The sequence below is a fragment of the Streptomyces sp. NPDC104761 genome (assembly GCF_055583445.1).
This window is the reverse complement of the sequence record NZ_JBVJNZ010000012.1, coordinates 57672-114203: the sequence shown is the minus strand read 5'-3', so window position 1 is coordinate 114203 and position 56532 is coordinate 57672. Positions and strand designations below refer to the sequence as shown.

Here is a 56532-nt window from a genome sequence, read left to right as displayed (position 1 = left end):
TGGTCACCGACGCCGCCGAGGTCGTCGAGCTCGTGGGCGACATGGGCGAGCTGGCCCCGGCCGGACGCGGCCCCGTCCTCCCGCGTGACCTGCTGGAACCCGCCGCCCGGCAGGTCCTGGCCGCCCTGCCCGGCAACCGGCCCGCCTCACCCGAAGAGGTGGCACGCGGCGCGCAGACGACCGAGGACGAGGCCGTCGCGAGACTGTACGAACTCCGAGCACTTGGTTACGTCGAACGACACGGCGACGGCTGGAAGTTGACACGCCAGGCGATGATCTCGGTCCGGGCCGGTCGGAGCCGGTGCTGACCGAGCGTGTTCGGCCGTCCGGGGGAACCCCCGACGCCCTTGGGAATTCCCGGAGTTGACGCTCTCGTCCGATCACGCAGAGCGACGCGCGGGGTGGGGTGGAGCGTGCCGTGCAGGGGGTTCGCGCAGGGGTGGAGCCGCACTGTTCGCGCACCGCGACTCCTCAGTCACGCTACGCTCACGAAAGGCCTGACGCAGACCGCGCCGACCGACACGAGACCGACCCCTCACCAACCATCGCTCCTCACTCCCCGCTCACCCTCCGCCACGGCACGACACGGCACTTCCTGGCACTTCACGGCAGAACGGCACAAGGCGACGAATGCCCCAGCACACCTCCGGGTCCGACCGGGCGGCGATCCCCCCAGCCGCCCGCGACGGTGGCAGCGTGCGGCCGCCCGCTCCCTCGACGCTCGACGAGCTGTGGCGGTCGTACAAGGCGACGGGGGACGACCGGCTGCGGGAACAGCTGATCCTGCACTACTCGCCGCTGGTCAAGTACGTGGCCGGGCGGGTGAGCGTAGGCCTGCCGCCCAACGTGGAACAGGCCGACTTCGTCTCCTCCGGGGTGTTCGGGCTCATCGACGCGATCGAGAAGTTCGACGTCGACCGGGAGATCAAGTTCGAGACGTACGCGATCACCCGGATCCGGGGCGCGATGATCGACGAACTCCGGGCACTGGACTGGATCCCGCGCTCGGTCCGGCAGAAGGCGCGGAACGTGGAGCGGGCCTACGCCACCCTGGAGGCACGGCTGCGGCGCACGCCCTCGGAGGGCGAGGTGGCCGCCGAGCTGGGCATCGAGGTGGACGAGCTGCACGCCGTCTTCAGTCAGCTGTCGCTGGCCAACGTGGTGGCGCTGGAGGAACTGCTGCACGTCGGGGGCGAGGGCGGCGACGGCCTGAGCGTCATGGACACGCTCGAGGACACCGCGGCGGACAACCCCGTGGAGGTGGCCGAGGACCGGGAGCTGCGGCGCTTCCTGGCGCGGGCGATCAACACGCTGCCGGAGCGGGAGAAGACCGTGGTGACCCTCTACTACTACGAGGGGCTGACCCTCGCCGAGATCGGGAACGTGCTGGGGGTCACCGAGAGCCGGGTGAGCCAGATCCACACCAAGTCGGTGCTGCAGCTGCGGGCGAAGCTGGCGAGTTTCGGCCGCTGAGCGGCGGTTTCCGGCGCCCGGCGGCGACCGTGCGCCCGGTCTTCCGGTCGTGCTGCCTCCCGTCCGGCCCGGCGCGTCCGTAAAGTGGTCGACGTGCCAAGGATTCGAGCGGCCTCCGTGGCCGAGCACCGGTCGATGCAGCGAGCCGCCCTGCTGGACGCGGCGCGGTCCCTCCTGTCCGAGGGCGGGACGGAGGCGCTGACCTTCCCCGCGCTCGCCGAGCGCACGGGGCTGGCCCGGTCGTCCGTCTACGAGTACTTCCGCTCCCGGGCAGCCGTGGTCGAGGAGCTGTGCGAGGCCGACTTCCCCGTGTGGGCCGCGGAGGTCGCCGCGGCGATGGAGCGGGCGGGTTCCGCCGAGGGCAAGGTCGAGGCCTATGTGCGGCAGCAGCTCGCCCTGGTAGGGGACCGGCGGCACCGGGCGGTGGTCGCGATCTCGGCGAGTGAGCTGGACGCCGGGGCACGCGAGAAGATCCGGGCCGCGCACGGCGGGCTGGTCGCGATGATCGTGGAGGCGCTGGGGGAGCTGGGGCACGAGCAGCCCCGGCTGGCGGCGATGCTGGTGCAAGGGGTTGTGGATGCCGCGGTCCGGAGGATCGAGCTGGGAGCGGCGGAGGACCCTGCGGTGATCACCGACGCGGCTGTGGCGATGGCGTTGCGGGGTGTACGGGGCTGAGGGGGCCGGGGGGACCCCCAGCGCCCACCCGTGCCGCCCTGCCGCCCCAGCGGCACGACTGCCTGCAGCTGAGTAGCTGCGACCGCAGCCCGTGGCTGGGGAGAGGCGGCGGGCGAAGCACCCCGTAAGGGGCGCGGGGAACTGCGCGATCAGCCCCCACCGGCCCGCAGTCGCGCGACCGACCCTCACCGCCCCTCCGGCAGCGAAACCCCCAGCACGGGCAGCAGTCTCGACGGCCCCCGGTTCAGCAGCCACGGCGGCAACAGCAGCAGCGGGTCCAGGTACACGTCACCCCTGAGCAGCCCCCAGTGCACACACGCCCGCCCACCGCAGTGCGCACCCCCTGCCTCGACGGTCCCCACCACCTCGCCCGCCGTCACCTCCTGCCCCTTCTCCACCGTCGCCGTCACCGGCTCGTAGGTGGTGCGCAGGTCCGTCCCCGCGAGGGCCACCGACACCACACCCCGCCCCGCCACCCGCCCGGCGTAGGAGACCCGGCCCGCCGTCACCGCCCGTACCGGCTCGCCGGCGGACGCCGCCACGTCGACTCCCCGGTGCCCGGGGCCGTACACCGTCGCCGGGGGTTCCCAGCCGCGCAGGACCGGCGGCCGTACCCCCACCGGCCAGGCACGGCCGATCGCCGGCACGGGCGGCCCGGCAGGGGGTGGAGGACCGTCCGGCCCCACCCAGGCCGAGGCCGCGGTCGCCGCCAAGGCCGGCGGCAACAGTGTCGCCGCCGCCATCCATCGCATCGCCCGTCGCATGACCACCATGGCCAAACAGTCCCGCACCGACGCCGATCATGGCCGGTACCTGTGGATTACTCCCGAGTTGTGGACAGCGGCGTCACCCGGCGCCTCCCCGGTCCCGTACACTTCTTCTGGCGATCCGGGTCACCGGGTCGACTTCGCACGCCCCGACACCTGGCCGTCACCAGCAGGTGTCAGCGCTTCTCGGTCCTTCGCGGCACAGCGCACACGGGCGTCAGGCGCGGGAGCCGTCCGGCACCCGCGGCACAACCGAGAAATTCAAGGAGATACGGCCATGGCCGTCGTCACGATGCGGGAGCTGCTGGAGAGCGGCGTCCACTTCGGTCACCAGACCCGTCGCTGGAACCCGAAGATGAAGCGCTTCATCTTCACCGAGCGCAACGGCATCTACATCATCGACCTGCTCCAGTCGCTGTCGTACATCGACCGCGCCTACGAGTTCGTCAAGGAGACCGTCGCCCACGGCGGCACGGTCATGTTCGTCGGCACGAAGAAGCAGGCGCAGGAGGCCATCGCCGAGCAGGCCACCCGCGTCGGCATGCCCTACGTCAACCAGCGCTGGCTGGGCGGCATGCTCACCAACTTCTCGACCGTCTACAAGCGTCTGCAGCGCCTCAAGGAGCTCGAGCAGATCGACTTCGAGGACGTCGCCGCGTCCGGTCTGACCAAGAAGGAGCTTCTCGTGCTCTCGCGCGAGAAGGCCAAGCTGGAGAAGACCCTCGGCGGTATCCGCGAGATGCAGAAGGTGCCCAGCGCCGTCTGGATCGTGGACACCAAGAAGGAGCACATCGCGGTCGGCGAGGCCCGGAAGCTCAACATCCCGGTCGTCGCGATCCTCGACACCAACTGCGACCCCGACGAGGTCGACTACAAGATCCCGGGCAACGACGACGCGATCCGCTCCGTCACCCTGCTCACCCGCGTGATCGCCGACGCCGTCGCCGAGGGCCTCATCAGCCGCTCGCGCGTCGCCACCGGTGACAAGGGCGAGAAGGCCGCCGGCGAGCCGCTCGCCGAGTGGGAGCGTGACCTGCTCGAGGGCGAGAAGAAGGCGGACGACGCCGAGGTCCAGACCTCCGCCGAGACCGAGAAGGTCGCCGACGCCGAGCAGGCCGAGGCTCCGGCTGCCGCCGAGGCCGCTGCCGAGGCTCCGGCTGCCGAGGCTCCGGCCGCGGACGCCGAGCAGGCCTGACCCGTCAGCGTTGACGGCGGGGGCGGCGACATCCCGTACGCCCCCGCCGTTCACCCATAGATTCGCGCTCCACATCTACGTGTGGTTCGTGGATCGGGCAGATCTCCCGACTTCGAGAAAGACTTAACGACTCATGGCGAACTACACCGCCGCTGACGTCAAGAAGCTCCGCGAGCTCACCGGCGCCGGCATGATGGACTGCAAGAAGGCCCTGGACGAGGCCGAGGGCGACGTCGACAAGGCTGTCGAGGCGCTCCGCATCAAGGGCCAGAAGGGCGTCGCCAAGCGCGAGGGCCGCTCCGCCGAGAACGGCGCCGTGGTCTCGATCATCGCCGACGACAACTCCTCCGGCGTCCTCGTCGAGCTGAAGTGCGAGACGGACTTCGTCGCCAAGGGCGAGAAGTTCCAGGCCGTCGCCAACGCCATCGCCGAGCACGTCGCCAAGTCCTCCTACGCGGACCTGGACGCCCTGCTCGCCTCCGAGATCGAGCCCGGCAAGACCGTCCAGGCGTACGTCGACGAGGCCAACGCCAACCTCGGCGAGAAGATCGTCCTGGACCGCTTCGCGCAGTACGCCGACGGCTACGTGACCGCCTACATGCACCGCACGATGCCCGACCTGCCGCCGCAGATCGGTGTCCTCATCGAGCTCGACAAGCCGAACGCCGAGATCGCCAAGGGCGTCGCCCAGCACATCGCCGCCTTCGCGCCGAAGTACCTCTCCAAGGAGGACGTGCCGGCCGACGTCGTCGAGTCCGAGCGCCGCATCGCCGAGGAGACCACGCGCGCCGAGGGCAAGCCCGAGGCCGCCCTGCCGAAGATCGTCGAGGGTCGCCTCAACGGCTTCTTCAAGGACGCCACCCTGCTCGGCCAGCCGTACGCGCTGGACAACAAGAAGTCGGTCCAGAAGGTCCTGGACGAGGCCGGTGTCACCCTGAAGCGCTTCACGCGCATCAAGGTCGGCATCTGAGTCCGTACCGCGATCGACGCGCGACCCGCGGGGAAATCCCGATAGGGTCGGTCGACAGCAGTCGTCCGTACGCACCGCCACACCCACGGGCGTGACGGACGGCGGCAGAACTGACGAGGAGGCCATTGCCGCGCATGGGCAGCGAAAAGCGACCCCACCGGCAATGGCCTTCTTTGTATGTGCACCACGCGAAAGAGGCGGGATCTCCATGACCACCAAGGCCCAGAAGAGCGACGACGGCAAAGTGCGCGGCCGGTTTCTGCTGAAGCTGTCCGGAGAGGCCTTCTCCGGTGGCGGCGGCCTGGGCGTGGACCCCGACGTGGTGCACAAGATCGCCCGCGAGATCGCGGCCGTCGTCCGCGACGGCGCACAGGTCGCCGTCGTCATCGGCGGCGGCAACTTCTTCCGCGGCGCCGAGCTCCAGCAGCGCGGCATGGACCGGGCCCGCTCCGACTACATGGGCATGCTCGGCACCGTCATGAACTGCCTCGCCCTCCAGGACTTCCTGGAGAAGGAGGGCATCGACAGCCGGGTGCAGACCGCGATCACCATGGGACAGGTCGCCGAGCCGTACATCCCGCTGCGCGCCGTGCGCCACCTGGAGAAGGGCCGTGTGGTCATCTTCGGCGCCGGTATGGGCATGCCGTACTTCTCCACCGACACCACCGCCGCCCAGCGTGCCCTGGAGATCGACGCCGAGGCGCTGCTCATGGGCAAGAACGGCGTGGACGGGGTCTACGACTCCGACCCCAAGACCAACCCCGACGCCGTCAAGTTCGACTCCCTCGGCTACGGCGAGGTCATCACCCGCGAGCTCAAGGTCGCCGACGCCACCGCGATCACGCTCTGCCGCGACAACAAGCTGCCCATCCTGGTGTTCGAGCTGCTCGCGGAGGGCAATATCGCGCGCGCCGTCAAGGGTGAGAAGATCGGCACGCTGGTGGGTGACCAGGGCGGCCGGGACTGACCGGCACCGCCTGACGGACCCTGACCGGGGGATGGACAATGTCCTGCCGGTCGGGAACCGTCGGAGAAAGAAGACGCGACGCAGCCGGCCGCCGCCTCCGGGCGCAACCGCAGCCGGGCCTTACTCAAGACACGCAGGAGCAAGTGGTGATCGAAGAGACCCTCCTCGAAGCCGAGGAGAAGATGGAGAAGGCCGTCGTGGTCGCCAAGGAGGACTTCGCCGCGATCCGCACCGGCCGTGCGCACCCGGCGATGTTCAACAAGATCGTGGCCGACTACTACGGCGCGCCGACGCCGATCAACCAGCTGGCCTCGTTCTCCGTGCCGGAACCGCGCATGGCGGTCGTGACCCCGTTCGACAAGACGGCCCTGCGCAACATCGAGCAGGCCATCCGCGACTCGGACCTGGGCGTCAACCCGAGCAACGACGGCAACATCATCCGGGTGGTGTTCCCGGAGCTCACCGAGGAGCGCCGCCGTGACTACATCAAGGTCGCCAAGGGCAAGGCGGAGGACTCCCGGGTCTCCATCCGCTCCGTCCGCCGCAAGGCCAAGGACGCCATCGACAAGCTGATCAAGGACGGCGAGGTCGGCGAGGACGAGGGCCGCCGCGCCGAGAAGGAGCTCGACGACACCACCGCGAAGTACGTCGCGCAGGTGGACGAGCTCCTCAAGCACAAGGAAGCGGAGCTTCTCGAAGTCTGATGAACGACTCATCCTGGGGAGCCCCGCCGCACGCCGGGCCGCAGCCCGGGCAGGCCGGACCACCGGCCGGGTACTGGGAACCGACCGATCAGGGCACCGGCCAGGGGTACGACCACGGCTCCGGCCAGGGATACGGCCCCGGCCCCGCCCATGGGCCCGGCCCGGGGTACGGCACGGGTGCAGGCCCTGTCCAGGGTCCCGGTCAGGGGTACGGCCTCGGTCACGCCCACGGCTACGACCAGGGGCATGTCCAGGGAGCCGCCCCTGCGGGTCCCGCGTACGATGCGCAGAACGCGCAGCAGACTCGCCCCATGCCCGTCGTGCCCGACGACGTGCCCGCGTACGGCTCGGACCAGGACGGTGACAGGGGGGCCGCTCGGCTGGGCGGTCCCCCGTTCCGAGACGAGACGTTCCGTCACGACACACCGTCGGCGCAGCCCCTGCCTCACGCGGCGGCGCCGCAGAATCCGGAGCCCATGCCCGACGCCCCACAGCCGGCGCCCGCGCCGCAGAAGAAGAGCGCGGGACGCGACCTGGGCGCGGCCATAGGAGTCGGCGTCGGACTGGGCGTCGTGATCGTGGCGTCCCTGTTCGTCGTCAAGGCCGTCTTCGTCGGTGTCGTGGCGGTCGCCGTCGTGGTGGGCCTGTGGGAACTGACCAGCCGGCTCCAGGAGCGCAAGGGCATCAAGGCGCCCCTGGTCCCGCTGGCGCTGGGCGGCGCCGCGATGGTGGTCGCCGGGTACGCGCGGGGCGCGGAGGGCGCGTGGGTCGCTCTCGCCCTCACCGGCCTCGCGGTCCTGGTCTGGCGGATGACGGAACCTCCGGAGGGCTACCTCAAGGACGTCACGGCGGGCCTCTTCGCGGCGTTCTACGTCCCCTTCCTGGCGACGTTCGTCGCGATGATGCTCACCGCGGAGGACGGCCCGCAACGCGTGCTGACCTTCCTCCTCCTCACGGTGGTCAGCGACACCGGCGCCTACGCGGTCGGCTGGCGCTTCGGCACCCACAAGCTCGCCCCGCGCATCAGCCCCGGCAAGACCCGCGAGGGCCTGGTCGGCGCGGTGCTGTTCGCGATGGCCGCGGGTGCGCTGTGCATGGAGTTCCTGATCGACGACGGCACCTGGTGGCAGGGCCTGCTGCTGGGCCTCGCGGTCGCGGCCAGCGCCACGCTCGGCGACCTCGGCGAGTCCATGATCAAGCGGGACCTGGGCATCAAGGACATGGGCACGCTGCTGCCGGGCCACGGCGGCATCATGGACCGCCTTGACTCCCTGTTGCCGACGGCTCCGGTGGTGTGGCTGCTGATGGTGCTGTTCGTCGGCAGCGGCTGACCGGGCCGACCCCGGCCGATCCGCGGAGTCGCCGGCAGGGTGCGGCGCACACCTGTCGCAGCCGAGCCCCCGTCCCTCGCAGGGCGGGGGCTCGACGACATGTCGGCCCCGGCCGCCACCCTGTCCTCCGCTCCGGCCGCCACCCTGTCCTCCGCCCCGCCTCCGCCGCCGGCCGACCCCATTGATCGGGACCGCGTACGCTGCCCGTGACGTGGTGACCGGCGCGGGCCGGCGAGGACCGAGGAGGACCCCACCATGCTGACGACCACCTACGTGCCCGGCGCCCCGAACTGGCTGGACCTGGGCACCCCCGACCCCGACGCGAGCGCCGCCTTCTACGCGGCCGTCTTCGGCTGGCAGCACCGGTCCGCCGGCCCCGAGGCGGGCGGCTACGGCTTCTTCGAGCAGGACGGCGGGACGGTCGCCGGGATCGGCCCGCTCACCGAGGAGGGCGCGGGCTCGTCCTGGCGGGTGTACTTCCACACCCCGGACGCCGACGCCACCGCCAAGGCCGTGGAGCAGGCGGGCGGCAGCGTCCGGATCGCCCCGTCGGACGTCTTCGCCTTCGGGCGGGCGGCCGCCTTCGTCGACCCCGCCGGCGCGGACTTCGCGGTCTGGCAGCCGGGCGAGACCCGGGGCCTGGACCTCGTCGCGGTCCCCGGCAGTCTGGCCAGGACGGAGCTCTACACCACCGACGCGAACGCGGCGAAGGCGTTCTACGGGGCGGTCTTCTCCTGGCAGACCCGGGACGTGCCGATGGGCCCGGGACTCACCTACACGATCCTCACCCCGGCGGGTGCAGGTCCCGCGGCGGCCCATGGCGGCCTCATGCAACTGCCCCAGGCCAACCTCGACGCCGGATCGACCCCGGAATGGCATCCGTACTTCGAGGTGAGCGACTGCGACGCCGCGTTCGCCGGCGCCACCGAGTCCGGAGCCACCGCCCTCATGCCCGTCACCGAGGCCCCCGGCATCGGCCGCTTCGCCATGCTCCTCGACCCCTTGGGTGCCTTCTTCGCCATCATCACCACGGCCAGGGCCTGAGTCCTCGGCCCCCCGAACCCCGGCCGGATCCGCGGTCGCCAACGCGGTCCGACCTGCGCCACGGCTGAATACGCGATCTTCCGATCCAGTCACCTGAGGGCGACTGACTCGTTGGCATGGCGGAACATGCAGCGCCTGCCGAGCCGGGCATGGCGCGTCAGTGACTTCATCGAAGGATCGGGTGACGCACATGATCAGGACGTCCCAGATTGCGGCTGTCGCGCTTCTCGCCGGCGGCGTGCTCGGGGGATCCGCATCCACTGCCTCAGCAGCGGCGCCTCTCGTCGACCCGCTCCCGCCGGTTGTTGCGGGCCTTCAGTTTCCGCCGCCGCCCCAGGGCGCCACCCCCGACGGGTCGCCCATCGGCGGCGTGTTGTACCAGCTGACGAGCCCCCTCTTGTCGGGGCTGGGCTAGCCGGCTGTGGGGGGACGTCCCCAGCGAGGACGTGCCGGCAACTGTGTCGTTCGCAGGCGACCGTCCTGAACCGCCACCGACCCCGTTACCCGCCCAGGAGGCCTCAGCAACTGGCGGGGCTAGCCTTATCCTCCGCTCGAAGGTCCCTGGAGGCTCCCTGTGCGCACGACTGCTTTCCTGCTGCGGAGCGCGCTGGGCCTTGGCGGCGGTCTGGTGGCCGCCTGGGAGCTGACCCGCCAGGCTTCGGGGCCGGGCTGGAGGAAGCGGCGGGTCTTCTCCGCGGTGGCAGCTTTGACGCTCGCCGTGCTGCTCGCAGTCTAGGGATGGCAGTCGACATGCCCCTCCCGTGCCCGTCGACGACCACTACCGACAGCCGTAGCGACCAACCCCCGCAGGTCACCCCATTCGATCTGCGACACTGGTACAGCCATGCCTATTCCCGGAGAACTCACTTTCGTAGCGCCGCGCGGTGCCAAGAAGCCGCCGCGGCATCTCGCCGATCTCTCGCCCGCCGAGCGCAAGGACGCGGTGGCCGAGGTCGGGGAGAAGCCGTTCCGTGCCAAGCAGCTGTCGCAGCACTACTTCGCGCGGTACGCGCACGACCCCGAGCAGTGGACCGACATCCCGGCCGGTTCGCGGGACAAGCTGCGGGAGGCGCTGTTCCCCGAGCTGATGACGGTCGTACGGCATCTGTCGACCGACGAGGGGACCACGCGCAAGACGCTGTGGCGGCTGTTCGACGGCACGCTCGTCGAGTCCGTGCTGATGCGGTACCCGGACCGGGTGACCATGTGCATCAGCTCGCAGGCGGGCTGCGGGATGAACTGCCCGTTCTGTGCGACCGGGCAGGCGGGTCTGGACCGGAACCTGTCGACCGCCGAGATCGTCCACCAGATCGTGGACGGGATGCGGGCGCTCCGGGACGGCGAGGTCCCCGGGGGCCCGGCGCGGCTGTCCAACATCGTCTTCATGGGGATGGGGGAGCCGCTCGCGAACTACAAGCGCGTGGTCGGAGCGATCCGGGCGCTCACCGACCCTGCCCCGGACGGGCTCGGCCTCTCGCAGCGCGGGATCACCGTCTCGACCGTCGGACTGGTCCCGGCCATCCACCGGTTCGCCGACGAGGGCTTCAAGTGCCGGCTGGCGATCTCGCTGCACGCCCCCGACGACGAACTGCGCGACACCCTCGTCCCCGTGAACACGCGGTGGAAGGTGCGCGAGGTCCTCGACGCCGGGTTCGAGTACGTCGAGAAGAGCGGGCGGCGGCTCAGCATCGAGTACGCCCTCATCCGGGACATCAACGACCAGGCGTGGCGGGGGGACCGGCTGGGCCGCCTGCTCAAGGGCAAGCCCGTGCACGTCAACCTCATCCCGCTGAACCCGACGCCGGGTTCGAAGTGGACCGCGTCGCGGCCGGAGGACGAGAAGGCGTTCGTCGAGGCGATCGAGGCGCATGGTGTGCCGGTGACGATCCGGGACACCCGTGGGCAGGAGATCGACGGAGCCTGTGGTCAGCTCGCGGCCACCGAGCGGTAATCTGAGGGCCGCAGGTACATCTTCATATTCCGACAGGGGAGCGCCACAGCGCTGAGAGTGCGGCAACCGGGCCGCAGACCCTCTGAACCTCGCCCAGGTCATTCTGGGTAGGAAGTTCGGTCATCACTCAAGCTGTTGCGCCCTGCCCGCACACCGCGGGCAGGGCCGCGTCTCTTCCTGGTCAACCCCAGGAGGAAAACACCAGTGCACACAAGGACCTTCTTGGCCGCGGCCGTCGGGCTCGGCCTCGTCACGCTGTCCGCCTGTTCGTCGTCGTCGGGTTCCGAGGCCGACTCCAGGACCGTCACCCTGGTCAGCCACGACTCGTGGGCCGTCTCCAAGAACGTGCTCCAGGACTTCGAGAAGCAGTCCGGCTACAAGGTCAGGGTCCTCAAGGACGGCGACGCCGGGCAGGCCGTCAACAAGGCGATCCTGACCAAGGACAACCCGCAGGGCGACGTCTTCTTCGGCGTCGACAACACCCTGCTCTCCCGGGCCCTCGACAACGGTCTCTTCCAGCCGTACGAGGCGAAGGGGCTCGGCACGGTCGGCACGTCCTACCAGCTCGACGCGGCCAAGCACCGGGTCACGCCCATCGACTACGGCGACATCTGCGTCAACTACGACAAGGCGTACTTCAGCAAGCACAAGCTGGCCCCGCCGACGTCGTACGGCGACCTCGTCAAGCCGCAGTACAAGAACCTCCTCGTCACCGAGAACGCGGCCACCTCCTCACCGGGGCTCGGCTTCCTGCTGGGCTCGGCCGCGCAGTACGGGGACAGCGGCTGGCCGGACTACTGGAAGAAGCTCCAGGCCAACGGCGTCAAGGTCGTCGACGGCTGGGAGCAGGCCTACAACGAGGAGTTCTCCGGGTCGGCCGGCGGCAAGAAGGCCGGCGGTGACCGGCCGCTCGTCGTGTCGTACGCCTCCTCGCCGCCCGCCGAGGTCATCTACGCGGACCCGAAGCCCAGCACCGCGCCCACCGGGGTCGCGACCGGCACCTGCTTCCGGCAGATCGAGTTCGCGGGGCTGCTGAGCAACGCGGGGAACACCAAGGGCGGCAAGGCGCTCATCGACTTCCTGGTCTCCAAGGAGTTCCAGGAGGACATGCCGCTGAACATGTTCGTGTACCCGGTGGTGAAGGGCGCGATCGTGCCTGCCGAGTTCACGAAGTACGGGCCCGCCGCCCAGCACCCCGAGACCATGGCGCCCGACAAGATCGCCGCCAACCGTGACCAGTGGGTCAAGACGTGGACGTCACTCGTACTGAAGTAGCCCCGCACAAGGGCCGTTCGGGGAGCGCGGCGCGGCTCGGGCTGATGTCCGTGCCGGTCGCGTTCTTCGCCGTCTTCTTCGCCTGGCCGGTCGCGGCGATCGTCACGCGCGGGCTGAAGGTCGACGGGGTGTGGCGGTTCGGGCGGATCACCGACGTCGTCGGCCAGTCCGACATCCGGCACGTGCTCTGGTTCACGACCTGGCAGGCGCTGGCCTCCACCGCGCTCACCCTGCTGGCCGCGCTGCCCGCCGCCTACGTCTTCGCCCGCCTCGACTTCCCGGGCAAGCAGGTGCTGCGGGCCGTGGTGACGGTCCCCTTCGTGCTGCCGACGGTGGTGGTGGGGACCGCGTTCCTCGCCCTGGTCGGGCGAGGCGGCCTGCTGGACGAGCTGTGGGGCGTACGGCTCGACACCACCGTCTGGGCCATCCTGCTGGCGCACGTCTTCTTCAACTACGCGGTCGTCGTACGGACCGTGGGCGGGCTGTGGGCCCAGCTGGACCCGCGGCAGGAGGAGGCCGCCCGGATGCTCGGCGTCTCCCCCCTGGCCGCCTGGCGGAAGGTCACCCTGCCCGCCCTGGCCCCTGCGGTGGCCGCCGCCGCGCTGATGGTCTTCCTGTTCACCTTCACCTCCTTCGGCGTGGTGCAGATCCTCGGCGGGCCGACGTTCTCCACCCTCGAAGTGGAGATCTACCGGCAGACCTCCGAGATCTTCGACCTCTCCACGGCCGCCGTCCTCACCCTCGTGCAGTTCGCCGCGGTCGGCGCGATCCTCGCCGTGCACGCGTGGACCGTACGGCGGCGGGAGAGCGCGCTGAGGCTGGTGGACCCGGCGGTGACGGCACGCCGGCCGCGCGGGGCCGGGCAGTGGGCGCTGCTCGGCGGGGTGCTCGCCACCGTCGCCGTGCTCCTCGTGCTGCCGCTGGGCGTGCTGGTCCGGCGGTCGCTGGACGGCGGGTTCGGGTACTACCGGGCGCTGGGCGACGCCGACGGCGGGACCTTCCTGGTCGCGCCGATCGAGTCGGTCGTCAACTCGCTGCAGTACGCGGTCGTCGCCACCGCCGTCGCCGTGGTGGTGGGCGGGCTCGCGGCCGCCGCGCTGGCCCGGCGGGACGCGGGGCGCCTGGTACGGGGGTTCGACGCGCTGCTGATGCTGCCGCTCGGGGTGTCCGCGGTGACCGTCGGCTTCGGGTTCCTGATCGCGCTCGACAAGCCGCCGCTTGACCTGCGCCAGTCCTGGATCCTCGTCCCGCTCGCGCAGGCGCTGGTCGGCGTGCCCTTCGTCGTGCGGACCATGCTGCCCGTGCTGCGGGCCGTGGACGAGCGGCTGCGGGAGGCGGCGGCCGTGCTGGGGGCCTCGCCCTGGCGGGTGTGGCGGGAGGTCGATCTGCCCCTGGTGCGGCGGGCGCTGCTGATCGCGGCGGGCTTCGCGTTCGCGGTGTCGCTGGGGGAGTTCGGGGCGACGGTGTTCATCGCGCGGCCGGACAACCCGACCCTGCCGGTCGCCGTGGCCCGGCTGCTGTCCCGCCCCGGTGATCTCAACTACGGCCAGGCGATGGCCCTTTCCACGATTCTGATGGTGGTGTGCGCGGTGGCCCTGCTGGTCCTCGAGCGGCTGCGCACCGACCGGACGGGGGAGTTCTGATGCCGCTTCTCGAACTGGACCGGGCCACCGTGCGGTTCGGCGGGCGGGCGGTGCTCGACGCCGTCGGCCTGGAGGTGGCCGAGCACGAGGTGGTGTGCGTGCTCGGGCCGAGCGGGAGCGGCAAGTCGACGCTGCTGCGGGCGGTGGCGGGGCTGCAACCGCTCGGCTCGGGGCGGGTGCTGCTCGACGGCCACGACCAGGCGCGGGTGCCGGCGCACCGGCGGGGCGTCGGCCTGATGTTCCAGGACCACCAGCTGTTCCCGCAGCGGGACGTGGGCGGGAACGTGGCCTTCGGGCTGCGGATGCGCGGCGCCGGGAGAGCGGAACAGGCCGAACGGGTCGGTGAGTTGCTGGCGCTGGTGGGGCTGCCGGGGGCGGCCGGGCGGGCCGTCGCCGGGCTCTCCGGCGGTGAGCAGCAGCGGGTGGCGCTCGCGCGGGCACTTGCGCCCCGGCCCCGGCTGCTGATGCTGGACGAACCGCTGGGGCAGCTCGACCGCTCGCTGCGGGAGCGGCTGGTGGTCGAACTCCGGGAGCTGTTCGGGCGGTTGGGCACCACCGTGCTCGCCGTGACGCACGACCAGGGCGAGGCGTTCGCGCTCGCCGACCGGGTGGTGGTGATGCGGGACGGGCGGATCGCCCAGTCCGGCACGCCCCTCGACGTCTGGCAGCGGCCCGCGGACGAGTTCGTGGCCCGCTTCCTCGGCTTCGGCAATGTGGTGCCGGCGACCGTCGAGGGAACCGTCGCGGTGACGCCGTGGGGGAAGGTCCCGGTGCCCGAGGGTTCGGCGCAGGGCCCGCGAACGCTGCTGGTACGGCCGGCGGGGGTACGGCTCGTCGCCGCCGACGCGGGGCTGCCCTGCACGGTGACCGCCCGCACCTTCCAGGGCACCCACGTCACCGTCCACCTCCAGCCCGCGGACGGACCGCGCCTGGAGGCGGCCTGTGCGCTGCGGGAGGCTCCGGAGGCCGGGGACGCGGTGGGCGTCGGGTTCGAGGCGGCGGAGACCGTCGTACTGGACTGACCTCGTGCGCGGGTACGGCCGAGGCCCGCCCCCGGGGATACGGGGCGGGCCTCGACGGTGTACGGGTGTGGTCAGCGGCGCGTCAGTTGCCGCTGTGCGCCCCACGACGGCGCATGCCGAACCAGACGGCTCCACCGCCGACCACCACGAGCGCGGCGGCGATACCGGCGATCAGGCCGGTGTTGGAGTTGGCACCGGTCTCGGCGAGGTTCGACTCACCGACGGCGGGGGACGGGGCGTTGTCCGACGTGGTCGCCGGGGCGGTGCTGCTGCTCTCGGCGGCCGACGGGGTCGGGGAGTCCGACTCGGCCGGGGTGGACTCGGACGCCGACGGCGACGGGGTGGCCGAGTCCGAGGGGGAGGGGCTGGAGCTCTCGTCGGACTTGCACGCCGTCGACGGGGTCGTCAGGTTGGGCGTGATGTCCCTGTCGATCTTGATGCCCTTGGTGTCGACGACCACGTGGACCCGGTACTCCGCGTTCGGCTTCCAGTCCTCGGAGAAGGAGACCGTGGTGCCCGCCTTGGAGCCCTTGACGGTCTGGGCCTCGCCGACCTGCTTCGCGTCGGCGCCGTTGTTCTCGAGGAAGACGGTGATGGTGGCCGAAGTACCGGAGGCGTCGATGTCCTTGACGTTGATGGCACCGTTGCTGCCGTCGCACGTGGCTTCGGCGGAGAAGTCGGAGATGTTGCACGCGAGGGCAGTGCCGGAGGCGGTGAACGCCAGCGCGGCCGACGCGGCGGCAACTCCCAGGACGCGCACGGAACGACGTGCACTGCGGCGAGATATGGACACGTTTGTCCTTACTGAGTGCATAACTGAGGGGGGCTGAGGGGGAGTTGATGCGGCAACGCGGTGAGGCATCAGAATCCCCAAGAGTCCCTCAGGTCTATAAGTGTGCCGTAAGTAGTGTCAACGCATATGCGGTCCACGGATGTTGACTTTACCTTCTGTTTAATTGCTGAGACGTTTCAGCGCTTGTGAAGCTTGCTCGATCCGGTCAACGAGGGCGATACGGGACGCCATCGCGCGCTCCCCCGCGAGCGAGGTCAGCAGCTGCCAGGCCGGCAGCCTCTCGCTCCAGTGCGCCTCGTTCACGAGCACCATCGGGGTCGGCTCACCGCGTGACTCGTAGTAGTTGGGCGTCGCGTTGTCGAAGATCTCCTGTACGGTCCCGGCGGCGCCCGGCAGGAAGACCACGCCGGCGTTGGAGCGGGCCAGCAGGCCGTCCTCGCGGGTGGCGTTGGCGAAGTACTTGGCGATGTGCGCGGCGAAGGCGTTCGGCGGCTCGTGGCCGTAGAACCAGGTGGGGATGCCCACCGAAGGGCCGCCGTCCGGCCAGCGCTCGCGGACCTCGAAGGCGGCGCGCGCCCAGTCGGTGACGGACGGCCGGAACGACGGTGCCTTGGCGAGGAGTTCCAGCGCCTCGTCGAGCATCCCGTCGTCGAAGGGCGCCGCGTACGCGCCGAGGTTCGCCGCCTCCATCGCGCCGGGGCCGCCGCCGGTCGCCACCGTGAAGCCGGCCCGCGCGAGCTCCCGGCCGAGCCGGGCGGCACCGGCGTACTCGGCCGTGCCGCGGGCCATCGCGTGGCCGCCCATCACGCCCACCACCCGGGCCCCGACGAGGAGTTCGTCCAGCGCGTCGGAGACCGCGTCGTCGTGGATCGAGCGCAGCATCGAGCCGAATATGTCGCCGTCCGCCCTGGTCTGCTGGAACCAGGCGTACGAGCGGGCGTCCGGGGTCGCCTCGTAGCCCGCGTCGAGCGAGTCGAACAGCTCGCCGGGCGTGTAGACGAACGCGCGGTAGGGATCGAAGGGGAGGTCCGGGACGGGCGGGAACACCAGCGCACCGGACGCGCCGGCCCGGGCGGCGGCCTCGGGGGACATCGGGCAGCCGAGGAAGACGGCGCCGGCGGTGTCGGTGGTCAGCAGGACGTCCGTACGGCCCGTCAGGTCGACGGCCTGGATCCGGTACTGCGCGAGCGTTCCGTGTGCGGCGACGACCTCGTCGAACTCGGCGAGGGACTCGATCTCACGGTCGCGGGCGGCCCGGTGCTGCGGGGGATTCGGCTGGGCGGGTGTCGGATGCACCCGCCCACTCTAGGTGTCAGCCCTGCACCGCCGCCGGGTCCATCCAGACGACCTCCCAGCTGTGGCCGTCGAGGTCCTCGAAGGAACGGCCGTACATGAAGCCCTGGTCCTGGACGTCGTCGTTGGCCGTGCCGCCGGCCGCGACCGCCTTGTTCACGAGCTCGTCGACCTTCTCGCGGCTCTCCGCGCTCAGGCAGATCAGCACCTCGCTGGTCTTCGTCGAGTCGGCGATCTCCTTCTTCGTGAAGTCGGCGTAGCGCTGCTTGCTCAGCAGCATCGCGATGATCGTGTCGCTGATCACGACGCAGGAGCAGTCGTCGTTGCTGAACTGCGGGTTGATCGAGTAGCCGAGCTCCGTGAAGAACTTCCGGGACGCGGCGACGTCGTCGGTGGCCAGGTTCACGAAGATCATCTGCTGGTACATGGGTCTCTCCCTCGGGTGTCGTGCCGTTCGAGGGGGTAGACCGGGGGGCGCCGCGAAAGTCATCGCGCCGGGCGGGGATTTTTTCGAACGGCCGCTCGTACGGCCGTTCAGTCCGCCGTCCAGCCGGGCTTTCAGCGGGCGAGCGGGAGTGCGGCGAGGTCCGCGATCAGCAGGGTGAGGGGGCCGAAGAAGGCCAGCAGGGCGCCGGTGCGCAGGGCCGCCGCGCTGCGCAGCACGGTCGCCGGGGCGCCCAGGCGGAGCAGGGCCGCGGTGGTGTCGGCGCGGGACTGGCGGGCCTCGACGGCGGCGGTGAGGAGGGTGGCGACCGTGCAGCCGGCCACCACGAGGCCGCCGAGCGCGGTGAGGGGGCCGAAGGCGGGGGCGCTGCCGTCGTCGCCGCGGAGGGCGGTGGTCGCGAAGGCGGCCGACGCCACCGCGCAGACGACGCCGAGGGGGCGGCCGATGCGGGTGGCCTCCGCCATCAGGACGCGGCCGGCGAGGAGACGGCGGGCGCCGGGGCGGACGGACTGCAGGAGGCGGCCGCAGAGGTGGGTGAGGCCGGGGGCGGCGAGGACCAGACCGAGGGCGGTGAGGGCCCAGCCGGCCAGGACACCGGCGGGGCCGCCGGCCAGGCCGCCGGGGAGGGTGGTGTGCGGGGCGGTCTCGGTGACGCCGGCGTAGGACTCCACGGCGAGGCCTGCGGCGAGGACGGCGATGCCCCAGGGGAGGCCGGGGGGTTGGGCGGTGAGGAGGCCAGGGGGTTGGGCGGTGGGGAGGCCGGGGAGCGGGGCCGGGGTGTCATGGGCGGGGTCGGCTGGGGCCGGGGTGAGGGGGGTGTCGCTTACCGGCGCTCGCAGGGTGCCGTCCGCGCCCACCCGTGCCACCCCGGCGGCACGACTGCCCGCGGGGTGCGGGGAGGGCTGGAAGTCGTGCGCGGGGTGTGACGAGGGCTGGGCGACGTGCGCGGGGTGCGAGGGCGGTTGGGCGTCGTGCGCGGCGTGCGGGGAGGGCTGGGTGGCGTGCTCGGGATGTGAGGAGGGCTGGGGGCCGTGCGTGGGGTGGAGCGGTGGCTGGGGGCCGTCTGTCGGGTGGGGTGGGGGGTTCGTGGGCTGGGTGCCGGGGGTGGGGCCGCGGAAGAGGCGGGCGCCGAAGCGGCCGTAGGTGCCGAAGGATTCCGGCTTTGCGGTGCGGTCGTAGGCGCCGAAGCGGCCGTAGACGCGGGTGCGGGTGCCGGGGTGGGGCAGGTCGCGGGGGCGGAGGGCCAGGGCGACCGTCGTGGAGGCGAGGACCGGGAGGACGGCCAGGAGGGTCAGGGCCGCCGGGACGGGCAGGGACCTGTCGGCCGCCAGGAAGTCCTTCGCCGCGCCGTCGAAGGGCATGCCCGTGAGGTCGCCGCGCAGGTGGAGGAAGACGAGGAGGGCCAGCACGGAGCCGAGGGTGCAGGCGAGGGCCGTGTTGACGGCGGCGATCGCCATCAGGCGGGCAGGTCCCAGGCCGAAGGCGGAGAGACCGGAGCGCGGCCTGGCGCCGGGGTCGGTGCGGGCCACCGCGACCGCGAGGTACACCGTGCTGGCGGCCGGGATCGCGCACCAGGACAGGCGCAGGAGGGCCGCCGTCGAGTGGTTCGGGTGGGCCAGCGCGTAGCCGAGGGCGGACAGGAGGAGGAAGCCCGTGCCCGCCGCCGCCGCGGCCACCAGGAGGCGGCGCAGGTGGACGGCAGGCCGGGCGGCGCGGGTCAGACGGAGACTGAGCACTCGGCCCGGCCCTCCGCCTCGGGGACCGGCGGCAGGTGGACGGTGTTCACGCGGCGCCCGTCCAGGAGGTCGACCTTGCGGTCGGCGAGGGCCGCCGTCTCCGCGTCGTGCGTGGCGAGGACGACCGTGATGCCGTGCGAGCGGGCGGCCGTGGTGAGGGTGCGCAGCACGTGGGCGCGGTCGGCGCGGTGCAGCGGGGCCGTCGGCTCGTCGGCGAAGAGGACCGTGGGCGCGGGGGCGAGGGCGCGGGCGATGGAGACGCGCTGGCGTTCGGCCTGCTGGAGCTCGGCCGGGTGCTTGCGGGCCTTGTCGCCGACGTCGAGGCGCTCCAGCCACTCCAGCGCTGCCACCTTGGCCCGGCGGCGGCCGGTGCCGCGCAGCATCAGCGGCAGGGCGGTGTTCTCCCAGACGTTCAGTTCGGGGACGAGGGCCGGGGCCGGGTCGATCCAGCCGAAGCGGTCGCGGCGCAGCCGCTCGCGGGCGAACGGGCCCATCCGGTGCACGGCCTTGCTGTTGAACCAGACCTCGCCGTCCTGCGCAGGGACCAGACCGGCGAGGCACCTCAGGAGGGTCGTCTTGCCGCTGCCGCGCGGGCCGCTGACGGCGAGGATCTCGCCCTCCCGCACGGCCAGCGAGACGCCGGCGATGCCGGGTGAGCCGTCCTGGTGGCTGAAGTGCAGGGCGCGTGCCCACAGCACGTCGTTGTCCGGCGGGGCCTCCATGGGCGTACACCTCGGTTCTGATCCGTTTGCCGTGCCTTCCCACGTCCGGGGGAACGAAGGCTGGGCCGATCGGTCACGTGCACGCTAGGCAGGCCGGGCGGCGGAGCCCGGACAGCACACGGCCCCGGGCCGCCGTTCTCACTCGAACGGACGGCGCCGGGGCCGGATGGTCGGACCGCTGATCCGGTGATCAGAGCTTGGTCCACGCCTCCGTGAGGGTGGCGCGCAGGATCTGCTCGATCTCGTCGAAGGTCTCCTGGTTGGAGATCAGCGGCGGGGCGAGCTGGACGACCGGGTCGCCGCGGTCGTCGGCACGGCAGTACAGGCCGTTCTCGAACAGGGCCTTGGAGAGGAAGCCGTACAGGACGCGCTCGGTCTCCTCCTCGTTGAAGGACTCCTTGGTGGCCTTGTCCTTGACGAGCTCGATGCCGTAGAAGAAGCCGTTGCCGCGGACGTCGCCGACGATCGGCAGGTCGTGCAGCTTCTGCAGGGTGGAGAGGAAGGCGCCCTCGTTGTCCAGGACGTGCTGGTTGAGGTTCTCGCGCTCGAACAGGTCGAGGTTGGCGAGGCCGACCGCCGCGGAGACCGGGTGGCCGCCGAAGGTGTAGCCGTGCAGGAAGGTGTTGTCGCCCTTGTAGAACGGCTCGGCGACGCGGTCGGAGACGATGCACGCGCCGATCGGGGAGTAGCCCGAGGTCATGCCCTTGGCGCAGGTGATCATGTCCGGGACGTAGCCGAACTTGTCGCAGGCGAACATCGTGCCGAGGCGGCCGAAGGCGCAGATGACCTCGTCGGACACCAGGAGCACGTCGTACTGGTCGCAGATCTCGCGCACGCGCTGGAAGTAGCCGGGCGGGGGCGGGAAGCAGCCGCCCGCGTTCTGGACCGGCTCCAGGAAGACCGCGGCGACGGTGTCGGGGCCCTCGAAGAGGATCTGCTGCTCGATCTGGTCGGCGGCCCAGCGGCCGAAGGCCTCCGGGTCGTCGCCGTGGATCGGGGCGCGGTAGATGTTGGTGTTCGGGACCTTGTGGGCACCGGGGACGAGGGGCTCGAAGGGGGCCTTGAGCGCCGGCAGGCCGGTGATCGACAGGGCGCCCTGCGGGGTGCCGTGGTAGGCGACCGCGCGCGAGATGACCTTGTACTTGGTCGGCTTGCCCTGCAGCTTGAAGTACTGCTTGGCGAGCTTCCAGGCGGTCTCGACGGCCTCGCCGCCGCCGGTGGTGAAGAAGACCTTGTTCAGGTCGCCGGGGGCGTGGTCGGCCAGCCGCTCCGCAAGCTCGACGGCCTTCGGGTGGGCGTACGACCACACCGGGAAGAACGCCAGCTCCTGGGCCTGCTTGAAGGCGGTCTCGGCGAGTTCGGTGCGGCCGTGACCGGCCTGGACCACGAACAGACCGGCGAGACCGTCGAGGTAGCGCTTGCCCTTGTCGTCGTAGATGTAGGTGCCCTCGCCCCGGACGATGGTCGGGACGGGCGAGTTCTCGTACGAGGACATGCGGGTGAAGTGCATCCACAGGTGGTCGTACGCGGTGCGGCTGAGGTCCTTCTGGGTCACGGTTATCGGGTTCCCCACATGTAGGTCTGCTTCTTCAGCTTCAGGTAGACGAAGCTTTCGGTGGAGCGCACACCGGGCAGGGCCCGGATGCGTTTGTTGATGACGTCCAGCAGGTGGTCGTCGTCCTCGCAGACGATCTCCGCGAGGATGTCGAACGAGCCCGCGGTCATCACCACGTACTCGACTTCCGACATGGCCGTCAGCGCGTCCGCGATCGACTCGACGTCGCCCTCGACGTTGATGCCGACCATCGCCTGCCGGCGGAAGCCCACGGTGAGCGGGTCCGTGACGGCGACGATCTGCATGACGCCCTGGTCCAGCAGCTTCTGGACGCGCTGGCGCACGGCCGCCTCCGACAGGCCGACGGCCTTGCCGATCGCGGCGTACGGCCGGCGGCCGTCCTCCTGGAGCTGCTGGATGATGGCGAGGGAGACGGCGTCCAACTGCGGGGTGCCGTTCCTGGACTCGCGGGACGAGTCCCTCTGGTCTGCGCTTCGACTGGCCACGACCTCACTGTGCACGACGTCTCGACGGTTCCGCAAGGCCGTATCGATGAAATTCGTTGTTTCAGGTGTCGTGGATTGCGGATTTCGCAGACGTGACGGCGGTGGGGGTGTTGAAAACGTGGGATCTCGGATTACTGTGGGTGTCTCAGTGAATGGACACCCGAACTTGGAGGGCCGGCAGTGAGCACCGAGCTGCGTCGTCTGCGCAATTACATCGACGGTGAGTTCCGGGACGCCGCCGACGGACGGACCACCGAGGTGGTCAACCCGGCGACCGGCGAGGCGTACGCCACCGCCCCGCTGTCCGGCGAGGCCGACGTCGACGCGGCGATGGCGGCCGCGGCCGCGGCCTTCCCGGGCTGGCGCGACACCACGCCCGCCGAGCGGCAGAAGGCGCTGCTGAAGATCGCGGACGCGTTCGAGGAGCGGGCCGAGGAACTCATCGCGGCGGAGGTGGAGAACACGGGCAAGCCGACCGGGCTCACCCGCTCCGAGGAGATCCCGCCGATGGTCGACCAGATCCGGTTCTTCGCCGGCGCGGCCCGGATGCTGGAGGGCCGCTCGGCCGGCGAGTACATGGAGGGGATGACCTCCATCATCCGCCGCGAGCCGGTCGGCGTCTGCGCGCAGGTCGCGCCGTGGAACTACCCGATGATGATGGCCGTGTGGAAGTTCGCCCCGGCGATCGCCGCGGGCAACACCGTCGTCCTGAAGCCGTCGGACACCACCCCGGCGTCGACCGTCCTGATGGCCGAGATCATCGGCGGGATCCTCCCCAAGGGCGTCTTCAACGTCGTCACGGGTGACCGTGACACCGGCCGTGCGATGGTCGAGCACCCGGTCCCGGCGATGGCCTCCATCACCGGCTCCGTGCGGGCCGGCATGCAGGTCGCCGAGTCCGCCTCCAAGGACCTCAAGCGGGTCCACCTGGAGCTGGGCGGCAAGGCCCCCGTCGTCGTCTTCGAGGACACCGACATCGCCAAGGCCGTCGAGGACATCTCGGTGGCGGGTTTCTTCAACGCCGGCCAGGACTGTACGGCGGCGACCCGGGTGCTCGTCCAGGAGTCCATCCACGACGAGTTCGTCGCGGCGCTCGCGAAGGCCGCCGCCGAGACCAAGACGGGCCACCCGGACGACGAGGACGTGCTGTTCGGACCGCTGAACAACCCGAACCAGCTCAAGCAGGTCGCCGGGTTCATCGAGCGGCTCCCGGCGCACGCGAAGGTCGAGGCCGGCGGTCAGCGGGTCGGCGACAAGGGCTACTTCTTCGCGCCGACCGTCGTCTCCGGTCTCAAGCAGGACGACGAGATCATCCAGAACGAGGTCTTCGGGCCGGTCATCACCGTCCAGTCCTTCACGGACGAGGACCAGGCCGTGAACTGGGCCAACGGCGTCGAGTACGCGCTCGCGTCCTCGGTGTGGACCAAGGACCACGGGCGCGCGATGCGGATGTCCAAGAAGCTGGACTTCGGCTGCGTGTGGATCAACACGCACATCCCGCTGGTCGCGGAGATGCCGCACGGCGGCTTCAAGAAGTCCGGGTACGGCAAGGACCTGTCCGGGTACGGATTCGAGGACTACACGCGGATCAAGCACGTGATGACGTCGCTGGACGCGTAAGCCGTAAGCCGTAGGCCGCAGGTTTTAGGCCGCAGGTTGTAGGCCGGGTGCGGGCGCGTGGGGGCTGGTCGCGCAGTCCCCCGCGCCCCTTTCGGGGCGCTGTGCGCGCCGGGGCTTCGAAGCAACTCCGTGTTGATCCGGGGCATCGACAAGGTGTCGGGTCCGTGTCAGGTGGCTCGACGCAGCGTCGATTGCCCGGTGAGAGGCGGGCGCGACATGCTTCAGGTGTGCCCCAGACCTCTTCCCAGACGCCCGCGCTCTCCCGTCGCTCCCTGCTGCGCGCGCTCGGCGGCACCGCCGCGCTCGGCGCGCTGGCGGGCTGCGGGGTGCCCGCCGCCTACGTCAGGGCCGGCGACCGCGCCGCGACCGACGTGTCCGCCGCGGACCACAAACTGGTCTTCGCCAACTGGCCGCTGTACATCGACGTCGACGACGACAACCCGAACAAGCGGCCCACCCTCGACGCCTTCGAGAAGAGCACCGGGATCTCCGTCGACTACATCGAGGAGATCAACGACAACGACGAGTTCTTCGGCAAGATCAGCCCCGCGCTGATGAACCACCAGTCCACCGGCCGCGACCTGATCGTCGTCAGCGACTGGATGTGCGCCCGGTTCGTCCGCCTGGGCTGGGTCCAGAAGATGGACCGCGCCCAGCAGCCGAACGTGGCGAAGTACCTGGACCCGCTGCTCCGCTCGCCCGCCTTCGACCCGGGCCGCCTCTCCACCGTGCCGTGGCAGTCGGGCATCACCGGCATCGCGTACAACCGCAGGAAGCTGGGCCGCGAGATCCGGCACGTCAAGGACCTGTGGGCGAGCGACCTCAAGGGCCGGGTGACCCTGCTCTCCGGCCTCGACGAGGCCTTCGCGCTGCTCATGCAGGGCAACGGCGTGGACATCACCAAGTGGACGGCCGACGACTTCTACGACGTCTGCGACGAGGTGCAGCAGCAGGTGGACCGCGGCCAGATCCGCCGCTTCACCGGCAACGACTACACGAAGGACCTGGTCAGCGGGGACGTCCTGGCCTGCCAGGCGTACTCCGGTGACGTCATCCAGCTCCAGGCGGACAACCCCGACATCCGCTTCGTCGTCCCCGAGGAGGGGGCGGAGCTGTGGTCCGACTCCCTGATGATCCCGGACCGCGCCGACCACAAGGCCAACGCGGAGCGTCTCGTCGACTACTACTACCAGCCGGAGGTCGCCGCCGAGCTGGCCGCCTGGGTCAACTACGTCTGCCCGGTCCCGGCGGCCCAGCAGGTCCTCGCCGACTCCAAGGACAAGGACACCGCGGCCCTCGCCGACAACCCCCTGATCTTCCCCAACGAGGCGATGCGCAAGCGCCTCGCGATCGCCCGGGACATCACGTCGACGGAACGGGTCGAGTTCGCCAAGCGGTGGAACAAGATCGTAGGGCTGTAGGGGGAGGGTGTGGCCCACCAGGTCGACGCACGCGGCTCGGGCGGCGTCTGATCGCTCCCGCGGGTACGGGCCCGCGGCGCGGGCCGGGCTTCGCCACCCGGGGCCGAGTCCGGGGGCCGGGGGGCAGGGGCGCGGACGACCGGCTGACGGTGCCGAGGGAATACTCTGGGGAGATGACGACCGGCATGGTGTCGGGGCCCGTACGTTTCAGCACGGCCGGGCTGCCCGAGGCCCAGCGTGTCGCGCTGTGGGAGGACCACAACGCGACCGCGTTGATCGGTCTGCGCTGCCGCTCGCTCGACGACGAGGTCCTGGAGGCGACGGAGATCAACCTGCAGCTGCCCAGGGTGCATGTGGCCCGGGTGACGGGGAATCCCCACGTCGTCGAACGTACCCGTGCGGTCGTCCGGCAGCTGCCGTCCGAGGCCATCGCCTGCTACCTGACGCTGGTCGGGGAGGCGTTCTTCTACCACGACGGCGGGGTGCAGGTGGTCCGGCCGGGCCAGTTGATCGTGTGCGATGCGGACCGGCCCTTCATGCGCGGCTTCTCCCAGGGCCTGGAGGAACTGGCCGTCAAGGTGCCGCGGCAGCTGTGGCGGGAGATCACCGGCCCGGAGCCGGTGGCCCGCCCCCGGGTGTTCGACTTCGGCACCGGCGACCTGCAGGCCAGGACGCTGGCGCGGCTGGCCGGCCGCGCCGTGCATCCCGAGACGTCCCGGCCGGTCGACGAGGACACCCTGCTCGATCTGCTCGCCGGCGTGGTGACCGGCCGTCCGGCCGCGCTCGCCGCCGTCCATCTGGCGATGGCCAAGGCCTATGCCGAGGACCACCTGAGCGACAGCGGGCTCAACGCCGCCCGGATCGCCAAGGGCATCGGGATCAGCGAGCGGCACCTGTCGCGGGTGTTCGCCGCCGGTGGGACGACCGTTCCGCAGTACCTGCTGGCACGTCGGCTCGAGGGGGCGCGGGCACTGCTGGCCGGGGGCGGGAACCCGACCGTCGCCGAGGTGGCCGCGCGCTGCGGCTTCGTTTCGGCGGCCCGCTTCTCGCACCGGTTCAAGGAGCGGTACGGGGTGCGGGCCACCGACGTGCTGCGGGAGGCCCGGGCGGCCGTCGCCGACAGCTGACGGCCGGGATGGAGCCGGACGCGCCGCCCGCCGCGGTGGGTCAGGCGCCGTCCGGAGCGAGCACGATGTCGAACTCCACCCGCGACCAGGCGCGCCCTCCCAGGTCCCGCCCGTCGGGTGCCGGGGTGTCCGGCCGCTGCCGCCGGAACTCCTTGACCAGTGACTTCTTCACGCCGAACACCGCGTCGTGGTCCAGGAGTTCGTCGCCCTTCACGAAGATGTGCGTGACCAGGGTGCGCAGGCCGGGCGCGCTGACCATGAAGTGCAGATGCGAGGCCCGCATCGGTGACCGCCCGGTCGCCGCCAGCAGTTCGCCCACCGGTCCGTCGTGGGGGATCGGGTACGGGGTCGGGGTCAGGCCCCAGAAGCGGTAGCCGCCGTCCGCCCCGGCGAACAGATGCGCACGAGCGGCCGTGCGGTCGTCGCCGTACTGCGTGTCGTAGAAGCCGTCCTCGTCCGCCTCCCACACCTCGATGCGCGCGCCGGGGACCGGCTTGCCGGTGCTGTCGGTGACGGTTCCCTCCACCCAGCAGGGTTCACCGGCGGCGCCGAACGCGATGTCCCCGCCGTTCTCGATCTTCGGGTTCTCCTCGACGAAGAAGGGGCCGAAGACGGTGGCCTCGGTGGCGTCGCCGTACGCCTGGTTGTTGACGGCGACGGTCTGCATGGAGGCGCCGAGCACGTCCGAGAGGAGGATGAACTCCTGGCGCCGGTCGTCGGTGATGTGCCCGGCCCGGGTGAGGAAGTCGATCCCCTTGCCCCACTCGTCCTCCGTCAGCCGCACCTCCCGGACGAACGCGTGCAGATGCCGTACGAGGGACTCCATGACCTCCTTGAGCCGGGGATCGGTGCAGTCGCCGAACGAGTCGAGAACCTGCCGGGTGATCTCGGCCTCCCGCGCCTGCTGCTCGGCGGGGACGGCGGCCCGGGTCTCGCTGGTCATGGCCGTGCTCCTTCCCAGGCCGCACGCACCAGCCGGCGGACCGGTCCGAGCGTCACGGCCCGCGGGTTGTCGGGCGGGGCGGCGGCGACGATCGCCTCCGCCGCCGGGGTGATGCCGTCCTCGGGCATACCGAGGTCGCGCAGGGCGCGCGGCGGGTCCAACTCGTCGTACACGAGGGCCAGTCCGGCGCTCGCCGTCGGCGCGTCGAAGGCCGCCGCGAGCCGTCGTTCGGCCTCGGGGGCGTGCGGTGCGTTGAAGGCGAGGACGTGCGGGAGGACGACGGCGTGGGTCTGGGCGTGCGGCAGGTCGAACATGCCGCCGAGGACGTGGCAGATCTTGTGGTGGAGTCCCGAGCCGGCGGACGCGAACGCGGTCGCGGAGAGGTACGCGCCGTACAGGGCCCGTTCACGGCCGTCCAGCCCCTCCGGCTCCTTGACGATCAGCGGCAGCCCGGTCCGCAGGGCACGGACGCCCTCGGCCGCGAGGGCCTGGTCGATCGGGTCGGTGCGGGGCGCCCACATCGAGTCGACGCAGTGCGCGAGGGCGTTGAGCCCCGAGGCCACGCTCATGCCGACCGGCAGGGTCAGCGTCAGGGCCGCGTCGTAGACGACGGCGCGGGGCAGGACCCGCGGGTCGGTGCCGGTCGACTTGCGGGCGTCCTCGGTCAGGCCCCAGACCGCGGTGGCCTCGGAGCCGGCGTAGGTGGTCGGCACCGCGACCACCGGGATGCCGGAGGTCAGGGCGACCGCCTTGGCCAGACCGGTCGTCGAGCCGCCGCCGACGGCGACCACCACGTCCACGTCGTGCTCCGCCGCCGCCGCTCGGGCCCGCTCGGCCACCGCGACCGGGACGTGCATGACGACATCGCCGTCCCGGTCGTGCCAGTGCGCGACGGGCAGCCCGGCCGCGATCTCGTGGGCGACGGCCCGTGCGGCCGGGTCGGCGATCACCATCGGCCGCATACCGCCGAGGAGGCCGACTTCGGTGCGGAGGCCGGCGGCCGCCGCACCGGACGCGAACCGGACGCGCTGCGGCAGGGTCTCATGGTCGAAACGCACCGGATCAGGCCCTTCCCAGTACGGCGGCCAGGGCGTCGCGCAGCCGGCCCTCCGGGTCGTCCGGCAGGGTCATGGCCCGCCAGGCGATGTGCTTGTCGGGGCGGACCAGCAGCACCCCGCTCTCCTCGACCTCGCGCAGTTTGGCCCAGTCGTAGTAGAGGTCGGTGACCTCGCGGCCCGGGCCGATGACGACCGTGGCCAGCGGCACCCCGAGTTCCTGGCCGACCTTCTCGGCCGCGGCCTCCCACCTCTCGCCCGTGATGCCGGTGATGAGCGTCCAGCGGTCGTACGGCGCCAGGTCCATCAGCGCCTTGCGGTGCGCGCTGTCCCCGACCCAGGCGTGCGGCAGATGCGAGCCCGGCACCGTGGACATCTCGTAGTAGAGGTCGCGGTCGCGCTCGGACACGGGCGGCACACTGCCGTCGGAGACGATCGCCGACGAGGTGTAGAACTGGCCGAGTTCGACGCCGTGCGCGTTGAACTCGTAGTTCTTCAGGTCCATCGCCCGCACCAGCGCGGCCCGTTTGGCGGCGCCCGCCGGGGTGTTGGCCTTGCGTTCCTCGATCGCGGCCGCCATCTCGGCCTCCGTCGTGGCGTCGAGGACACCGAGGGCCCTGAAGATGTCGACGAACTCCCGGCTCGACCTGTTGGCCCGCTTCACGATCCGCTCGGCGACCGGCGCCCGCTCGGCGGAGTAGGTGTCGAGCAGCGCGGGATCCGCCTGGCCCTTGAGGACGGCCGCCAGCTTCCAGACGAGGTTGTAGGCGTCCTGCACCGAGGTGTTGGAGCCGAGGCCGTTGCTCGGCGGGTGCCGGTGGACGGCGTCGCCCGCGCAGAACACCCGGCCGCTGTGCAGGAGGGTGGCGTACATCTCGTTGTTGCCCCACAGGCTGGTGCCGGTGATCTCGACGTCGAGGTCCGGCATGCCCAGGAGGTTGCGGACGATCTGGACCGCCGCCGCCTCGTCGACCTGCGGGGGCTCCTCGTTGATGTCGTAGCCCCACACGATCAGCCACTCGTTCCAGGGGCGGACCATCCGGACCAGCCCCGCGCCGATCCCGCCGACGTTCGAGCCGGGCTGGATCACCCAGTACAGGACCGAGGGCCGGTGGGAGACGTAACGGCTGATGTCGGCCTTGAAGGTGATGTTCATCGAGCCGGCGATGTCCATCGCCCCCTCGAACGGCAGGCCGATGTCGGCGGCGACCATGGAGCGGGCGCCGTCGGCGCCTATCAGGTACTTGGCGCGGATCAGGTACGCCTTCCCGGTCAGCCGGTCGAGGACGTGGACGGTGACGCCGTCGTCGTCCTGGGTGTGGGAGAGGTACTCGGTGGAGAACCGCACCTGGGTGCCGCGCTTGGCGGCGTTGCGGACCAGGATCGGCTCCAGGTAGGTCTGGGGGATGTCGACGGTGAGACAGGGCGAGGCGAGCCGGTAGTCGGCCTCGCGGTCCGGGCGGGTGCCCCAGGTGTGGATCCGGCCGATCTCCTCCCCGGCGATGCTGGTGCAGAACACCGTGTCGCCGACGAGGTCGTGGTCCGTGGCGTCGGCGAGCACCTGGCCCTCGATGCCGAGGTCGCGGAAGACCTCCATGGCGCGCTGGTTGGTGATGTGGGCCCGCGGGGTGTTGGCCGTCCAGCGGTACTTGGTGATCATGATGTTGTCCACGCCGAGCGTGGAGAGCGCCAGGGCAGCCGCGGCGCCCGCCGGTCCGGATCCCACGACCACGACGTCCGTGACCATGACCGGACCGGCCGGGAGTTCGGTCTCCGCGGTCCCGTCGTTGAATTCCGGCATCCTGGGCACCTTTCGTCCGTCCGGCCTCGTCGCCGGTGGCTTCACTGTGCGCCTGGTGACACCCGCTGACAGCGGTCGCACGCGTTCTCGGCGGAAACCGCAAGACATGGCGGATCCGGGAAGATCCGCCGAGGCGCGGACCGCGTTCCCTCCGGCGACACCCGCCGGCCGCGGCGAGGGCGTCGATGATGCCCCGGGTGGCGGGCGCCGGGTCGCGGGTGGCGGGCTCCGGGCTCCGGGCTCGGCCGCCGTCCGTTGCAAGGTGTCGAGGCCGAGCATGTGCGTCGCGGGCTTGGTGTCGGGTTTCCGGCGGTGCGGTGCAGCCGGGCACGGGCCTGTTCACGGGCCGGTGTGTCCAGGCGGCCGAGCTGCGGGGCGCACCGGCCCGCTCGGCGAACTCCGCGACGCGCTGGTCTCCGGCCGCTGTGATCGATCTGCGGGATTCGCCTCGTAGCAAAGGCTGATCACATGGCCGGCGGGCGATCGCGCTGGATGCGCATGCCGGTCAGCCTGTGGGAAGGCCGATCTGATGGTGTTCGAGCACGGAGCGGAGCTCCGAAAGGACCTGTACGGCGGCCAGTCCTGAGGGGCCACCGAGGGCGCCTGCGGTCAGCTCGGCCAGCGTTTCGGTGAAGGTCGCCTCCGCCGCCTCGACGAGTTGGAGGCCGTCACCGGTCAGGTCCAGCAGTGACGAGCGACGGTCCGATGGATTGGTTCGCCGGATGACCCATGCCTGCTTCTCCAGACGGTCGATGCCCTTGCTGGTCGCACCGATCCCGATGGCGAACTCGGAGGCGAGGTCCGCCACCCGGGACCCGGGGTGGTCGCGCAGGAAGCGCAGGAATTCGAACTGGGAGGTGACGATCCCGTGCCGCTCGCGAAGACGGTCGTTCAGCGCGTTGTAGAGGCGCGTCTCACAGCGAACGAGGTCGTCGAAGAAGCCCGGGAGGTCGACCCGGCCACCGCTTGACTTAGATGCCATGGCATATATCTTAGCATCCATACAGATGCCTTGGCATATAGTTCCATGGCATGCACTTGCGGTGGAGGCGACAATGAGCAGACAACAGCGCGCGGAGATCGACGCGATGGTCCGGCAGCCCCAACCTGAGGGCCCTCGGTCGGTGGAGGAGCTCCGCGCCTGGTTCAGGGCGATGATGGCCGAGATGATCGTCCCGGCCGGGATCCGCACCCGGACTGCGACGCTCGGCGACCGGCCCGCGGTGCTCGTCGAGCCGGCCGGCACTCCGACGGCCGGGACGATCCTCTACTTCCACGGCGGCTCCTACGTGGTCGGTTCACCGGAGACGGCGATGTCGCTGACGGGGAACCTGGTGACCAGAACAGGATTCAGGGCGTTCTCGTTGGATTACCGGCTTGCGCCCGAGCACCCGTTCCCGGCCGCGATCGAGGACGGGCTGTGCGCCTACCGCGCACTTCTCGACAGCGGCGAAGACCCTTCGGCGATCGCGTTCGCCGGGGACTCCGCCGGTGGCGGCCTCACCGCCGCCACCTGCCTCGCCGCCCGCAACGCGGGCCTGCCCATGCCCGCCGCGATCGTGGCGTTCTCCCCCGGACTCGACATGACCCGGACAGGCGAGAGCATGGACACCAAGGCGGGCATCGACCCGTTCTTCACGCGTGAGGGCCTGGAACACACCGGAGCCATGTACCTCGCGGGACAGGACCCGCACCAGCCCCTGCTCAGCCCCGCCACCCTCGCCGACCTGACCGGCTTCCCCCCGATGCTTCTGCAGGCGGGCACCAACGAAGTACTCCTGGACGACTCCACACGCATGGCCACCCGCGCGAGGGAAGCCGGAGTGGACGTCATCCTGGACGTCACCGCGGACGTTCCCCACGTCTTCCAGGCGTTCGCCGGCGTCCTGGACGAAGCCGACGAGGCACTGGAGCGCGCCGCTCTCTTTCTCCGTCAGCGCATCCGCAGCAAGGGCGCGGCACACACGCCGGCAAGCTGAAGGCGGCATGGGGCTACGCGGCGCCGCGCAGGACCGCGCGAAGGTGTTCGGCGCTGGCCCACACGTCCTCGACCGGGCCCTTCTCCTCGGGTTCCGCGGTGAGGACGGTGTCCTGCTCGAGGACGTACCAGCCGTCGTAGCCGTGGGTGGCCAGGTGGGTGACGATGGCCTCGACGTCGACGTCACCGGCGCCCAGCGGGCGGTACATGCCGGCGCGGACGGCGTCGGTGTACGTGAGGCGGCCGGACTGCACCTTGGCGGCGAGGGAAAGGTCCACGTCCTTCATGTGGGTGTGGGCGATGCGTTCGGGGGCCTGGCGGGTGAGTTCGGCGGGGTCGGTGCCGCCGATGAGCAGGTGACCGGTGTCGAGGCAGAGGGAGACCGAGGAGTGCTCCAGGACGCGGCGGACCTCGTCGCCGTTCTCGACCATCGTGCCGACGTGCGGGTGCAGGACGGCCCGTACCCCGCGCTCGGCCGCCAGCGCGGTCAGCCGGTCGAGGTTGGACAGCAGCAGCTTCCAGCCGTCGGCGTCCAGCTCGGGGCGGGAGTCGTAGCCGTCCTGGCCGGTGATGGCGGAGAGGACCAGGACCTCCGCGTCCGAGGCGGCGTAGTTCGCCAGGAGCCGTTCCGCCTCCGGCACCGGGTCGTGACCGGGCACGTGCAGCAGCAGTGGGGTGAAACCGCCGACGGCGTGCAGGTCGTGGTCGGCGAGGACGCGGGCCATCGCCTCGGGGGCGGCGGGCAGGAAGCCGTCCGGGCCGAACTCGGTGGCGGCCAGGCCGACCTCGCGCATCTCCTTCAGCACCCGCTCGGGCGTCAGCTGGTAGCCCCAGCCGGGCACTTCGCACACGCCCCAGGAGATGGGCGCGCCGGCGATCCGGTTCAGCTGCGGGGTGGTCATGCCGTGGCCTTTCGATGGTTCCAGTGAGGGTCGTCGCCGGGGAGCGGGTCGTCGCCGGGTGCGTCACACCCGCACGAGGGCGGGTGCGGACGGCGTCGGGGAGGTGGGAGGACGGGAGGTGGAAGAACGCGTGGTGGAAGAACGTGTGGTGGCGGAGCGGATGGTGACGCAGTGGGTGGCGGGCGGTCGGTTCGGCGCCTGTCGGGCGGCGCGGCTCCAGGAGGCGCGGGCGGTCCCGGCGACGGTCGACGGGGAACGCCCCGGCACGGGTGGGCAGGAGGCGGGATGTTCATCCGCTCGTGGGCGGACGTACGGCACCGCACCGCGGTTCCGCGTCCGGCCGTCGATCAGCCACGCCACGGGCGCCATCGCCCTCTCCGTTCAGGAAACTGTCAGAGCACGGCCGTGGCCTGCGCACCGATCGGTCGCGCACGGCCAACGGCCAGACCGTTCACGTGGTCGCAACGCTAGGGCCGGGAAGGGGTTTGGTGTAGCCCTGGAATCCCTCAATTGGCCGTCATCGGGACCGTCATTTGCCCGTCAATGCGCGGAGCCGTCGTCATCGCCCGGGCCCTTCTATCTCCAACCTGCGTAGTTCCTAGAATGGCCGGGTGGACGACATCGACGCGATCGCGGCGTTGCAGGATCCGGTGCGCCGCCGACTGTACGAGTACGTGGCCGCGCAGGGCCGCGAGGTCGGCCGTAACGAGGCCGCCGAGGCGACCGGGGTGGCGCGCACGCTCGCCGCGCACCACCTGGACAGGCTGGCCGAGGCCGGCCTGCTCGACACCGGGAGCCGGCGGCTGACCGGGCGCTCGGGACCGGGCGCGGGCCGGCCGGCCAAGGTGTACACGCGGGCCCGGGCGGAGCGGGCGGTGTCGCTGCCCGCCCGGGACTACCGCACCGCCGCCGAACTGCTCGCCGAAGCCGCCGAGCAGGCGGGGCTGGACGCCGGGCTCTGCGCGGCCGCGCGCCGTCGCGGCGAGGCCCTGCGCGGCTCGGCGGCACCCTGCGGCGGACTCGAAGAGGCCATGGAGACGCTCGCGGCCCGCGGTTACGAACCGCACCTGGAAGCCGCCGGACGTGCGGAGGACGCGGCCGGGACGACCGCCGCTGTCGTCCGTATGCGCAACTGCCCCTTCCATGCCGTCGCCGAACGCTTTCCGCCCCTCGTCTGCGGCATGAACCTCGCGCTGCTGGAGGGGCTTCTCGGCACCGACGGCCCGGTCCGGGCGCGCATGGCAGCCCGGCCGGGCGAGTGCTGCGTGGTGGTGGAGGCGGTCGGCGAAGTCCTCTAAAAACAACGGTGATTGACATAGAAGGGGATGCGTGCTGCCATGGGGCCATGACCGCATCCCCGCCCGCAGTCCACCTCGCCCAGCTGAATGTCGCCACGCTCCGCTTCCCCCTCGACGACCCGCGTATGGCGCCGTTCGTCGGCATGCTCGACACGGTCAACGCCGCTGCCGACGACGCGCCCGGCTTCGTGTGGCGGCTCGTGGAGGACGGGGCGGCCGACGCCACCGCCCTGCGTCCGGCGGGCGAGGACGTCATCGTCAACCTGACGGTGTGGGAGACCCGGGAGGCGCTGTGGGGATTCACCTACCGCAGTGAGCACCTGGACGTGATGCGGCGCCGGCGCGAGTGGTTCGAGCGGCACGTCGAGGCGCATCTCGTGCTCTGGTGGGTCCCCGCCGGGCATCTCCCGACCGCCGACGAGGCCCTGGAACGGCTGGCCGACCTGCGCGTGCACGGGCCCTCGGCACGCGCCTTCACCTTCGCCGTCTCCTACTCCGCGGACGAGGCCGCGCTCGCGGCGCACCAGGTCGCGGACGCCGGCACCGCCCCGGCCGCTACCGCTCCTGCCGGCACGGCCACCGCTCCTGCCGGCACGGCTACCGCTCCTGCCGGCACCGCTACCGCTCCCGCGGGACGCGGGTGAGGGGTGGGCGCCGGGCGTTCGGCGGACCCCCTCACCGCCGCTCACGACGCCTGGGCGGTCTCCGGCCGGCCGTCGACGGGCAGCTGGGCCGCGACGCCCGGGTCCGCGCCGGTGAGATCGGTGCGGCTGGTCTCGCCGAGCAGGGCCAGGCACACCACCGTGAGCAGGCAGAACGCGGCGATGACCGCGGCGATGAGCGTCGTCGCCCCGGCGCCGGCGCCGGCCTGCACCTCGGTGAAGAGCAGCGGGGCGAAACCGGCCCCCAGCCCTGCGATCTGGTAGCCGAGGGAGGCGCCGGTGTAGCGGCTCCGGGTGGAGAACAGCTCCGTGTACAGCGCGGCGAGCGGGCCGTACATCATCGGGTGGACCAGCGACTGCCCGAGCACGAGGGCCAGCACGAGCAGCCCCGTACTGCCCGTGTCGACCAGCGGGAACAGGACGAAGGCGTAGGCGCCCACCGCCAGCGCGCCCGCCATGACCACCGGGCGCCGGCCCTGCCGGTCGGACAGCGCCGACCAGCCGATGATGCCGAACACCGCGAGCGTGGACGAGACCGCCAGGCTGTTGAGCACCGTCTGCCGGGAGAAGCCGTCCTGCACCGCGTAGGAAATGATGTACGTGGTCACCGTGCCCTGGAAGACGAACGCGGACAGGCCCACCCCGATGCCCAGCAGCAGCACCCGGGGGTGGTGGCGCAGCACGTCCAGCAGGGGAAGGGACCGGCGCGACGAATCCCGCACCGGCCGCGTCTTCCGCTCCCTGTCCGCCTCGGCGAACACCGGTGTCTCGGTGACCCGCAGCCGGATGAACAGGCCGACGGCCAGCAGCACCACGCTGAGCAGGAAGGGGATGCGCCAGCCCCAGGAGAGGAAGGCGTCCTCGCCGACCGCGGCCGACGTCGCGGACATCACCACCGTGGACACCGCCATGCCGAAGGGGGCGCCGGCGTTGGTGAAGCTCGCCCACAGCCCGCGCCGCCCTCCGGTCGCGTGCTCGGCGGACAGCAGCACCGCACCGCCCCACTCGCCGCCCACCGCCACGCCCTGGACGATGCGCAGGAGCAGCAGGCAGACCGGCGCCAGGGTGCCGGCCTGGGCGTACGTCGGCAGGACGCCGATGAGGAAGCTGGCGACGCCCATGAGGGACATCGTCACCACGAGCGTCCGCTTGCGGCCGAGCCGGTCACCGAAGTGCCCGAAGACGATCCCGCCGAGCGGCCTGGCCAGGTAGCCGGTGGCGAAGGTGGTGAAGCTGGCGAGGGTGGCGGCGGTGGGGCTGAGGTCGGCGAAGAACACGTGGGGGAAGACCACCGCCGCCGCGGTGGAGTACAGCAGGAAGTCGTAGTACTCGATGACGCTCCCCAGGAAGCTGGAGGTCACCGCCCGGCGCAGTTGCCGGGGATCGTGTGGTGCGGGGCGGGGAGAAGCGGCGTGCATGTCGTGCTCCCTTGCTGACGCGGAGGTGGATCAGTCCGATGCGGGCGGGGGGTGCGGCATCGCGGGCGGATGACGGGAGTGCCCGTCGGGCGCGGGGCTCGCAGCGTGGAGCGGCGAGGAACTGGCGTCGGCGTCCGGTCGGGCCGACTCCGTGATATCGGGCAGATTTTTTGCCTGCGTCGAGATTCTGACCAACATTGACCCACTCGTCTACCCTCCGGACGCGACGTTCGAAGACGGCGAGGGGAACGCGCGGCGCCCACCCGGCCGCCGGGGAGTCCCGGACGGCGAGGTGGGCGCTGGGCGCTGGTGGTGCGGGGGTTGTTTCGCCTGGGCGGCGGTGGCCGGTGGCCTGTGGGCCATGGGCAGGGCGGGGAGGGGGCAGGCAGCTGCTTGGCCCCCGCCGGTCAGACGGCCTTGACCGGTGGATACACCGGCTGCCACATGGCGGCCCTGACCCGCTTGTCGACGGAGTCGTCGACGGTCGTGCCGGCCACCCCGTCGGCGGCCGCGGCGCGGGCGACCGCCACGGCGACCGCCACCGAGGTCTCGCGCAGCTGGTCGGTGAGGGGCAGGATCGGCGCGCCGGGGCCGTCGGCGTCCGTCTGCTCGGCGACGGCGTGCGCGGCGGCGACCAGCATGCCGTCGGTGACCCGGGTGGCCCGGGCGACGATCGCACCGAGTCCGAGGCCAGGAAAGACCAGCGCGTTGTTGGCCTGCCCGATCAGGTACCGGACCCCGTCCCGCTCTACCGGGGCGAACGGGCTGCCGGTGGCGATCAGGGCGCGGCCGTCGGTCCAGGCCAGCAGGTCGGCCGGAACCGCCTCGGCCAGGTCCGTCGGGTTGGACATCGGCAGGATGATCGGCCGCTCGGTGTGGGCGGCCATCGTACGGACGATCTCCTCGGTGAAGGAGCCGCCCTGGCCGGAGGTGCCGATCAGGATCGTCGGCCGGACCCGCGCCACGACCTCGGCCAGCGCGATGCCGCCCACCTTCTCGTCCCGCTGCCAGTCGGCGACCTCGGCGGCCGGACGGGCGTAACGGACCTGGAAGTCGCGCAGCTCCTGCTGGTCCTCGGTGAGCAGGCCGTACCGGTCGACGGCGAAGATGCGGGCGGTGGCCTCCTGGGCGGTCAGGCCGTCGGCGACCATGGCGTCCCGCAGCTGGTCGGCGATGCCGATGCCGGCGGTGCCCGCGCCGAAGATCACCACCTGGTGGTCGCGCAGCGGCGTCCCGCTGGCCTTCACCCCGGAGAGCACGGCGGCGAGGTTGACGGCACCGGTGCCCTGCACGTCGTCGTTGAAGGTGAACTCGGTCGGGCGGTAACGCTCCAGGATGCGGCGGGCGTTGGCGGGGCCGAAGTCCTCCCAGTGCAGCAGGGCGTGCGGGAAGAGCCGGCGGGCGGTGCTGACGTAGGCGTCGATGAAGGCGTCGTACGTCTCCCGGTCCACGCGCGGATGCCGGTTGCCGAGGTAGAGCGGGTTGTCGAGGAGTTCCTGGCGGTTGGTGCCGACGTCCAGCATGACCGCGAGGGTGCGGTTCGGGTCGATGCCGGCGGCGGCGGTGTAGACGGCGAGCTTGCCCACCGAGATGTCGATGCCGCCCACCCCCCAGTCGCCGATGCCGAGGATCGCCTCGCCGTCCGTGGCGACGATCAGGTCCACGTCGTCCGGGCCCAGGCCGGCGGCCGTGAGCGCGCCCTCGATCTCCTCCGGGGCGTCGACCGACAGGTACACGCCGGCCGGACGCCGGTACTCGTTGCTGTAGCGCTGGATCGCCTTGCCGACGGTCGGGGTGTAGACGATGGGCAGCATCTCGTCGAGGTGGTCGCAGAGCAGGCGGTAGAAGAGCACCTGGTTGCGGTCGTGCAGCGCGGTGAGGTTGACGTTCTTGGCCAGGTCGGTCGGCTGTGCCGCGTACTGCTGGTACGCCCGCTCGGCCTGCTGCTCCAGGGTCAGCACCGCCGGGGGCACCAGGCCCACCAGGCCCAGCATTTGCCGCTCCTCGGGAGTGAACGCGGTGCCCCGGTTGAGGCGGGGCTGGGAGAGCACGGCACGGCCGCGGGCGGTGGTCTCCATGTGGCCTTCGCCGGCGTTCCACTGGGTCGTCATATCGGCTCCTTGCCGTTTCCGTATGGCTTCCAGGATCGCGTGCGGGGCGTCCCGAGTCGCTTCGAGCCGCTCCGGGACGTGCCGGGCGTGCCGGGTCGTGCCGGGCCGTGCCGCGTCGTGCCGGGCCGTGCCGCGTCGTGCCGGGCCGTGCCGGGTCGCTTCCGGGAGGCCGGTCAGCCGCGTCGGGCCGTGGCGTAGGCGCGTTCCAGCTCCGCGACCGTGCTGAGGAAGTCGGCGCCCTTCAGCCGGTCCAGGGTCTCGGCGGCGAGGCGGTCCAGGGTGGTCCAGAGGTCGGCGAGCGGCTCGCGGAGCGCCTCGCCGTCGGCGGTGAGCGAGACGACGAAGGCCCGGCGGTCGTGCTCGCGGCGGGCCCGCGCGACCAGCCCGGCGTCCTCCATGCGGCGGATCGACCGTGAGACCGTGGAATGCGTACGGAAACCCGTTGGCCTTCCTCAAGGCGCTGGACGGCGAGAGCTTCCAGGGGGTCGCGGCTGTTCCGCGGGGACCTACGCCGCCGGCCGGATCAGCCCCGACTCGTAGGCGAAGGCCACCGCCTGCACCCGGGCGCGGGCGCCGATCTTCGCGAGGACGTTGCTGACGTGGGTCTTCACGGTGGTCGGGGCGATGGACAGCCACTGCGCGATCTCGGCGTTGGTCCAGCCGGAGGCGACCGCGATCAGGACGTCGCGCTCGCGCCCGGTGAGGGCGCCGAGCCCCGAGGTGCGGGGGAGGGGGCGCACGGTGTGCTGCTGGCGTACGGCGTCGATGAGCGCGCGGGTCAGACCGGGCGTGATGACGGCGTCGCCGGCGGCCACCACCCGGATGGCCGCGGTCAGTTCGGCCGGGTCGGCGTCGTTGAGCAGGAAGCCGCCGGCGCCTGCCCGCAGGGCCGCCCAGGCGTCCGCCTCCTGTCCGGCCGCGGTCAGCATCAGGACCCGCGGGACGCGGGAGGCGGCCGCGGGCTCGCCGGTGAAAGCGGCGGTGGGGGTGCGGGTCCGGGCGGCGGGGCGGGCGATGCGCCGGATGGTGTCGATGGCGTCCGACCGGGACGGCCGGCTGTCCATGAGGACGATGTCGGGGCGGAGCGCGGCGCTCGCACGGATCGCCTCGTCCCCGTCCGCCGCCTCCCCGACGACCGTCAGGCCCGGCTCGGCGGCGAGGAGCATGCGCAGGGCGAGGCGCTGGAGGGATTGGTCGTTGACGACGAGTACGGAGACCGTGCCTGTCTTCTCCATGCGAGGTCCGTTCCGTGAACGAAACTGTTTCGTTCACATGCTACGCCTGGAGCCGCCGCACCGGGAGAGGGGGGTCCGGCTGCTTGGCGCGGACCAGTCCGGCGTCGTACGCCGTGATCACGGCCTGGACCCGGTCGCGCGCCCCGATCTTGGCGAGCACCCGGCCCACGTGCTCCTTCACGGTCGACTCGGTGAGGACGAGGCGCTCGGCGATCTCGGTGTTGTTCCCGCCCCGGCCGATGGCGACCAGCACCTCGCCCTCGCGGTCGGTCAGCGAGGCCGGCGGTGGTGGAGATCATGTCCCCGGCCGCGAACCGGTCCGCCTGGTTCCACTCGGTGACGTCCACGAACTCCGCCGTCCCGTCGGCCTTCGTCACCTTCTGGTAGCCGTGGTTGTGCGGGCCCCGGATGCGCGGGTCGGTGTCCGGGAAGCAGGTGTCCCGCATCCCGGCGGGCCGCAGCACCAGCCGCTCGGCCACCGAGGCGTACGACCGCCCCGTCACCTTCTCGACCAGCAGCCCGAGCACGGTGTAGTTGATGTTGAGGTAGTCCTCTTTCGTTCCGGGGCGGAACGCGGGCCCCTTCGCCACCGCCGACCGTACGACCTGCTCCGGGGTGAGCGTGTCGAAGCGGTGTGCGTACTGCGCCTCGAAGGAGTCGCCCCCCACCTCCTGTTCGGGTAGCCGGGGAACAGGGGGAGAGCCGGGGCGGAAAAAGTGTTATCGCGAACCCCGTGCTCCGTCTCCACACTGTGATCCCCGACATTGCCAAGGCCACCGCCCCGGCTGAGAGGGTGCGGTCATGAGGACGGACGTGCCGGTGTCGCGGCAGTGGCGGGCCACCGTCGCGGCCGCGCAGGCCGGCGACCGGCGCGCGCTGGACGAACTGGTCGAGGGCTGGCTGCCGTTGGTCTACAACGTGGTCGGGCGTGCCCTCAACGGCCATGCGGACGTCGACGACGTCGTCCAGGAGACCATGCTGCGTGCCGTCGACAACCTCGCCGCCCTGCGCGACCCGGACAGCTTCCGGTCCTGGCTGGTGGCCATCGCCATGCGGCAGATCCGGGACCGCGCGCGCCGCAGACAGGACAGGAAACTGGACGAGGCGGTCCCGGACGGCACCGCCGACTTCGCCGAACTCACCGTGCTGCGGCTCCAGTTGGAGGGGCAGCGGCGGGAGGTCGCGGAGGCCGTGCGCTGGCTGGACGCCGAGGGCAGGCAGCTGGTGTCGCTGTGGTGGCTGGAGGTCTCCGGCGAACTCACCCGGCGCGAACTGGCGGCTGCCGTCGGCATCAGCCGGCAGCACGCCGCCGTCCGCGTGCAGCGGATGAAGGAGCGGCTGGAGACCTCGCGGGGCATCGTGCGCGCGCTGGACGGGGCCTGCCCCGAACTGCGCGAGCTGACCGCCCGCTGGGACGGCCGGCCCGACTCCGTCTGGCGCAAGCGGCTGGCCCGGCACATCCGCGGCTGCGGCTACTGCGGCGGCACCCGCGGCGCCGTCGTCCCGGCGGAGCGGCTCCTGGCCGGGATCGCCCTGGTCCCGGTGCCGGCCGGCTTCGCGCTGTCGCTGGCGCTCGGCGGGAAGACGGCGGTGGCGGCCACCGCCGCCACGTCCGCCGGGTGGCCGGCGAAGGTGCTCGGTGCGCTGGCCAAGCCGGCCGTCGCGGTGACCGCCGGGGCGACGATCGTGGCGGGCGGCGCGTACGTCGTCGTAGGGCCGCCGCGCGACCCGGCGCCGCGGACCGCGGTGTCGCCGACGGCCGCTGTCTCGCGTGCGGTACCGCGGGCGCCGGAGTCCACTCCCTCGCCGTCCTCTTCCTCTTCCTCCTCTTCTGCGTCCGCCTCGCCGTCCGCGTCCCCGTCGGCCTCGGCGGGCGCGGCGGCCTACGGCTCGGTCGTGGACGCGGCCGACGCGGCGCCGGACCCGGAGGCGAAGCCGGGTGCGCTGCCGCACCGGCCGGAGGGCGGGATCACCAGCAGCGGCGGGGCGCACGCGGTGCTGAACCACCGCGGTGACAGCGTGACGCTCAGCGGACAGGGCTATGTCCTGGTCCGCTGGCAGATCTCACCGCAGTACCGGGCCGGCAGCCTGGTCATGCCGTCCTGGACCGGGCTGAAGGGGAAGCTCTTCCACGTCGCGTCGGGGGGCGGGCGGCGCATGGACGACCGGGTGAGTACGACGGACACGTCCGCGACGGGGATGGGAAGCTCCTCGACCGGGTACGCCGTGCTGCCGGCCGGCGCCCAGCAGATGTGGCAGAACGAGTACTACTACGTCGACGGCAGCGTGACGTTCACGGTGAACGAACGCGGGGCCGACTACGGGGTGAGCGTCTTCCCGTCGTCGTGGGACGCGGTGGAGAAGGACGTGCTGTACGGGCCCCCGCAGGGGGCGATCCGGTACGGCCTGGTGCGGGACGACGGGACGGACGCGGCGCCGGTTCCGCAGTATGTGACGCGGTCGGTGCCTGCTGATGCGGCGACGGTGGCACAACGGTCGCGGGTTTAGCTCGGGCCGGTGGGGGTTGCTCGCGCAGTTCCCCGCGCCCCTCCGGGGGCGCGTTCAGCGGAGGGCGTCGAGTACGTCCACTCTGTTCGTGGTGATTGAGTCGACGCTCATCTCCAGCAGGCGGCGCAGGGAGCGGCGGGTGTCCGGGGTCCAGCAGGAGACCAGGTGTCCTGTGCGGTGGACGTGTTCGACCAGGGCGTGGTCGAGCAGGGTGAAGCGGTAGTTCAGGTAACGGGGGCGGATCACGTCCAGCAGCGCCGGGCGGACCGGCGCCAGGGTCTTGCGGGTCAGGGCGATCTCGGCGGACGGGTCGGCCGCCCGCACCGCCAGCATCGTGACGGCGTCACCGGTGTAGTAGACGCGGTCCGTCGCGTCGCACTCCCGGGCCACGGCCACGATCCGCGCCACCGCCCGCTCGCCCGGGTCGCCGGGCAGGTCGAGCATCACCCGGCTGCCGTCCGTCGCCGCCAGCGCCTCGGCGAGGGTCGGCACGCCGCCCGCGGTGAGGCCGCGCACCTCGTCCGCCGACAGGGTGTGCAGGGGGCGGTCGTGCTCCCACAGCCGCTTGAGCGTGGCGTCGTGCAGGAGGACGGGAACGCCGTCACGGGTGAGCCGCACGTCGGTCTCCACCGCGTCCGCGCCCCGGTGGAGCGCGGAACGCAGGGAGTCGAGCGTGTTCTCGCGAATGCGGTAGGGGTCGCCGCGGTGGGCCACGGCGGTCACGGTCTGCATGCGCCCATGCTCTCAGGCCTCGTCAGGGGGCGAGCCACGCCTTCGTGTACGCGTCGATCTCGGCGGAGATCCTCGCCTTGCCCGTCAGGTCCAGGAAGGACGCCTCGACCGCGTTCTTCGCGAGGTCCGCGAGGCCGCGCTCGTCGAGGCCGAGGAGACGGGCGGCGACCGCGTACTCGTTGTCGAGGTCGGTGCCGAACATCGGCGGGTCGTCGGAGTTGACCGTGACCAGGACACCGGCGGCCACGAAGTCCTTGATCGGGTGCTCTTCGAGGGTGCGGACCGCGCGGGTGGCGATGTTGGAGGTCGGGCACACCTCGAGGGCGATGCGGTGCTCGGCGAGGTGGGCGAGGAGCTTCGGATCCTGCGCCGAGCTGGTGCCGTGGCCGATGCGCTCGGCGCGCAGGTGGGTGAGCGCGTCCCAGACCGTGCCGGGGCCGGTGGTCTCGCCCGCGTGCGGGACCGAGCGCAGGCCGGCCGCGATCGCCCGGTCGAAGTACGGCTTGAACTGGGGCCGCGGCACGCCGATCTCGGGGCCGCCGAGGCCGAACGAGACCAGGCCCTCCGGGCGCAGCCGGTCGTCGGTCGCCAGCCGTGCCGTCTCCTCGGCGGCCTCCAGGCCCGCCTCGCCGGGGATGTCGAAGCACCAGCGCAGCACCGTGCCGAACTCGGCCTCCGCCGCCTTCCGCGCGTCCTCGATCGCGTCCATGAAGGCCCGCGCGTCGATCCCGCGCCGGGTGGACGAGAACGGGGTGATCGTCAGCTCGGCGTAGCGCACCTGCTGGCGGGCCAGGTCACGCGCCACCTCGTAGGTGAGCAGCCGTACGTCCTCGGGCGTGCGGATCAGGTCGACCACCGACAGGTAGACCTCGATGAAGTGGGCGAAGTCGGTGAAGGTGAAGTAGTCGGCCAGGGCCTCGGGATCGGTGGGGACCTTGGAGTCGGGGTGCCGCGCGGCCAGTTCCGACACGATGCGGGGGGAGGCGGAGCCGACGTGGTGGACGTGCAGTTCGGCCTTGGGCAGTCCGGCGATGAAGGCGTGCACGTCGGGCACATTGGGCACGTCGTGCGTGTCGCGCGGTGCTGCGGGGTCGGCGTGGCGGTCGGTCAAGGGTTCCTCCCCGGAACGGCGCGGGCCGCCTTGGGGCGGGGTACGGCCGTGGGGCCCTGCGCGGTGATCGGCTGATCGGTGACTCGGGGGTCATGGTAGGCCGGACGGCCCGGGCCGCGGTCCGGCGGGGCCGGGGCCGTACCATGACGGCGGCATGCGCAGGAGGAGGGGGACGTCGCACGATGGCTGACGAGGTGCCGGAGGCTTCGAAGATACGGCTGGACAAGGGGGAGGCCGCCGGGGAGGGGGCCGGCTCCGAGGCGCCCGCGGCACCGGTGGCGCCGCCGGCACCGGAGGCACCGCCGTCGGTGCACGACCAGCGGACGGTCGCGGCGGTACCGGGGCCGGACGCCCCCGCCGACGCGCCGCCGCAGGGCTGGGCCAACCCCTTCGCCGCGCCGTCCGGCACGGTGCCGGGTCCGCCGGTGAACCCCTTCGCGGCGCCGGGCCCGAACGGGCCGCCGAACCCCTACGCTCCGCCTGCGGCCCAGCAGCCGCAGAGTGCGGCGGTGCCGCCACCGCCGATCGCCCCGAACGGGCCGGGGCCGGTCCCGTACGGCTATCCCGGCCAGTATCCGGGCCAGGCGCTGCCGGCGTATCCGGCGTATCCGGCGGGGCCCGGGGGGTATGGCGCGTACGGCGGCTGGCCCGGTATGCAGCCGATGCCGAACAACGGGCTGGGCACGGCCGCCATGGTGACGGGGATCATCAGCGCGATCGGGTTCTGCATGGTGCCGGTCGCGTTCGTGATGGGGGTGCTGGCGATCGTGTTCGGCGTGATCGGGCGGAGGCGGGTGCGGCGGGGGGAGGCGACGAACGGTGGGCAGGCGCTGGCCGGGATCATCTGCGGGTCGGCGGGGCTGGTGATCATCGCCGCGTTCATCACGCTGATCGTGGTGGCGGGGAGCCAGGGGAGCCAGTAGGGGCCGCGTCGTTGTTCGGGTGCGGGCCGGTGGGGGCTGGTCGCGCAGTTCCCCGCGCCCCTTCAGGTGGGGCTGCTCCCGTCGGTCGGGAGTCCTGCGTTCCTTCAGGTGGGGCAGCTCCCGTCGCCTTCGGCCGGAGGTCCTGCGTTCCATTGGGTGGGACAGGTCCCGTCGGCAGGAAGTCCTGCGTTCCTTCGATCAAGCGGGGCCGGTCCCGTCGGGCAGGAGTTGGCTCCGCGCCGCCATCAACGCGAAACCGAGGAGGTTCAGGCCCCGCCACCGCGCCGGGTCCTGAGCCGCCGGGTCCGTCGCCGTCAGGCCGATGCCCCACACGCGGTCCACCGGGCTCGCCTCCACCAGGATCCGGTCGCCGGTCGCCAGGAGGAAGTCGCGCAGGTCGGGCGCGGCGCCGAACTTGTGGACGCTGCCCTCGGTGACGATGCCGAGGCGCTCGCGCTCCCATGTCGCCTCGTCGAAACCCCGGACCAGCCGGCCCGCCTTCTTCGCCTCGGCGGGGTGTGCCGCCGCCAGGACCGCGCGCTCCGCCTCCGCGTCCCCGAAGAGCCGGGCCTTCGCCGCCATCATCCAGTGCTCGGCGGTCGCGTATTCCACACCGTCGACCACGAAGGGTGACGGCCACCACTGGCTCAGGCAGCTCGCCGAGACCTGCCCGTCCGGCCTCGGCCGGTGTCCCCAGAAGTGCAGGTACCTGATCCTGGCCCCCGCCTGGACCGCCCTGATCAGGGCCTCCACAGAATCGATCTTCACCATGCACGCCAGTCTGGCAGCCACCACTGACACTCCGTCCCCCCTTTTCCCTGCCGACTCGACACCTGGTCGACAGATTCCGTCGCGTAACCAAAAGGCAACAACGGAATCACTTGTTGGTCGCCCCCTGCTCTGTCAGGATCGGCAGTCAAATCGAGCTGGAGCTACGCCACCCGCCTCTCGGGACGGGCGACGGCGGAGGAGAAGCGACATGGACAACCCGGGCACCGCCACCCCGGAGACCTTCCCCGCGCAGGAGCGGCTCGCGGGCGGCGCGCAGTACATCGCGGGACGGTTCGCCAAGGGCACGTCGGGACGGACCCACGCCGTCGTCGACCCGGCCACCGGCAGGGACGTGTACACGTACGAGCTGGCCGGTCCGGACGACGTCGACCGGGCCGTGGCCGCCGCGCGGGACGCCTTTCCGGGCTGGGCCGGGACGACCCCCGGCGACCGGTCGGACGCGCTGCACCGGTTCGCCGCCGTGCTCGCCGACCGCGCCGAGGAATTCGCCCGCGCCGAGTCCCTCCAGTGCGGCAAGCCGCTGAAGCTCACGCGCGAGTTCGACGTGCCCGGGACCATCGACAACACCGCCTTCTTCGCGGGTGCCGCCCGGCATCTGCAGGGCCAGGCCGCCGCGGAGTACTCCGGTGACCACACGTCGTACATCCGCCGCGAGCCCATCGGTGTCGTCGGCTCCATCGCGCCCTGGAACTATCCGCTCCAGATGGCCGCCTGGAAGATCCTCCCGGCGATCGCCGCCGGCAACACGATCGTGCTCAAGCCGGCCGAGCTGACCCCGCTCACGTCGCTGCTCTTCGCCGAGGCCGCCACGCTCGCCGGGATCCCGGACGGTGTGATCAACATCGTCACCGGGACCGGCAAGGAGGCCGGTGAGCACCTCGTCGGCCACCCCGACGTGGCCATGACCTCCTTCACCGGGTCCACCGGCGTCGGCAAGCGGGTCGCCGAGGTCGCCACCGCGACCGTGAAGCGACTCCACCTCGAACTCGGCGGCAAGGCCCCCTTCGTGGTCTTCGACGACGCGGATCTGGAGGCGGCCGTCAACGGGGCCGTCGCGGGTGCCCTCATCAACACCGGGCAGGACTGCACCGCGGCCACGCGCGCGTACGTGCAGCGGCCGGTCTACGAGGCCTTCGTGGAGCGGACGGCCGCCCTGATGGAGACCGTGCGGCTCGGGGACCCGTTCGCGCCCGGTACCGACCTCGGGCCGCTGATCTCGCACGCCCAGCGGGACCGGGTCGCCGCCTTCGTGGAGCGGGCGCGCGGCTACGCGCGCGTGGTGACCGGTGGAGAGGCCCCCGGAGGGGAGCTGAAGGCCGGCGCGTACTACCGGCCGACCCTGGTCGCCGACGCACCGCAGGACAGCGAGATCGTCCAGTCCGAGATCTTCGGGCCGGTGCTGGTCGTTCTGCCGTTCGACAGTGATGATGAGGGCATCCGGCTGGCCAACGACACCCCGTACGGTCTGGCAGCCTCCGCGTGGACCGGCGGCGTCTACCGGGCGAACCGCGCGACCCGCGAGATCAAGGCGGGGTGCGTGTGGGTCAACGACCACATTCCGATCATCAGCGAGATGCCGCACGGCGGCTACAAGGCGTCCGGCTTCGGCAAGGACATGTCGGCGTACTCGTTCGAGGAGTACACCCAGGTCAAGCACGTTATGTTCGACAACACGGCGGTGCCGCGGAAGGACTGGCACCGCACGATCTTCGGGGACCGATAGTCAGATCTCCGGCCGTTCGTCACGGCCCCCTTCCCGAAAGGGCACCAAGCGTATGAGGCAGTACGAGCCCGACCGCCCGACCCCGGTCGAAGCGGCCGCCATGCGGCGCAGTCTCCGCACCGGCCGGGCCGCCCTGGCCCGCCGGTCGTTCCTGGGCGGCGCGCTCGCGGTGGGCGGCGCCGGGGCGCTGAGCGCCTGCGGCATCCCCGCGGCCGGCAAGTCCCAGGGCGGGGTCTCCGCCGACGACCACTCGGCCACGGAGAAGGTCGTCAACTTCTCCAACTGGCCCGAGTACATCGACGTGGACGACAGCGGGAAGACGCACCCCACGCTGGACGCGTTCCGCAAGCGGACCGGCATCACGGTGAAGTACACCGAGGACATCAACGACAACGACGAGTTCTTCGGCAAGATCCAGCCGCAGCTCGCCGCCGGCCAGGACACCGGCCGCGACCTGATCGTCCTCACCGACTGGCTGGCCGCCCGCATGATCCGGCTCGGCTACGTCCAGAAACTGGACGCGTCCAACCTGCCGCACGCCTTCGCCAACCTGTCGGACCAGTTCCGCAGTCCCGACTGGGACCCGGGCCGCGCCTACTCGTACCCCTGGCAGGGCATCTCGACGGTCGTCGCCTTCAACAAGAAGGCCCTGAACGGCGTCGAGGTGAAGTCGGTCTCCGACCTGCTCGACAACCCCGCGCTCAAGGGCCGGGTCGGCCTGCTGACGGAGATGCGGGACACCGTCGGCATGACCATGCTCGACATGGGCATCGACCCGGCGACGTTCACCGCCGACGACTACGACAAGGTGATCGCCCGGCTCCAGAAGGCCGTCGACAAGGGGCAGATCCGCCGGTTCACCGGCAACGACTACACCTCCGACCTCAGCAAGGGCGACCTGGCCGCCTGCGTCGCCTGGGGCGGTGACATCGTGCAGCTCCAGGCCGACAACCCGGACGTCGCGTACGTCATCCCGGACAGCGGCTACATGACGTCGACCGACAACCTGATGATCCCCAACAAGGCGCGTCACAAGACGAACGCCGAACGGCTCATCGACTTCTACTACGAGCCCCAGCCGGCCGCGGAACTCTCCGCCTACGTCAACTACGTCAGCCCGGTCGCGGACGTGCAGCCGTACCTCGCCAAGATCGACAAGGGGGCGGCGAGCAACCCGCTGATCGTTCCCGACAAGGCCATGCAGGCCAAGTCCCATGCCTTCCGGGCCCTCAGCTCGAAGGAAGAGACGGCCTACCAGCAGAAGTTCGCGAAGCTCACAGGGGCGTGACGACACCATGACGACAGACAGCAGCGGCGACGTCCGCCTCACCGGCATCGGCAAGACCTACGACAACGGCTTCACCGCCGTACAGCCGATGGACCTGACCGTGCCGCAGGGCTCCTTCTTCGCCCTCCTCGGCGCCTCCGGCTGCGGCAAGACCACCACCCTGCGCATGATCGCGGGACTGGAGGAGCCGACCACCGGCACCGTGCACCTCGGCGACCAGGACGTGACCCATCTGCCGCCGTACAAGAGGCCGGTGAACACGGTCTTCCAGTCGTACGCCCTCTTCCCGCACCTCGACATCTTCGAGAACGTCGCCTTCGGCCTGCGCCGGCGCGGCATCAAGAGCGTGAAGAAGCAGGTCGAGGACATGCTGGAGCTGGTCCAGCTCGGCGAGCAGGCGCGCAAGAAACCGCACCAGCTCTCCGGCGGCCAGCAGCAGCGGGTCGCGGTGGCCCGCGCACTGATCAACCACCCCAAGGTGCTCCTCCTCGACGAGCCGCTCGGCGCCCTGGACCTCAAGCTGCGCCGCCAGATGCAGCTGGAGCTCAAGCGGATCCAGACCGAGGTCGGCATCACCTTCGTGCACGTCACGCACGACCAGGAGGAGGCCATGACCATGGCCGACACGGTCGCCGTGATGAACGCGGGGCGCGTCGAGCAGCTCGGCTCGCCGGCCGACCTCTACGAGAACCCGAACACCACGTTCGTCGCGAACTTCCTCGGCACCTCGAACCTGATCGAGGCCGAGGTCGACTCGAAGAGCGGCGACGACATCGTCCTCAAGGCCGGCGGCGGGAAGCTGGTGCTGCCCGAGGCGCGATGTTCGGCGCCGACCACGACCGGCGGCAAGGTGCTGGTCGGGGTCCGGCCCGAGAAGATCTCCCTCACCCACGCCGACGACGCGGGATCCATCCCCGAGGGCCGCAACCGGATCACCGGGAAGGTCGCCGACGCGAGTTTCATCGGCGTCTCCACGCAGTACGTCATCGACAGCGCCGTCTGCCCCGAGTTCGCGGTGTACGTGCAGAACGTCGAGCGCGACGGCCGGCTGGTCCCGGGCGCCGACGTCGTCCTGCACTGGAGCCCGGCGCACACCTTCGGCCTCGACGCCGCCCAGGACATCGACGCCGGCACCGAGGAGGAGGCCGCCTGATGGCCACGCTCTCCGAGGCGCCGCCGCCGCTCGCGCCCGCCGAACCCGAGACGAAGAAGGCCCCGCGCAGGCGCGGCAGGTGGACCCCGTACTGGCTGCTGCTGCCCGGCATCCTCTGGCTGGTCGTCTTCTTCGCGCTGCCGATGATCTACCAGGGGTCCACGTCGGTCCAGACGGGCTCCCTGGAAGAGGGCTACAAGGTCACCTGGCACTTCGCGACCTACTGGGACGCGCTGAGCGAGTACTGGCCGCAGTTCCTCAGGTCGGTGTTCTACGCCGCCGCGGCCACGATCCTGTGCCTGGTGCTCGGCTACCCGCTGGCCTACCTGATCGCCTTCCGCGCCGGGCGCTGGCGGAACCTGATCATGATCCTGGTGATCGCGCCGTTCTTCACCAGCTTCCTGATCCGCACCCTGGCCTGGAAGACGATCCTCGCCGACAACGGCCCGGTCGTGCACGCGCTGAACTCGCTGCACGTCCTGAGCGTCACCGACTTCCTCGGCTGGACGGCCGGCGACCGGGTGCTGGCCACCCCGCTCGCCGTGGTCTGCGGTCTGACGTACAACTTCCTGCCGTTCATGATCCTGCCGCTCTACACCTCGCTGGAGCGGATCGACGGACGGCTGCACGAGGCCGCCGGCGACCTGTACGCCAAACCGTGGACGACGTTCCGGAAGGTCACCTTCCCGCTGTCGATGCCGGGTGTGGTCTCCGGCACCCTGCTGACCTTCATCCCGGCGGCCGGTGACTACGTCAACGCCGAACTCCTCGGCTCGACCGACACCCGCATGATCGGAAACGTGATCCAGACGCAGTTCCTGCGGATTCTCGACTATCCGACGGCGGCCGCGCTCTCCTTCATCCTCATGGCCGCGATCCTCGCCATGGTCACCCTCTACATCCGCCGGTCCGGGACGGAGGATCTGGTCTAAATGCCCTTCGTCAACTGGCTCAAGAAGAATCTCGTCGTCATCGCGGGACTCCTGACGCTCGGATATCTCCTCCTGCCGAACGTCATCGTCACGGTGTTCTCCTTCAACAAACCGAAGGGGCGCTTCAACTACGAATGGCAGCAGTTCTCGCTGGACGCCTGGAAGCAGCCGTGCGGGGTCGCCGACATGTGCGGCTCGCTCTCCATCAGCCTGCGGATCGCCGCCCTGGCGACGATCGGCGCCACCGTGCTCGGCACGATGATCGCCTTCGCGCTGGTCCGCTACCGGTTCCGCGCCCGTGGTGCCGTCAACTCGCTGATCTTCCTGCCGATGGCGATGCCCGAGGTCGTGATGGCGGCCTCGCTGCTCACCCTGTTCCTCAACATGGGCGCCCAGCTGGGCTTCTACACCATCCTGATCGCCCACATCATGTTCTGCCTCAGCTTCGTCGTCACCGCGGTCAAGGCGCGCGTGATGTCGATGGACCCGCGCCTGGAGGAGGCGGCCCGCGACCTCTACGCCGGACCGGTGCAGACGTTCGTCAGGGTCACCCTCCCCATCGCGGCCCCGGGAATCGCGGCGGGCGCGCTGCTGTCCTTCGCGCTCTCCTTCGACGATTTCATCATCACCAATTTCAACGCGGGCTCCACCGTCACCTTCCCCATGTTCGTCTGGGGTTCGGCACAGCGCGGCACGCCCGTCCAGATCAATGTCATCGGTACGGCCATGTTCCTGGTCGCCGTACTGTTCGTCCTGGCATCGATGCTCATCAACAACCGCCGCAACAGGCAAAAGGCATAACCCCTTTGTTGACTCTGTAGGGAGTTGAAAATCATGGCCCCAAGCGCCATGAGCCGTCAGGCAGATTGGACCAAGTCTCTCTCCGAAGCACAGCCCGTCGCGTACTGGCTGGAAGACCCCGGCAAGCCCCACCCCGAGCCCGCGCTGACCGGCGCCGACACCTGCGACCTGCTGGTCGTCGGCGGCGGCTACAGCGGACTGTGGACCGCGCTCAACGCCAAGGAGCGCGACCCCGGGCGCGATGTGGTCCTGCTGGAAGGCCACGAGGTGGGCTGGGCCGCCTCGGGCCGCAACGGCGGCTTCTGCGCCGCCTCCCTCACCCACGGGCTGCCCAACGGCCTCGCCCGCTGGCCCGAGGAGATCCACCGGCTGCAGGAACTGGGCCGGCGCAACCTCGACGAGATCGAGGCCGCCGTCGCCCGGCACGGCATCGACTGCGAGTTCGAACGCACCGGTGAGATAGACGTCGCCACCGAGACCTACCAGGCCTGGGAACTGCGCGACTGGCACAAGGACCTGGAGCGGCGGGGCCTCGCCGACGACATGGAGTTCCTCGACGCCGAGGCGGTACGGGCGCAGGTGGACTCGCCGACCTTCGAGGCGGGACTGTGGGACCGCCGGGGCGTGGCCATGCTGCACCCGGCCAAGCTCGCCTGGGGTCTCAAGCAGGCCTGCCTCGCACTCGGCGTCCGCGTCTACGAGCACACGCCCGCGCTCGCCCTGAAGGCCTACGGCGCCGGCATGGCCGTACGCACCCCGTACGGGGCGGTCCGCGCCCGGCAGGTCGCGCTCGCCACCAACATCTTCCCGAACCTGCTCAAGCGGGTCCGCGCCTACACCGTCCCGGTCTACGACTACGCCCTGATGACCGAGCCGCTCACCGCCGAACAGCTCGGCGCGATCGGCTGGAAGAACCGGCAGGGCCTCGGTGACTCCGCCAACCAGTTCCACTACTTCCGCCTCTCGGCCGACAACCGCATCCTGTGGGGCGGCTACGACGCCATCCACCACTACGGCGGCCGGGTGCGCCGCGAGTACGACGACCGTCCGGAGACCTACGCCAAGCTCGCCGGGCACTTCTTCAGCTGCTTCCCGCAGCTGGAGGGCGTCCGCTTCACGCACGCGTGGGGCGGCGCGATCGACACCTGCTCCCGCTTCTCGGCGTTCTTCGGCACCGCGCACCAGGGGAAGGTGGCGTACGCGGCCGGGTACACCGGCCTGGGCGTCGGAGCCAGCCGGTTCGGGGCCGACGTGATGCTGGACCTGCTGGCCGGGCAGGAGACCGAGCGCACCCGCCTGGAGATGGTCCGCAAGAAACCGCTGCCGTTCCCGCCCGAGCCGTTCGCCTGGACCGGCATCGCCCTCACCAAGTGGTCGCTGGCCCGCGCCGACGCGCACGGCGGCCGCCGCAACCTGTGGCTGCGGACGATGGACCGGCTGGGACTGGGCTTCGACAGCTGAGCCGGCTCGTCATGTGATCGAGTTCACTTCAACACGGTGCGGAAACCCGCGTAATGCCCCCGGAAGACCTCCCTCTCTCCTCGTGACGCGACGCCCGCGTCCACGGCTGAGATGGGGAGGTCTTCTGATGACTGGGGCGAAGACGGCGGTCGAATGGCTGGCATCCGTCGCACCGGATCCCGAGGCCTGCCGCTGGGAATGGGGGCGCAACCCGCGAGGGATCGCGCTGCTGCCCGCCGGCAGGGCCTGGGACGTACTGATCCTGCCGGGCGAGCTCGGCTATCCGACCCTCGACGTGCTCACCCGCGTCCTCGACCGGCCGGGACCCGTCCTGGTCGACTTCGGGGACGACCGGGTGGGCTTCTTCGTGCCGCCCGGCACGGCGGCCCGGTGGCTCGGCACCGGGATCCGCACGGCGGGCGCCGGCGCCTGGATCGTCGTGCCGTATCCCGGGCGGCCGACCCAGGGGGTGCGGTGGCTGGTGGCGCCGGACGGGTCGGGGACGCTGACGGATCCGGCACTGCTGGAGCTGGCCATGCACGAGGCTGCCGCCGGCTTGGCCGACGACTAGATGCCGGGGACTGGAGGTCGTTGGTCGGCTGCGGCTGCGTCGTGGCTGGTCGCGCAGTTCCCCGCGCCCCTTGCGGGGCGCTGTGCTGCGGGGGCGTCAAGAAGCGCAGCTCTTGACAGGGGGATTGGTCTGGACCAAATTGAGCGCGCACCCCACCTCCACATCCCCCATCCCCGGAGGCACTTGTGGTTCGCGCGAGACCTGTCCTCACCCTGCTCACGGCCGCGCTGCTGGCCGTACCCGGTATCACCGCGCTCTCGTCGGCCGCCCGTGCGGCCGACGCGGATCTCGCCGTCAACGGCGGGTTCGAATCGGGCCTCTCCGGCTGGAGCTGCACGGCGGGCAGCGGCACGACGGTCAACTCACCCGTGCACAGCGGCAGTTCCGCGCTGCAGGCGACCCCGGCCGGCAGCGACAACGCCCAGTGCGCGCAGACCGTGACCGTCAAGCCGAGTTCGCAGTACACCCTGTCCGGCTACGTCCGCGGCTCCTACGTCTACCTCGGTGCGAGCGGCACCGGCACCACCGACGTCTCCACCTGGACCCAGTCCGCCCCCGACTGGCAGAAACTCACCACCACCTTCACCACCGGCGCCTCGACCACCAAGGTCACCATCTACATCCACGGCTGGTACGGCACCGGCGCCTACTACGCCGACGACGTCTCGCTGGTCGGGCCGGGCGGCGCGACCACGGGCCAGCCGCCGGCCGCACCCACCGGGCTCACCGCGGGCTCGGTCACCTCCTCCAGCGTGGCGCTGTCCTGGACCGCGGTCACCGGCGCGACGAGCTACGCGGTCTACCGGGACGGCACCAGGGTTCAGACGGCGACCGGGACGTCGGCCACGGTGACCGGGCTGAACCCGTCGACGGCGTACAGCTTCCAGGTCACCGCCGTGAACGACGCCGGCGAGTCCGCGAAGTCGGCGGCGGTGACGGCCACCACGACCACCGGTTCCTCCGGCGGCTCCACCGGCCTGCCCACCCACGCCCTGGTCGGCTACCTGCACTCCTCCTTCGCCAACGGCGCCGGGTACACCCGGCTCGCCGACGTCCCCGACAGCTGGGACGTCATCGACCTGGCCTTCGGCGAGCCGACCTCGGCCACCTCCGGGGACATCCGCTTCAACCGCTGCCCGGTCACCGAGTGCGCGAACGTCGAGAGCGACGCCGACTTCAAGGCGGCGATCAAGGCCAAGCAGGCGGCCGGCAAGAAGGTGCTGATATCGATCGGCGGCGCCAACGGCCAGGTGCAGCTCACCACGACGGCCGCGCGGGACACCTTCGTCTCGTCCGTCTCGAACATCATCGACACCTACGGCCTCGACGGCCTGGACATCGACTTCGAGGGCCACTCGCTCTCCCTGGACGCGAGCGACACGGACTTCAAGAACCCGACGACGCCGGTGATCGTCAACCTCATCTCCGCGCTGAAGACCCTGAAGGCCAAGTACGGCTCGAAGTTCGTGCTGTCCATGGCACCGGAGACCTTCTTCGTGCAGATGGGCTACCAGTACTACGGCACCGGCAAGTGGGGCGGCCAGGACCCGCGCTGCGGGGCGTACCTCCCGGTCATCTACGCCCTGCGCGACGACCTGACCCTGCTGCACGTCCAGGACTACAACTCGGGCTCGATCATGGGCCTCGACAACCAGTACCACTCCATGGGCGGCGCCGACTTCCACATCGCCATGACCGACATGCTGCTCACCGGCTTCCCCGTGGCGGGCGACGCGGGCAACGTCTTCCCGCCCCTGCGTCCCGACCAGATCGCGATCGGCATGCCGGCCTCGACCAACGCGGGCAACGGCTACGTCGCGCCGTCCGAGGTCACCAAGACCCTGGACTGCCTGACGAAGAGGACCAACTGCGGCTCGTACACCACCCACGGCACCTGGCCGTCCCTGCGCGGCCTGATGACCTGGTCGATCAACTGGGACCGGTTCTCGAACTGGGAGTTCCAGAAGACCTTCGACGCGTACTTCGGCTGAGCAGCAGCCGCAGGGACGTCAGCAGGACGGTGGCCAGGCACCAGCCGGCCACCACGTCCAGCGGCCAGTGGTAGCCGCGGCGCACCAGGCCGTAGGAGACCCCGAGGACCAGGGCCGCGCAGACGGCGACGGCGGTGCGGCGGGCGGCGGCGGACGTGAGCCAGGGGAGGAGGAGCAGGGTCGCGGAGCCGTACGCGATCGCCGCCGTCGCCGTGTGGCCGGAGGGGAAGTAGCCGACCGCCGGGGGCACCACCGGGGTCCCCGGCCGGGCGGTCCAGTCCTTGAGCGGTACGACGATCGCCGGGACCAGGGCCATCAGGACGGCGGCGGCCGTGGGCGGCAGCCACCAACGGTCTGTACCGGTGGCACGGCCGCGCCGGGCGACGCCGACGATGACGATTACCAGGACCGGGATCGCGACCTGCACGTTCCCGAGGTCGGAGAGGAGTTCGGAGAACCGGTCCGGATGGACGAGTGCGCTGCTCAGGCGGCTGTCCAGGCGGAGCAGCGGGCCATGGGCCACGACCTGCCAGGTGATCAGCGCGAAGAGGAGGGCCGGCAGGCCCAGAAGCCCCACGAGTCCCGCGAGGCGAAAGCGAAGGAAGGAGGTCGGCCGCCCCGGAACAGGGGGGGTGGTTCCGAGGCGGCCGTCCGGATCGGAACGCCGCGCGCCCCGGGGGGTTTGGGGCGAGCGACCGTCCGATCGGTGAGGAGATCCGGAGCCGGAGGCGCCGGTTGTGTGCGCGAGGGCACGACCAGGTCGAAGCTGGGGAGGCCCCGGCCTGAAATCGCCCACAGTCCCCTGTGGGCGGGGTGTATCTCTCATCTGGGTAGAACCTACGGCAGGGTCCGGTGCCGCGACAGGCGGAATCGCGTCCCGTCATCCACCTCGCACACCTTCTTCACAC

The 56532-nt window shown here is 71.3% G+C and carries 50 protein-coding genes and 3 pseudogenes (1 of these 53 cut by a window edge); 30 read left to right on the top strand and 23 right to left on the bottom strand.

Annotated elements, in window-relative coordinates; all coding sequences use genetic code 11:
* The 3 genes from dprA to ACZ63F_RS29535 form a co-directional block, all read left to right on the top strand.
* Nucleotides 1–308, top strand: partial view of a DNA-processing protein DprA gene (gene dprA / locus ACZ63F_RS29545; RefSeq protein WP_469715395.1) — the 3' portion only. 838 nt of this gene lie to the left of the window's left edge; only the last 308 of its 1146 coding nucleotides appear in the window; its start codon lies off the left edge, out of view; the stop codon is at nt 306–308.
* A 322-nt stretch (nt 309–630) separates the two neighbouring features.
* On the top strand, nt 631–1473 hold the full coding sequence (gene whiG, locus ACZ63F_RS29540) for an RNA polymerase sigma factor WhiG (RefSeq protein WP_089098491.1): 843 nt from the start codon (nt 631–633) through the stop codon (nt 1471–1473).
* Between the two features lie 117 nt (nt 1474–1590).
* Entirely contained in the window at nt 1591–2148 is a 558-nt protein-coding gene (locus tag ACZ63F_RS29535) for a TetR/AcrR family transcriptional regulator (RefSeq protein ID WP_352364669.1), read from the top strand.
* 185 nt (nt 2149–2333) lie between these two features.
* On the opposite strand, the gene ACZ63F_RS29530 is transcribed toward ACZ63F_RS29535, so the two are convergent.
* Nucleotides 2334–2921, bottom strand: coding sequence for a peptidoglycan DD-metalloendopeptidase family protein (locus ACZ63F_RS29530; RefSeq protein WP_469715393.1), 588 nt, complete (start codon nt 2919–2921; stop codon nt 2334–2336).
* A 271-nt stretch (nt 2922–3192) separates the two neighbouring features.
* On the opposite strand from ACZ63F_RS29530, the gene rpsB reads away from it, so the two are divergent.
* The 11 genes from rpsB to ACZ63F_RS29475 all read left to right on the top strand — a co-directional run bounded on the left by rpsB (nt 3193) and on the right by ACZ63F_RS29475 (nt 15017).
* Nucleotides 3193–4110, top strand: a complete 918-nt coding sequence (rpsB, locus tag ACZ63F_RS29525) for a 30S ribosomal protein S2 (protein ID WP_351959659.1) — start codon at nt 3193–3195, stop codon at nt 4108–4110.
* Between the two features lie 133 nt (nt 4111–4243).
* Complete coding sequence (tsf, locus tag ACZ63F_RS29520; protein ID WP_351959658.1) at nt 4244–5080, top strand: translation elongation factor Ts; 837 nt, start codon at nt 4244–4246, stop codon at nt 5078–5080.
* A 208-nt stretch (nt 5081–5288) separates the two neighbouring features.
* Entirely contained in the window at nt 5289–6047 is a 759-nt protein-coding gene (pyrH, locus tag ACZ63F_RS29515; RefSeq protein ID WP_351959657.1) for a UMP kinase, read from the top strand.
* A 146-nt stretch (nt 6048–6193) separates the two neighbouring features.
* Nucleotides 6194–6751, top strand: coding sequence for a ribosome recycling factor (frr, locus tag ACZ63F_RS29510; RefSeq protein ID WP_132889831.1), 558 nt, complete (start codon nt 6194–6196; stop codon nt 6749–6751).
* Nucleotides 6751–8082, top strand: coding sequence for a phosphatidate cytidylyltransferase (locus ACZ63F_RS29505; protein WP_469715388.1), 1332 nt, complete (start codon nt 6751–6753; stop codon nt 8080–8082). Before frr ends, ACZ63F_RS29505 begins: the two co-directional genes overlap by 1 nt.
* Nucleotides 8083–8337: 255 nt before the next feature.
* Nucleotides 8338–9126 (top strand): VOC family protein, encoded by a 789-nt coding sequence (locus tag ACZ63F_RS29500; RefSeq protein ID WP_469715386.1) that lies wholly within the window; start codon nt 8338–8340, stop codon nt 9124–9126.
* Nucleotides 9127–9700: 574 nt separating this feature from the next.
* The gene (locus tag ACZ63F_RS29495; RefSeq protein ID WP_469715385.1) at nt 9701–9862 is read left to right on the top strand and encodes a hypothetical protein; all 162 of its coding nucleotides are present in this window, start codon (nt 9701–9703) and stop codon (nt 9860–9862) included.
* A 108-nt stretch (nt 9863–9970) separates the two neighbouring features.
* Nucleotides 9971–11077 carry a dual-specificity RNA methyltransferase RlmN gene (rlmN, locus tag ACZ63F_RS29490; protein WP_469715383.1) on the top strand — a complete coding sequence of 369 codons (1107 nt, stop codon included), beginning with the start codon at nt 9971–9973 and terminating at the stop codon, nt 11075–11077.
* A 204-nt stretch (nt 11078–11281) separates the two neighbouring features.
* Nucleotides 11282–12352 carry a thiamine ABC transporter substrate-binding protein gene (locus tag ACZ63F_RS29485; protein ID WP_469715380.1) on the top strand — a complete coding sequence of 357 codons (1071 nt, stop codon included), beginning with the start codon at nt 11282–11284 and terminating at the stop codon, nt 12350–12352.
* A gap of 44 nt (nt 12353–12396) precedes the next feature.
* Nucleotides 12397–13995 (top strand): ABC transporter permease, encoded by a 1599-nt coding sequence (locus ACZ63F_RS29480; RefSeq protein WP_469715378.1) that lies wholly within the window; start codon nt 12397–12399, stop codon nt 13993–13995.
* Nucleotides 13995–15017: an ABC transporter ATP-binding protein gene (locus ACZ63F_RS29475; RefSeq protein ID WP_469715376.1), complete on the top strand. Its 1023-nt coding sequence runs from the start codon at nt 13995–13997 to the stop codon at nt 15015–15017. The genes ACZ63F_RS29480 and ACZ63F_RS29475 overlap by 1 nt, the downstream gene beginning before the upstream one ends.
* 82 nt (nt 15018–15099) lie before the next feature.
* Here ACZ63F_RS29475 and ACZ63F_RS29470 read toward each other — a convergent pair whose 3' ends face one another.
* From ACZ63F_RS29470 to ACZ63F_RS29440, 7 genes are all read right to left on the bottom strand, one after another.
* Nucleotides 15100–15831, bottom strand: a complete 732-nt coding sequence (locus ACZ63F_RS29470) for an LAETG motif-containing sortase-dependent surface protein (protein WP_469715373.1) — start codon at nt 15829–15831, stop codon at nt 15100–15102.
* A gap of 138 nt (nt 15832–15969) precedes the next feature.
* A complete protein-coding gene (locus ACZ63F_RS29465; protein WP_469715371.1) occupies nt 15970–17106 on the bottom strand; it encodes an LOG family protein in 1137 nt (378 codons plus the stop codon).
* 16 nt (nt 17107–17122) lie between these two features.
* Nucleotides 17123–17530, bottom strand: coding sequence for a VOC family protein (locus ACZ63F_RS29460; protein ID WP_469715369.1), 408 nt, complete (start codon nt 17528–17530; stop codon nt 17123–17125).
* A 131-nt stretch (nt 17531–17661) separates the two neighbouring features.
* Nucleotides 17662–19284: a hypothetical protein gene (locus ACZ63F_RS29455; RefSeq protein WP_469715365.1), complete on the bottom strand. Its 1623-nt coding sequence runs from the start codon at nt 19282–19284 to the stop codon at nt 17662–17664.
* Nucleotides 19266–20006 carry an ABC transporter ATP-binding protein gene (locus ACZ63F_RS29450; RefSeq protein ID WP_352364632.1) on the bottom strand — a complete coding sequence of 247 codons (741 nt, stop codon included), beginning with the start codon at nt 20004–20006 and terminating at the stop codon, nt 19266–19268. The genes ACZ63F_RS29455 and ACZ63F_RS29450 overlap by 19 nt, the downstream gene beginning before the upstream one ends.
* 190 nt (nt 20007–20196) lie before the next feature.
* Nucleotides 20197–21579 carry an aspartate aminotransferase family protein gene (locus ACZ63F_RS29445; RefSeq protein WP_457698250.1) on the bottom strand — a complete coding sequence of 461 codons (1383 nt, stop codon included), beginning with the start codon at nt 21577–21579 and terminating at the stop codon, nt 20197–20199.
* Entirely contained in the window at nt 21564–22082 is a 519-nt protein-coding gene (locus ACZ63F_RS29440) for an Lrp/AsnC family transcriptional regulator (protein WP_093498818.1), read from the bottom strand. The genes ACZ63F_RS29445 and ACZ63F_RS29440 overlap by 16 nt, the downstream gene beginning before the upstream one ends.
* Before the next feature lie 165 nt (nt 22083–22247).
* Between ACZ63F_RS29440 and ACZ63F_RS29435 the strand changes: the two genes are divergently transcribed.
* The 3 genes from ACZ63F_RS29435 to ACZ63F_RS29425 all read left to right on the top strand — a co-directional run bounded on the left by ACZ63F_RS29435 (nt 22248) and on the right by ACZ63F_RS29425 (nt 26235).
* A complete protein-coding gene (locus ACZ63F_RS29435; RefSeq protein WP_469715358.1) occupies nt 22248–23687 on the top strand; it encodes a gamma-aminobutyraldehyde dehydrogenase in 1440 nt (479 codons plus the stop codon).
* A gap of 227 nt (nt 23688–23914) precedes the next feature.
* Complete coding sequence (locus tag ACZ63F_RS29430) at nt 23915–25108, top strand: ABC transporter substrate-binding protein (RefSeq protein WP_469715355.1); 1194 nt, start codon at nt 23915–23917, stop codon at nt 25106–25108.
* 173 nt (nt 25109–25281) lie between these two features.
* Nucleotides 25282–26235, top strand: a complete 954-nt coding sequence (locus ACZ63F_RS29425) for a helix-turn-helix transcriptional regulator (RefSeq protein ID WP_469715351.1) — start codon at nt 25282–25284, stop codon at nt 26233–26235.
* A 40-nt stretch (nt 26236–26275) separates the two neighbouring features.
* Here ACZ63F_RS29425 and ACZ63F_RS29420 read toward each other — a convergent pair whose 3' ends face one another.
* From ACZ63F_RS29420 to ACZ63F_RS29405, 4 genes are all read right to left on the bottom strand, one after another.
* Nucleotides 26276–27178 (bottom strand): intradiol ring-cleavage dioxygenase, encoded by a 903-nt coding sequence (locus tag ACZ63F_RS29420; RefSeq protein ID WP_469715347.1) that lies wholly within the window; start codon nt 27176–27178, stop codon nt 26276–26278.
* Nucleotides 27175–28236, bottom strand: coding sequence for a maleylacetate reductase (locus ACZ63F_RS29415; protein ID WP_469715344.1), 1062 nt, complete (start codon nt 28234–28236; stop codon nt 27175–27177). The genes ACZ63F_RS29420 and ACZ63F_RS29415 overlap by 4 nt, the downstream gene beginning before the upstream one ends.
* Nucleotides 28237–28240: 4 nt before the next feature.
* Entirely contained in the window at nt 28241–30034 is a 1794-nt protein-coding gene (locus ACZ63F_RS29410; protein ID WP_469715342.1) for an FAD-dependent oxidoreductase, read from the bottom strand.
* Nucleotides 30035–30539: 505 nt separating this feature from the next.
* Complete coding sequence (locus ACZ63F_RS29405) at nt 30540–31016, bottom strand: MarR family winged helix-turn-helix transcriptional regulator (protein ID WP_469715339.1); 477 nt, start codon at nt 31014–31016, stop codon at nt 30540–30542.
* Nucleotides 31017–31089: 73 nt separating this feature from the next.
* Between ACZ63F_RS29405 and ACZ63F_RS29400 the strand changes: the two genes are divergently transcribed.
* A complete protein-coding gene (locus ACZ63F_RS29400) occupies nt 31090–32013 on the top strand; it encodes an alpha/beta hydrolase (RefSeq protein ID WP_469715337.1) in 924 nt (307 codons plus the stop codon).
* Between the two features lie 13 nt (nt 32014–32026).
* Here the strand turns inward: ACZ63F_RS29400 and ACZ63F_RS29395 are convergent, their stop codons facing one another.
* A complete protein-coding gene (locus tag ACZ63F_RS29395) occupies nt 32027–32914 on the bottom strand; it encodes a sugar phosphate isomerase/epimerase family protein (RefSeq protein WP_469715335.1) in 888 nt (295 codons plus the stop codon).
* 611 nt (nt 32915–33525) lie between these two features.
* Between ACZ63F_RS29395 and ACZ63F_RS29390 the strand changes: the two genes are divergently transcribed.
* The gene (locus tag ACZ63F_RS29390) at nt 33526–34212 is read left to right on the top strand and encodes a helix-turn-helix transcriptional regulator (RefSeq protein WP_469715333.1); all 687 of its coding nucleotides are present in this window, start codon (nt 33526–33528) and stop codon (nt 34210–34212) included.
* A gap of 47 nt (nt 34213–34259) precedes the next feature.
* Nucleotides 34260–34856, top strand: a complete 597-nt coding sequence (locus ACZ63F_RS29385) for a DUF3291 domain-containing protein (protein ID WP_469715331.1) — start codon at nt 34260–34262, stop codon at nt 34854–34856.
* A 41-nt stretch (nt 34857–34897) separates the two neighbouring features.
* Here the strand turns inward: ACZ63F_RS29385 and ACZ63F_RS29380 are convergent, their stop codons facing one another.
* The 6 genes and pseudogenes from ACZ63F_RS29380 to ACZ63F_RS29355 all read right to left on the bottom strand — a co-directional run.
* Nucleotides 34898–36292 (bottom strand): MFS transporter, encoded by a 1395-nt coding sequence (locus ACZ63F_RS29380; protein WP_469715329.1) that lies wholly within the window; start codon nt 36290–36292, stop codon nt 34898–34900.
* A gap of 407 nt (nt 36293–36699) precedes the next feature.
* Nucleotides 36700–38403, bottom strand: a complete 1704-nt coding sequence (locus tag ACZ63F_RS29375; RefSeq protein WP_469715327.1) for an NAD-dependent malic enzyme — start codon at nt 38401–38403, stop codon at nt 36700–36702.
* A 173-nt stretch (nt 38404–38576) separates the two neighbouring features.
* Nucleotides 38577–38801, bottom strand: a complete 225-nt coding sequence (locus tag ACZ63F_RS29370) for a hypothetical protein (protein ID WP_469715325.1) — start codon at nt 38799–38801, stop codon at nt 38577–38579.
* Nucleotides 38802–38909: 108 nt separating this feature from the next.
* Nucleotides 38910–39638, bottom strand: coding sequence for a LuxR C-terminal-related transcriptional regulator (locus tag ACZ63F_RS29365; protein WP_469715322.1), 729 nt, complete (start codon nt 39636–39638; stop codon nt 38910–38912).
* A 40-nt stretch (nt 39639–39678) separates the two neighbouring features.
* Nucleotides 39679–39927 (bottom strand): annotated as a pseudogene (locus ACZ63F_RS29360) (response regulator transcription factor); the annotation flags it as partial.
* Nucleotides 39872–40300, bottom strand: a pseudogene (locus tag ACZ63F_RS29355) (serine hydrolase domain-containing protein); the annotation flags it as partial. The pseudogenes ACZ63F_RS29360 and ACZ63F_RS29355, both read right to left, overlap by 56 nt.
* 139 nt (nt 40301–40439) lie before the next feature.
* Here ACZ63F_RS29355 and ACZ63F_RS29350 point away from each other — a divergent pair.
* Nucleotides 40440–42146 carry an RNA polymerase sigma factor gene (locus ACZ63F_RS29350; RefSeq protein WP_469715320.1) on the top strand — a complete coding sequence of 569 codons (1707 nt, stop codon included), beginning with the start codon at nt 40440–40442 and terminating at the stop codon, nt 42144–42146.
* Nucleotides 42147–42200: 54 nt separating this feature from the next.
* Here the strand turns inward: ACZ63F_RS29350 and ACZ63F_RS29345 are convergent, their stop codons facing one another.
* Both ACZ63F_RS29345 and ACZ63F_RS29340 read right to left on the bottom strand, forming a co-directional pair.
* Nucleotides 42201–42878, bottom strand: coding sequence for a glycerophosphodiester phosphodiesterase (locus ACZ63F_RS29345; RefSeq protein ID WP_469715319.1), 678 nt, complete (start codon nt 42876–42878; stop codon nt 42201–42203).
* 22 nt (nt 42879–42900) lie between these two features.
* Nucleotides 42901–44057: pseudogene (locus tag ACZ63F_RS29340) on the bottom strand (adenosine deaminase).
* A 114-nt stretch (nt 44058–44171) separates the two neighbouring features.
* On the opposite strand from ACZ63F_RS29340, the gene ACZ63F_RS29335 reads away from it, so the two are divergent.
* The gene (locus ACZ63F_RS29335) at nt 44172–44912 is read left to right on the top strand and encodes a DUF4190 domain-containing protein (protein ID WP_469715318.1); all 741 of its coding nucleotides are present in this window, start codon (nt 44172–44174) and stop codon (nt 44910–44912) included.
* A 198-nt stretch (nt 44913–45110) separates the two neighbouring features.
* Here ACZ63F_RS29335 and ACZ63F_RS29330 read toward each other — a convergent pair whose 3' ends face one another.
* A complete protein-coding gene (locus ACZ63F_RS29330; protein WP_469715316.1) occupies nt 45111–45683 on the bottom strand; it encodes an NADAR family protein in 573 nt (190 codons plus the stop codon).
* A 208-nt stretch (nt 45684–45891) separates the two neighbouring features.
* On the opposite strand from ACZ63F_RS29330, the gene ACZ63F_RS29325 reads away from it, so the two are divergent.
* The 8 genes from ACZ63F_RS29325 (at nt 45892) to ACZ63F_RS29290 (ending at nt 55624) form a co-directional block, all read left to right on the top strand.
* Entirely contained in the window at nt 45892–47427 is a 1536-nt protein-coding gene (locus tag ACZ63F_RS29325; RefSeq protein ID WP_469715314.1) for a gamma-aminobutyraldehyde dehydrogenase, read from the top strand.
* A 52-nt stretch (nt 47428–47479) separates the two neighbouring features.
* Entirely contained in the window at nt 47480–48715 is a 1236-nt protein-coding gene (locus tag ACZ63F_RS29320; RefSeq protein ID WP_469715312.1) for an ABC transporter substrate-binding protein, read from the top strand.
* Between the two features lie 7 nt (nt 48716–48722).
* Nucleotides 48723–49868 (top strand): ABC transporter ATP-binding protein, encoded by a 1146-nt coding sequence (locus ACZ63F_RS29315; RefSeq protein WP_093498800.1) that lies wholly within the window; start codon nt 48723–48725, stop codon nt 49866–49868.
* A complete protein-coding gene (locus tag ACZ63F_RS29310) occupies nt 49868–50800 on the top strand; it encodes an ABC transporter permease (RefSeq protein ID WP_469715308.1) in 933 nt (310 codons plus the stop codon). Before ACZ63F_RS29315 ends, ACZ63F_RS29310 begins: the two co-directional genes overlap by 1 nt.
* Nucleotides 50801–51601 (top strand): ABC transporter permease, encoded by an 801-nt coding sequence (locus ACZ63F_RS29305; protein ID WP_123973793.1) that lies wholly within the window; start codon nt 50801–50803, stop codon nt 51599–51601.
* Between the two features lie 33 nt (nt 51602–51634).
* Nucleotides 51635–53062 (top strand): NAD(P)/FAD-dependent oxidoreductase, encoded by a 1428-nt coding sequence (locus ACZ63F_RS29300; protein ID WP_469715304.1) that lies wholly within the window; start codon nt 51635–51637, stop codon nt 53060–53062.
* A 127-nt stretch (nt 53063–53189) separates the two neighbouring features.
* Entirely contained in the window at nt 53190–53633 is a 444-nt protein-coding gene (locus ACZ63F_RS29295; protein ID WP_469715302.1) for a hypothetical protein, read from the top strand.
* Nucleotides 53634–53818: 185 nt separating this feature from the next.
* Nucleotides 53819–55624, top strand: coding sequence for a chitinase (locus ACZ63F_RS29290; RefSeq protein WP_469715301.1), 1806 nt, complete (start codon nt 53819–53821; stop codon nt 55622–55624).
* On the opposite strand, the gene ACZ63F_RS29285 is transcribed toward ACZ63F_RS29290, so the two are convergent.
* On the bottom strand, nt 55563–56420 hold the full coding sequence (locus ACZ63F_RS29285) for a phosphatase PAP2 family protein (RefSeq protein WP_469715299.1): 858 nt from the start codon (nt 56418–56420) through the stop codon (nt 55563–55565). The genes ACZ63F_RS29290 and ACZ63F_RS29285 overlap by 62 nt on opposite strands.
* Nucleotides 56421–56532: the final 112 nt, after the last annotated feature.

What these genes read in the sequence shown, in the direction of transcription:
- tsf (WP_351959658.1), top strand. Translation starts at nt 4,244, where the DNA reads ATGGCGAACTACACCGCCGCTGACGTCAAGAAGCTCCGCGAGCTCACC.
- ACZ63F_RS29475 (WP_469715376.1), top strand. Translation starts at nt 13,995, where the DNA reads ATGCCGCTTCTCGAACTGGACCGGGCCACCGTGCGGTTCGGCGGGCGG.
- ACZ63F_RS29295 (WP_469715302.1), top strand. Translation starts at nt 53,190, where the DNA reads ATGACTGGGGCGAAGACGGCGGTCGAATGGCTGGCATCCGTCGCACCG.
- ACZ63F_RS29400 (WP_469715337.1), top strand. Translation starts at nt 31,090, where the DNA reads ATGAGCAGACAACAGCGCGCGGAGATCGACGCGATGGTCCGGCAGCCC.
- rlmN (WP_469715383.1), top strand. Translation starts at nt 9,971, where the DNA reads ATGCCTATTCCCGGAGAACTCACTTTCGTAGCGCCGCGCGGTGCCAAG.
- ACZ63F_RS29320 (WP_469715312.1), top strand. Translation starts at nt 47,480, where the DNA reads ATGAGGCAGTACGAGCCCGACCGCCCGACCCCGGTCGAAGCGGCCGCC.
- ACZ63F_RS29350 (WP_469715320.1), top strand. Translation starts at nt 40,440, where the DNA reads ATGAGGACGGACGTGCCGGTGTCGCGGCAGTGGCGGGCCACCGTCGCG.
- ACZ63F_RS29470 (WP_469715373.1), bottom strand. Translation starts at nt 15,831, where the DNA reads ATGCACTCAGTAAGGACAAACGTGTCCATATCTCGCCGCAGTGCACGT.
- ACZ63F_RS29450 (WP_352364632.1), bottom strand. Translation starts at nt 20,006, where the DNA reads ATGGAGGCCCCGCCGGACAACGACGTGCTGTGGGCACGCGCCCTGCAC.
- ACZ63F_RS29530 (WP_469715393.1), bottom strand. Translation starts at nt 2,921, where the DNA reads ATGGTGGTCATGCGACGGGCGATGCGATGGATGGCGGCGGCGACACTG.
- ACZ63F_RS29370 (WP_469715325.1), bottom strand. Translation starts at nt 38,801, where the DNA reads ATGGAGGACGCCGGGCTGGTCGCGCGGGCCCGCCGCGAGCACGACCGC.
- ACZ63F_RS29505 (WP_469715388.1), top strand. Translation starts at nt 6,751, where the DNA reads ATGAACGACTCATCCTGGGGAGCCCCGCCGCACGCCGGGCCGCAGCCC.
- ACZ63F_RS29410 (WP_469715342.1), bottom strand. Translation starts at nt 30,034, where the DNA reads ATGCCGGAATTCAACGACGGGACCGCGGAGACCGAACTCCCGGCCGGT.
- ACZ63F_RS29405 (WP_469715339.1), bottom strand. Translation starts at nt 31,016, where the DNA reads ATGGCATCTAAGTCAAGCGGTGGCCGGGTCGACCTCCCGGGCTTCTTC.
- ACZ63F_RS29325 (WP_469715314.1), top strand. Translation starts at nt 45,892, where the DNA reads ATGGACAACCCGGGCACCGCCACCCCGGAGACCTTCCCCGCGCAGGAG.
- ACZ63F_RS29335 (WP_469715318.1), top strand. Translation starts at nt 44,172, where the DNA reads ATGGCTGACGAGGTGCCGGAGGCTTCGAAGATACGGCTGGACAAGGGG.
- pyrH (WP_351959657.1), top strand. Translation starts at nt 5,289, where the DNA reads ATGACCACCAAGGCCCAGAAGAGCGACGACGGCAAAGTGCGCGGCCGG.
- ACZ63F_RS29500 (WP_469715386.1), top strand. Translation starts at nt 8,338, where the DNA reads ATGCTGACGACCACCTACGTGCCCGGCGCCCCGAACTGGCTGGACCTG.
- ACZ63F_RS29460 (WP_469715369.1), bottom strand. Translation starts at nt 17,530, where the DNA reads ATGTACCAGCAGATGATCTTCGTGAACCTGGCCACCGACGACGTCGCC.
- ACZ63F_RS29380 (WP_469715329.1), bottom strand. Translation starts at nt 36,292, where the DNA reads ATGCACGCCGCTTCTCCCCGCCCCGCACCACACGATCCCCGGCAACTG.
- ACZ63F_RS29480 (WP_469715378.1), top strand. Translation starts at nt 12,397, where the DNA reads ATGTCCGTGCCGGTCGCGTTCTTCGCCGTCTTCTTCGCCTGGCCGGTC.
- ACZ63F_RS29330 (WP_469715316.1), bottom strand. Translation starts at nt 45,683, where the DNA reads ATGGTGAAGATCGATTCTGTGGAGGCCCTGATCAGGGCGGTCCAGGCG.
- ACZ63F_RS29345 (WP_469715319.1), bottom strand. Translation starts at nt 42,878, where the DNA reads ATGCAGACCGTGACCGCCGTGGCCCACCGCGGCGACCCCTACCGCATT.
- ACZ63F_RS29315 (WP_093498800.1), top strand. Translation starts at nt 48,723, where the DNA reads ATGACGACAGACAGCAGCGGCGACGTCCGCCTCACCGGCATCGGCAAG.
- ACZ63F_RS29375 (WP_469715327.1), bottom strand. Translation starts at nt 38,403, where the DNA reads ATGACGACCCAGTGGAACGCCGGCGAAGGCCACATGGAGACCACCGCC.
- ACZ63F_RS29420 (WP_469715347.1), bottom strand. Translation starts at nt 27,178, where the DNA reads ATGACCAGCGAGACCCGGGCCGCCGTCCCCGCCGAGCAGCAGGCGCGG.
- rpsB (WP_351959659.1), top strand. Translation starts at nt 3,193, where the DNA reads ATGGCCGTCGTCACGATGCGGGAGCTGCTGGAGAGCGGCGTCCACTTC.
- whiG (WP_089098491.1), top strand. Translation starts at nt 631, where the DNA reads ATGCCCCAGCACACCTCCGGGTCCGACCGGGCGGCGATCCCCCCAGCC.
- ACZ63F_RS29395 (WP_469715335.1), bottom strand. Translation starts at nt 32,914, where the DNA reads ATGACCACCCCGCAGCTGAACCGGATCGCCGGCGCGCCCATCTCCTGG.
- ACZ63F_RS29385 (WP_469715331.1), top strand. Translation starts at nt 34,260, where the DNA reads ATGACCGCATCCCCGCCCGCAGTCCACCTCGCCCAGCTGAATGTCGCC.
- ACZ63F_RS29305 (WP_123973793.1), top strand. Translation starts at nt 50,801, where the DNA reads ATGCCCTTCGTCAACTGGCTCAAGAAGAATCTCGTCGTCATCGCGGGA.
- ACZ63F_RS29300 (WP_469715304.1), top strand. Translation starts at nt 51,635, where the DNA reads ATGGCCCCAAGCGCCATGAGCCGTCAGGCAGATTGGACCAAGTCTCTC.
- ACZ63F_RS29425 (WP_469715351.1), top strand. Translation starts at nt 25,282, where the DNA reads ATGACGACCGGCATGGTGTCGGGGCCCGTACGTTTCAGCACGGCCGGG.
- ACZ63F_RS29365 (WP_469715322.1), bottom strand. Translation starts at nt 39,638, where the DNA reads ATGGAGAAGACAGGCACGGTCTCCGTACTCGTCGTCAACGACCAATCC.
- ACZ63F_RS29310 (WP_469715308.1), top strand. Translation starts at nt 49,868, where the DNA reads ATGGCCACGCTCTCCGAGGCGCCGCCGCCGCTCGCGCCCGCCGAACCC.